Origin of the sequence: Burkholderia sp. ZZQ-2 (assembly GCF_050768715.1) — a bacterium.
Taxonomy (GTDB): Bacteria; Pseudomonadota; Gammaproteobacteria; order Burkholderiales; family Burkholderiaceae; genus Burkholderia; species Burkholderia cepacia.
Window position 1 is genome coordinate 1 of record NZ_LDVA01000326.1, and the last position, 48,955, is coordinate 48,955.

General features: G+C 64.2%; 49 protein-coding genes and 1 tRNA gene. 13 read left to right on the plus strand and 37 right to left on the minus strand.

Translation table 11 applies throughout. The features are described from left to right. The first annotated feature begins 445 nt into the window (after positions 1 to 445). The 4 genes from ABY44_RS30095 (at position 446) to ABY44_RS30110 (ending at position 4,254) form a co-directional block, all read left to right on the plus strand. Positions 446 to 1,663, plus strand: a complete 1,218-nt coding sequence (locus tag ABY44_RS30095; RefSeq protein ID WP_027786884.1) for a DUF2863 family protein — start codon at positions 446 to 448, stop codon at positions 1,661 to 1,663. Positions 1,664 to 1,874: 211 nt separating this feature from the next. Continuing rightward, complete coding sequence (locus ABY44_RS30100) at positions 1,875 to 2,711, plus strand: response regulator transcription factor (RefSeq protein ID WP_027786883.1); 837 nt, start codon at positions 1,875 to 1,877, stop codon at positions 2,709 to 2,711. A 75-nt stretch (positions 2,712 to 2,786) separates the two neighbouring features. Further along, on the plus strand, positions 2,787 to 3,461 hold the full coding sequence (locus ABY44_RS30105; protein WP_027786882.1) for an energy-coupling factor ABC transporter permease: 675 nt from the start codon (positions 2,787 to 2,789) through the stop codon (positions 3,459 to 3,461). A 139-nt stretch (positions 3,462 to 3,600) separates the two neighbouring features. Beyond that, positions 3,601 to 4,254 carry a BspC domain-containing protein gene (locus ABY44_RS30110; RefSeq protein ID WP_042977384.1) on the plus strand — a complete coding sequence of 218 codons (654 nt, stop codon included), beginning with the start codon at positions 3,601 to 3,603 and terminating at the stop codon, positions 4,252 to 4,254. A gap of 82 nt (positions 4,255 to 4,336) precedes the next feature. On the opposite strand, the gene ABY44_RS30115 is transcribed toward ABY44_RS30110, so the two are convergent. Then, complete coding sequence (locus tag ABY44_RS30115; RefSeq protein WP_431642997.1) at positions 4,337 to 5,491, minus strand: M14 family metallopeptidase; 1,155 nt, start codon at positions 5,489 to 5,491, stop codon at positions 4,337 to 4,339. Positions 5,492 to 5,628: 137 nt separating this feature from the next. Further along, positions 5,629 to 6,411 (minus strand): peroxide stress protein YaaA, encoded by a 783-nt coding sequence (gene yaaA / locus ABY44_RS30120; RefSeq protein ID WP_021162829.1) that lies wholly within the window; start codon positions 6,409 to 6,411, stop codon positions 5,629 to 5,631. A gap of 57 nt (positions 6,412 to 6,468) precedes the next feature. Here yaaA and ABY44_RS30125 point away from each other — a divergent pair, with 57 nt between their 5' ends. Then, a complete protein-coding gene (locus ABY44_RS30125; RefSeq protein ID WP_021162828.1) occupies positions 6,469 to 6,948 on the plus strand; it encodes a putative toxin-antitoxin system toxin component, PIN family in 480 nt (159 codons plus the stop codon). A gap of 34 nt (positions 6,949 to 6,982) precedes the next feature. Continuing rightward, positions 6,983 to 8,155 (plus strand): pyridoxal phosphate-dependent aminotransferase, encoded by a 1,173-nt coding sequence (locus ABY44_RS30130; protein ID WP_059697909.1) that lies wholly within the window; start codon positions 6,983 to 6,985, stop codon positions 8,153 to 8,155. Between the two features lie 42 nt (positions 8,156 to 8,197). Here ABY44_RS30130 and ABY44_RS30135 read toward each other — a convergent pair whose 3' ends face one another. Then, positions 8,198 to 8,854: a glutathione S-transferase gene (locus ABY44_RS30135; RefSeq protein ID WP_059697911.1), complete on the minus strand. Its 657-nt coding sequence runs from the start codon at positions 8,852 to 8,854 to the stop codon at positions 8,198 to 8,200. A gap of 202 nt (positions 8,855 to 9,056) precedes the next feature. Here ABY44_RS30135 and ABY44_RS30140 point away from each other — a divergent pair, with 202 nt between their 5' ends. Both ABY44_RS30140 and ABY44_RS30145 read left to right on the plus strand, forming a co-directional pair. Then, entirely contained in the window at positions 9,057 to 9,848 is a 792-nt protein-coding gene (locus ABY44_RS30140) for an oxepin-CoA hydrolase, alternative type (RefSeq protein ID WP_027786878.1), read from the plus strand. Between the two features lie 204 nt (positions 9,849 to 10,052). Then, complete coding sequence (locus ABY44_RS30145; protein WP_048020511.1) at positions 10,053 to 10,745, plus strand: glutathione binding-like protein; 693 nt, start codon at positions 10,053 to 10,055, stop codon at positions 10,743 to 10,745. A gap of 47 nt (positions 10,746 to 10,792) precedes the next feature. Here the strand turns inward: ABY44_RS30145 and ABY44_RS30150 are convergent, their stop codons facing one another. The 28 genes from ABY44_RS30150 to ABY44_RS30285 all read right to left on the minus strand — a co-directional run bounded on the left by ABY44_RS30150 (position 10,793) and on the right by ABY44_RS30285 (position 37,562). Continuing rightward, positions 10,793 to 11,269: a MaoC family dehydratase gene (locus ABY44_RS30150; RefSeq protein ID WP_059697913.1), complete on the minus strand. Its 477-nt coding sequence runs from the start codon at positions 11,267 to 11,269 to the stop codon at positions 10,793 to 10,795. After that, on the minus strand, positions 11,266 to 11,727 hold the full coding sequence (locus ABY44_RS30155; protein ID WP_027786875.1) for a MaoC family dehydratase: 462 nt from the start codon (positions 11,725 to 11,727) through the stop codon (positions 11,266 to 11,268). The genes ABY44_RS30150 and ABY44_RS30155 overlap by 4 nt, the downstream gene beginning before the upstream one ends. A 37-nt stretch (positions 11,728 to 11,764) precedes the next feature. Then, positions 11,765 to 12,898 carry an acyl-CoA dehydrogenase family protein gene (locus ABY44_RS30160; RefSeq protein ID WP_059697915.1) on the minus strand — a complete coding sequence of 378 codons (1,134 nt, stop codon included), beginning with the start codon at positions 12,896 to 12,898 and terminating at the stop codon, positions 11,765 to 11,767. Between the two features lie 19 nt (positions 12,899 to 12,917). Further along, complete coding sequence (locus ABY44_RS30165; RefSeq protein ID WP_060172974.1) at positions 12,918 to 14,114, minus strand: acyl-CoA dehydrogenase family protein; 1,197 nt, start codon at positions 14,112 to 14,114, stop codon at positions 12,918 to 12,920. Positions 14,115 to 14,218: 104 nt separating this feature from the next. Then, a complete protein-coding gene (locus ABY44_RS30170) occupies positions 14,219 to 14,641 on the minus strand; it encodes a DUF1178 family protein (RefSeq protein WP_048020504.1) in 423 nt (140 codons plus the stop codon). A 136-nt stretch (positions 14,642 to 14,777) separates the two neighbouring features. Next, positions 14,778 to 15,368 carry an NUDIX domain-containing protein gene (locus ABY44_RS30175; protein ID WP_059697917.1) on the minus strand — a complete coding sequence of 197 codons (591 nt, stop codon included), beginning with the start codon at positions 15,366 to 15,368 and terminating at the stop codon, positions 14,778 to 14,780. Positions 15,369 to 15,404: 36 nt separating this feature from the next. Then, on the minus strand, positions 15,405 to 15,701 hold the full coding sequence (locus ABY44_RS30180) for a DUF2818 family protein (RefSeq protein ID WP_021162819.1): 297 nt from the start codon (positions 15,699 to 15,701) through the stop codon (positions 15,405 to 15,407). After that, complete coding sequence (nuoN, locus tag ABY44_RS30185; RefSeq protein ID WP_027786870.1) at positions 15,701 to 17,155, minus strand: NADH-quinone oxidoreductase subunit NuoN; 1,455 nt, start codon at positions 17,153 to 17,155, stop codon at positions 15,701 to 15,703. Before nuoN ends, ABY44_RS30180 begins: the two co-directional genes overlap by 1 nt. A gap of 36 nt (positions 17,156 to 17,191) precedes the next feature. Further along, positions 17,192 to 18,682, minus strand: coding sequence for an NADH-quinone oxidoreductase subunit M (locus ABY44_RS30190; RefSeq protein WP_021162817.1), 1,491 nt, complete (start codon positions 18,680 to 18,682; stop codon positions 17,192 to 17,194). A gap of 16 nt (positions 18,683 to 18,698) precedes the next feature. Continuing rightward, positions 18,699 to 20,753: an NADH-quinone oxidoreductase subunit L gene (gene nuoL, locus ABY44_RS30195; RefSeq protein WP_021162816.1), complete on the minus strand. Its 2,055-nt coding sequence runs from the start codon at positions 20,751 to 20,753 to the stop codon at positions 18,699 to 18,701. A 17-nt stretch (positions 20,754 to 20,770) separates the two neighbouring features. Continuing rightward, complete coding sequence (nuoK, locus tag ABY44_RS30200; RefSeq protein ID WP_006478272.1) at positions 20,771 to 21,076, minus strand: NADH-quinone oxidoreductase subunit NuoK; 306 nt, start codon at positions 21,074 to 21,076, stop codon at positions 20,771 to 20,773. Positions 21,077 to 21,094: 18 nt separating this feature from the next. After that, positions 21,095 to 21,745, minus strand: coding sequence for an NADH-quinone oxidoreductase subunit J (locus ABY44_RS30205; protein WP_021162815.1), 651 nt, complete (start codon positions 21,743 to 21,745; stop codon positions 21,095 to 21,097). 112 nt (positions 21,746 to 21,857) lie between these two features. Then, a complete protein-coding gene (gene nuoI / locus ABY44_RS30210; RefSeq protein WP_009691265.1) occupies positions 21,858 to 22,346 on the minus strand; it encodes an NADH-quinone oxidoreductase subunit NuoI in 489 nt (162 codons plus the stop codon). A 10-nt stretch (positions 22,347 to 22,356) separates the two neighbouring features. Then, positions 22,357 to 23,424, minus strand: coding sequence for an NADH-quinone oxidoreductase subunit NuoH (nuoH, locus tag ABY44_RS30215; RefSeq protein ID WP_027786869.1), 1,068 nt, complete (start codon positions 23,422 to 23,424; stop codon positions 22,357 to 22,359). Then, complete coding sequence (nuoG, locus tag ABY44_RS30220) at positions 23,425 to 25,755, minus strand: NADH-quinone oxidoreductase subunit NuoG (RefSeq protein ID WP_060172973.1); 2,331 nt, start codon at positions 25,753 to 25,755, stop codon at positions 23,425 to 23,427. It abuts the gene before it with no gap. An 82-nt stretch (positions 25,756 to 25,837) separates the two neighbouring features. After that, entirely contained in the window at positions 25,838 to 27,148 is a 1,311-nt protein-coding gene (nuoF, locus tag ABY44_RS30225) for an NADH-quinone oxidoreductase subunit NuoF (protein ID WP_006478267.1), read from the minus strand. Then, positions 27,145 to 27,630 (minus strand): NADH-quinone oxidoreductase subunit NuoE, encoded by a 486-nt coding sequence (nuoE, locus tag ABY44_RS30230; protein WP_006756903.1) that lies wholly within the window; start codon positions 27,628 to 27,630, stop codon positions 27,145 to 27,147. Before nuoE ends, nuoF begins: the two co-directional genes overlap by 4 nt. Before the next feature lie 185 nt (positions 27,631 to 27,815). Further along, positions 27,816 to 29,069: an NADH-quinone oxidoreductase subunit D gene (locus ABY44_RS30235; RefSeq protein WP_006478265.1), complete on the minus strand. Its 1,254-nt coding sequence runs from the start codon at positions 29,067 to 29,069 to the stop codon at positions 27,816 to 27,818. 9 nt (positions 29,070 to 29,078) lie between these two features. Beyond that, positions 29,079 to 29,681: an NADH-quinone oxidoreductase subunit C gene (locus tag ABY44_RS30240; RefSeq protein WP_006478264.1), complete on the minus strand. Its 603-nt coding sequence runs from the start codon at positions 29,679 to 29,681 to the stop codon at positions 29,079 to 29,081. A gap of 21 nt (positions 29,682 to 29,702) precedes the next feature. Then, positions 29,703 to 30,182: a NuoB/complex I 20 kDa subunit family protein gene (locus ABY44_RS30245; RefSeq protein ID WP_006398799.1), complete on the minus strand. Its 480-nt coding sequence runs from the start codon at positions 30,180 to 30,182 to the stop codon at positions 29,703 to 29,705. A gap of 62 nt (positions 30,183 to 30,244) precedes the next feature. Continuing rightward, the gene (locus ABY44_RS30250) at positions 30,245 to 30,604 is read right to left on the minus strand and encodes an NADH-quinone oxidoreductase subunit A (RefSeq protein WP_006398798.1); all 360 of its coding nucleotides are present in this window, start codon (positions 30,602 to 30,604) and stop codon (positions 30,245 to 30,247) included. Between the two features lie 153 nt (positions 30,605 to 30,757). After that, a tRNA-Leu gene (locus ABY44_RS30255) sits at positions 30,758 to 30,842 on the minus strand. Positions 30,843 to 30,954: 112 nt separating this feature from the next. Further along, positions 30,955 to 31,335, minus strand: a complete 381-nt coding sequence (gene secG / locus ABY44_RS30260; RefSeq protein ID WP_027786867.1) for a preprotein translocase subunit SecG — start codon at positions 31,333 to 31,335, stop codon at positions 30,955 to 30,957. Between the two features lie 72 nt (positions 31,336 to 31,407). Beyond that, positions 31,408 to 32,163, minus strand: a complete 756-nt coding sequence (gene tpiA, locus ABY44_RS30265; RefSeq protein ID WP_021162811.1) for a triose-phosphate isomerase — start codon at positions 32,161 to 32,163, stop codon at positions 31,408 to 31,410. A 141-nt stretch (positions 32,164 to 32,304) separates the two neighbouring features. After that, positions 32,305 to 33,324, minus strand: coding sequence for an NAD(P)H-quinone oxidoreductase (locus ABY44_RS30270; protein WP_060172972.1), 1,020 nt, complete (start codon positions 33,322 to 33,324; stop codon positions 32,305 to 32,307). Positions 33,325 to 33,476: 152 nt separating this feature from the next. Beyond that, positions 33,477 to 35,624 (minus strand): polyribonucleotide nucleotidyltransferase, encoded by a 2,148-nt coding sequence (gene pnp / locus ABY44_RS30275; RefSeq protein WP_027786866.1) that lies wholly within the window; start codon positions 35,622 to 35,624, stop codon positions 33,477 to 33,479. Between the two features lie 290 nt (positions 35,625 to 35,914). After that, the gene (gene rpsO / locus ABY44_RS30280; RefSeq protein WP_006398792.1) at positions 35,915 to 36,184 is read right to left on the minus strand and encodes a 30S ribosomal protein S15; all 270 of its coding nucleotides are present in this window, start codon (positions 36,182 to 36,184) and stop codon (positions 35,915 to 35,917) included. Between the two features lie 118 nt (positions 36,185 to 36,302). Continuing rightward, positions 36,303 to 37,562, minus strand: a complete 1,260-nt coding sequence (locus ABY44_RS30285; RefSeq protein ID WP_059649240.1) for a branched-chain amino acid ABC transporter substrate-binding protein — start codon at positions 37,560 to 37,562, stop codon at positions 36,303 to 36,305. Between the two features lie 169 nt (positions 37,563 to 37,731). On the opposite strand from ABY44_RS30285, the gene ABY44_RS30290 reads away from it, so the two are divergent. From ABY44_RS30290 to ABY44_RS30300, 3 genes are all read left to right on the plus strand, one after another. Then, positions 37,732 to 38,244 carry a hypothetical protein gene (locus ABY44_RS30290; protein WP_027786864.1) on the plus strand — a complete coding sequence of 171 codons (513 nt, stop codon included), beginning with the start codon at positions 37,732 to 37,734 and terminating at the stop codon, positions 38,242 to 38,244. 382 nt (positions 38,245 to 38,626) lie between these two features. Next, positions 38,627 to 39,268, plus strand: a complete 642-nt coding sequence (locus ABY44_RS30295) for a carbonic anhydrase (RefSeq protein ID WP_027786863.1) — start codon at positions 38,627 to 38,629, stop codon at positions 39,266 to 39,268. Between the two features lie 33 nt (positions 39,269 to 39,301). After that, the gene (locus tag ABY44_RS30300) at positions 39,302 to 40,852 is read left to right on the plus strand and encodes a SulP family inorganic anion transporter (protein WP_060172971.1); all 1,551 of its coding nucleotides are present in this window, start codon (positions 39,302 to 39,304) and stop codon (positions 40,850 to 40,852) included. Positions 40,853 to 40,923: 71 nt separating this feature from the next. Here the strand turns inward: ABY44_RS30300 and ABY44_RS30305 are convergent, their stop codons facing one another. The 6 genes from ABY44_RS30305 to ABY44_RS30330 form a co-directional block, all read right to left on the minus strand. Then, complete coding sequence (locus ABY44_RS30305; RefSeq protein WP_027786861.1) at positions 40,924 to 42,468, minus strand: 2-isopropylmalate synthase; 1,545 nt, start codon at positions 42,466 to 42,468, stop codon at positions 40,924 to 40,926. 315 nt (positions 42,469 to 42,783) lie between these two features. Then, a complete protein-coding gene (gene pssA / locus ABY44_RS30310; protein ID WP_021162801.1) occupies positions 42,784 to 43,656 on the minus strand; it encodes a CDP-diacylglycerol--serine O-phosphatidyltransferase in 873 nt (290 codons plus the stop codon). 15 nt (positions 43,657 to 43,671) lie between these two features. Then, positions 43,672 to 44,316, minus strand: a complete 645-nt coding sequence (locus ABY44_RS30315; protein WP_011352710.1) for a phosphatidylserine decarboxylase — start codon at positions 44,314 to 44,316, stop codon at positions 43,672 to 43,674. 127 nt (positions 44,317 to 44,443) lie between these two features. Beyond that, positions 44,444 to 45,460, minus strand: a complete 1,017-nt coding sequence (gene ilvC, locus ABY44_RS30320) for a ketol-acid reductoisomerase (RefSeq protein WP_021162800.1) — start codon at positions 45,458 to 45,460, stop codon at positions 44,444 to 44,446. 104 nt (positions 45,461 to 45,564) lie between these two features. Then, entirely contained in the window at positions 45,565 to 46,056 is a 492-nt protein-coding gene (gene ilvN, locus ABY44_RS30325) for an acetolactate synthase small subunit (RefSeq protein ID WP_011352712.1), read from the minus strand. A 111-nt stretch (positions 46,057 to 46,167) separates the two neighbouring features. Continuing rightward, positions 46,168 to 47,931: an acetolactate synthase 3 catalytic subunit gene (locus tag ABY44_RS30330; RefSeq protein WP_043188873.1), complete on the minus strand. Its 1,764-nt coding sequence runs from the start codon at positions 47,929 to 47,931 to the stop codon at positions 46,168 to 46,170. Between the two features lie 355 nt (positions 47,932 to 48,286). Between ABY44_RS30330 and ABY44_RS30335 the strand changes: the two genes are divergently transcribed. Beyond that, positions 48,287 to 48,850 carry an RNA polymerase sigma factor gene (locus ABY44_RS30335; RefSeq protein ID WP_027784998.1) on the plus strand — a complete coding sequence of 188 codons (564 nt, stop codon included), beginning with the start codon at positions 48,287 to 48,289 and terminating at the stop codon, positions 48,848 to 48,850. Further along, a partial coding sequence (locus tag ABY44_RS30340) for a DUF3619 family protein (protein ID WP_431643018.1) occupies positions 48,847 to 48,955 on the plus strand: 109 nt, incomplete at its 3' end. The genes ABY44_RS30335 and ABY44_RS30340, both read left to right, overlap by 4 nt.

The window sequence follows — 48,955 nt, forward strand, 5'->3', positions numbered from 1 at the left end:
ATCCGAGGATCAGCTCGCTTCCATCAAGCGCCCACACTTATCGGCTGTTAATTTTTAAAGAGCAATCTGCGAGGAACTTCGTGTTTCCCGGCAGCGCTGCGTTTTCAGCAGCAGAGAAGCGAGATTATGAACCGTGTTTCGCAGCTCGTCAACAACTTTTTACACTACATCGTTGCGACTGCGGGGTTCAACTTCCAGGCCAGCCGCGTGCCCGACACTGCAGCACACCACCAGCTTCGCTTCCCTCTCCCGCGCCGCGTTTCCGTTAGCGCGAAAGAGGCGTGATTCTAAGCACCCTCTTCGAACTGCGCAAGGGGTTTGACGCAACTTTTTTACAAAGGCTGCAATCCGGCCGATCTGCCATGCCTTGGCGCGAGACCGCTTATGGTGCAAAGAACGGACTAGAATATGAGGTTCTTCGCCTCTTTCTATATACGTCTTTAATATGCGCCAGCGAATCGCCAAACGCCTCCCCCCCGATGCCGACAAACTGGTCGGTCTGTCGCTTGCGCTCTTCGCGTCGGGCAGCCGCATCGAGGATCGCTTCTGGGAAGCGAAGCTCGACGCGCTGCTCGCCAAGATTGTCCGCAACGGCAACCAGACCACGCTCGACGCAGCGCTCGACCATCTTCAGCAGAATCATCCCGACGCCTATGGCGCGCTCGCCGACATGGCCGAGACGCACAGCGAGTCGATGGTGATCGAGCACGACGGCCAACCGTTCGACGCGCTGCTGGTCGCCGTCCCGGTTCTCGCATGGACGCGCTACATGATTCCGTCCGGCCCGCTCAAGAGTGACGTTGCCGACGCGCTGCGAACGCACCTGCAGGCACACGTCCTTGCGAACGGCACCCTCGTCGGCCTGGCACCGTTCCTTTACAGCATTGACCAGTTGCCGCGGCACCACGTCGAGACCTACCGGCTGGCCCAGCAGCTCGCTCATGCAGCGATCACCCAGCACACCCCCAAGCTCAGCTTCGGCGACCTGCCTGAAACCTCGCCGATCCTGGCCGACCCGCGCTTCCTGCTCGCCGTCGTCGCCGCACCCGCCGGCGCGCCGCTGTTCCGATGGCAGGAAGAGGAAAACGGCAGCCGGATCGAGCGTGGCCAGTGCCTCGAGCAATGGACGGCCCAGGGCGGCCCGAACCTGTCGATCGCCCTGCCCGGCTGCGAGTTCGAATGCCTACTTCCGGACGCGTACTATTCGGCTTGCCGGGATGCGGACGAACGGGTGCGTCCGCACACGGTGCGAACCGCCATTCGTTATCTTTTCGACACACTTGGTGCGGCACCGCAAGAGCTGCGCGCGGTGGTCGCCGGCTTCGGCGAACGCCGTATCGACGAGTATCGTGTCGGCTTCACGCGGCGTGCCAGCAACGACGTAATCTACGGTGTCGTATGGCCGCTTTACGGCCGTGAAAACGGCGACGTGTCGATCGACAGCGCGACGCTCGAAGGCGAAGCGCCGATCGAAGGACCGCTCGAGGAAATCGTGAGCCTGCTGAAGGAATGCGGTGTAACCGACGTCCGGCGGCACGCGGGCCGCTTCGAACCCGAATACTGCGACGACTGCGGCGTACCGCTTTACGCAGATCCGCTCGGCGAAATCGTCCACGCGGAAATGCCGGAAGACGCATCACCCGCCCAGCCGCACTTTCACTGAACCACACAGCAGTACCCTGACGGCCTGCCCGTCCGAAGCCGCTCACGGTTCCCGCCGGAGCGGCTTTTTTCTTGTCCGCCATCCTGCCGCCCGAAATTTCATACTTTTCCTAAGCCTTTCAGCCAAGCAGACATCGTGTAAGGTCTTTGTCATCATCAGACCCAAGGCATGCCAGACGGCAAATCAATGGCTCACATTAAGGAGGTTGAATATGCGGTTCCTGATGCTCAATTCAGACGCCGAGCGGCGTGACGGACTGAAGGCTCTGTTGCGACAGATCGACCGTCACGCCAGCATCAACGATGCGCCCGACAGTTTTCAGGCGCGCAGGCTGCTGCGCAACCAGCGTTTCGACCTCGTCGCAATCGACTGGCTCGACGTCGGCCGACTCAGCGAGCTTCAGGCGATCTGCAGCGCGTGCTCGCCGACACCCGTCGCCGTTCTGGTCGACGAAACATCGCCGGAAGCCATCCAGCGCTTCTTCAACTATGGTGTCTCCGGCGTGATCCCGCATTCCACCCGGCCACACCTGATCGTGCGTGCGCTCGAGATCGTTCTGCTGGGCGGGCATTACATCCCGCCGATCGCGCTCCGTCTGCTGCCTTCCACTGCTGCGGCGCGCTACGATGCCCATTTCCAGACACTCGCCGGATCGCTTCCCCGCCGGCCGCCGAGCGGCCTCTTGTCGCCCCGCCAAGCTCAGATCATGCGCTTCGTCCATATGGGCAGCACCAACAAGATGATCGCCCGTACGCTCGGCATCAGCGAAGGCACCGTCAAGATCCACCTCGCCAGCATCTTCCAGCAACTCGGTGCCGCCAACCGCGCCGCCGCGGTCGCGATCTACAACGGCTGGCTGTCGCCCCACCTCGAGGTGCTGCTGGCGAATCGCAACCGCACGCGCAAGCCGCCCATCGGCGAACAGGGCCCGGTTCCGCTGCGTACGCAACGGAAAGACCGCCCGTACCCGTTGCCAGCCTCAATCGACAGCACGCAGGACTTGCCGATCGCCGCTGAACCGCCGGCGCGATTCCGGCGCGAACGCTAGCCAGACAGTCTCGATATTGCGACGGTCGGCGTGTGTGGATTCCCACCTTTGATGCTCAACGAGTAATATGGACGAATGGGTTTTCTCTTCACACCGCTTCCGCTCTGGGTTGGCATCGGTGGCTGGATCGCCGCCGTGGCCCTGCTCGCGCTCGCGATCTGGAATCGTCCCTTCGTGCGCCTGCAGGACGCCACGCTCCAGCACGTGTGGCTTGCGCTCGTCACCGCCATTACGGTCCTCTGGGCCTCGAATGCGTGGCTCGAAGACGGCATCGTCATGCATCTGCTTGGCGCGACGCTGCTCGTCACACTGTTCGACTGGACACTCGCATTGATCGCGATGGGCACCGTCACGGCGGTTGCCGCGATCATTTTCGACGCGCCCTGGCAGGGCATTGGCCTGACCTATCTGATCTACGGCGCGCTGCCGGTCGCCGTGTCGGCATTGCTGCAGCGCGCCGCACTCGCGTGGTTGCCGCACAATCTCGCGTCGTTCATCACCGGCCAGGGATTCCTGTCGCCGGCCATCGCAATCATCGCAGTCGCTGCTGCCGCGGCCGGGGTCCAGCTCGCGCTGGCGGACGGCGTGCCTGTCGTGATTCCGGCCGGCTATCTGCTGAACACTGCGCTTCTCGCACTCGGCGAAGCGTGGTTCACCGGCATGGCAACGGCACTCATCGCGGTCTATCGTCCCGCGTGGGTCACGACCTTCGACGTCCGGCGCTATCGCCTCGGCGGCCCGCGCGCCTGAATCGCCCTCCGGTGGCGGCACCGCCACCACCCACCGGCAGGGCCTCGCGCGGTGCGGCAGAATGCGACATCTACTGCCGCACAACTTTTTTACGCTAAGATTGAACTCCGGTTCTTCATCGGGCATCTATACGTGCCCGATGTCTCATTCGCTCCTCACCAATAACCAGATGGACAGCTCTCCTGCGTCGCTCCGGATTTTCCGGGCGCTCGGCAAGCTGGCAGCCTGTATTGCGGGCCTGTCGCTTGCGCTTCCGACACCGGCATTCGCCGACCTGCTCGACCAGCGCTCCGAACTGATCAACAAATTCGTCAACGAAATGCATGCCGATCCGCTCGCCGCCGATTGTGCGGCGCACGGCAGCTTCATCGCCAGCACGTCGTCGGCGTTCGACCGCGTCGACTTCGCGCCGAACACATTCGACAGCGGCAACGCGACAATCACGCCATGGAACGACTCGTTCGACCAGGGCAAGCAGCGCGTGAAGGTCGACAATATCGTCACGGTCGACGGGCTCGGCATCCACAGCGACGGCAGCGACCCGACGCCGCTGAAATTCCGATGCGGCTATGTCGGTCAGCAAATGCTCGCCTTCAGCTGGAACGACCCGGTTCCGCCGCTGAAGCCGCGCGTCGAGCGCTCCACGTCTTCGACGAAGAAGTTCAAGGGCAAGTCGCACCGAGGCAAGGTCAAGGCGAAAGCATCGGGCCGCACCGGCAGCAAGAAGGCCGCCGCAACGAAAAAGTCGAGCGGACAGAAGAAGGTCGTGAAGAAGAGCGCGAAGAAGTCCTGATTCGACGAAGCGACATCAACAGAAGCAAAAAAGCCGGAGCATCCTGAGATGCTCCGGCTTTTTTCATACGGCGACGCTGCGCTTACGCGAACGTGTCGACGTGCACCAGGATCGCAGCCAGCATCGCCGCGCCGAGCGCCGCGCTTCGCTCGCCGTTCCAGCCGACTCGCTCGTCGGGCAGGTTCGCGTTGTCCTTGAACGGCATCTCGAGCGTCAGCGACAGGCAGCCGAACTGGTGGCCGATGTACTTCGACGCGAGCTTGAGCGCATCCTCCTTGTACTTGCTCGCCGCATAGCCGTGCTCAGTCTGGAAGTCCGGGCTCGCAACCTTGAACGCCTCGATGAACGCGGTCTGCTCCTTGCCCTGCTGCTCGGTAAAGCTCGGCAGCATTTCCGACCCGGCAACGAACACGTACGGCAGATCCTCGTCGCCGTGGATATCGAAGAACATGTCGCAGCCGATCGCATGGATCGCATCGCGCACGGCCAGCACCTCGGGGCTGCGCTCGGCATCGGGCGCCATCCACTCGCGGTTCAGGTTCGCGCCCGCCGCGTTGGTGCGCAGGTTGCCATGCACGCTGCCGTCCGGATTCATGTTCGGGACGATGTGGAACGTCACGCGATCGTAGAGCTTGCGCGCGACCGGATCGCCGGCCCAGTCGCCCCATCCGGCCAGCCGCTTGACGAGGCCTTCGACGAACCACTCGGCCATCGACTCGCCGGGATGCTGGCGCGCGATGATCCACACCTTCTTCTTCGGTGCGCCGTCGGTCTCCGGCGCACCGAGCGTCAGCAGCGACATCGGACGACCTTCGACCGTGCGACCAAGTTCGACGACGCTCGCCTGCGGCAACTGCTGGACCGCACCGAGAAATGCCGCATGACGCTCTTCCGAGTACGGTTCGAAATATGCGTAGTAGATGCTGTCGAATTCCGGCGTATGGTCGATGGTCATCGTCTTGCCGTCGAACGTCGTCGGCACGCGGAACCAGTCGACCCGGTCATAGCTCGCCACCGCGCTGTAATTGCGCCAGCCCGACGGATACGCGCATTCGGCAGCATTCTCGAACGTCATCACACAGCGCTCGCCGCGCGCGCCCGTCAAGCGGTAGTAAAACCATTGCGCGAATTCCGAGCGGTTGTCGCCGCGCACGCGCAACCGAATCGCATCGGGGCTGTCGCACGACACGACGTCGATTGCGCCTGCGTCGAAATTGCTGGTGATCGAAAGGGCCATCTGTCTCTCCTTTGTCGACCGGAGTTAGCGCTTTAGCGCTTACACCGGTCCCATGTAAAGCTGGCGACCGGAACAGGCGGTGTAGCGCTTGCCCGGCCTCATGCATGCACCGGCCGTCTCGTGAACGGCCGGCAGGGTCATTCGCCGACTCGCCGGCGATATACGTAAGTCGAATCGTTCGACGCAGCCGCATCGAACGCATAGCCTTCCGTCGCGAATTCCTTCAGCGCCTTCGGGTCGGCAATCCGGTTCTCGACGATAAAACGCGCCATCAGGCCGCGCGCACGCTTCGCATGGAAGCTGATGATCTTGTAGCGGCCGCCCTTCCAGTCCTCGAACACCGGCGTGACGACGGGCGCGGCCAGCAGTTTCGGCTTGACCGACTTGAAGTATTCGGTCGATGCGCAGTTGACGAGCACGCGCGCCGCGCCGCTGCGCGTTTCGAGCTGCTCGTTCAGCGCCCGCGTGATGCGGTCGCCCCAGAACGCGTACAGATCCTTGCCGCGCGCGTTCGCGAAGCGCGTACCCATCTCGAGACGGTACGGCTGCAGCAGATCGAGGGGACGCAGCAGCCCGTACAGCCCCGACAGCACGCGCACGTGCTGCTGCGCATAGTCGAGATCGGCGGACGACAGCGATTTGGCGTCGAATCCTTCATATACGTCGCCGTTGAATGCGAGCACGGCCTGCTTCGCGTTGGCCGGCGTAAAGGTCGGCGACCAGTCCGCGTAGCGCTGGAAATTCAGCCGTGCAAGCGGATCGGAGATATCCATCAGCGTCGCGATGTCCTGCGGCGAAAGCTTGCGCAGGCCGTCGATCAGCTCGGACGCGTCGTCGACGAATGCAGGCTTCGTGTAAGACTGGACGTGCGCGGGCGTATCGTAGTCGAGGGATTTGGCGGGAGAGAGAACGATTATCATAGAGGCTCGCTGGCACGCCGTGCCTTGCGGTCAGACGAAAACCACCGATTGTAACGAATGACCCGCTCTCCCGCCCCGCATGCCGCGCATCGCGTCGTGCTCGACTCGAACGTCTGGATCGACATCCTCGTATTCGACGACCCCGCTACGCGCCCGATCCGCGCCGCGCTCGAACGCGGCACGCTTGCCGCCGTGATCGACGGCCGCTGCCTGACCGAACTCGAGTATGTGCTCGATTATCCGCAATTCCAGGCGCGCGCCGTCGACAAGGCGGCCGCGCTCGCAACCGTCGCCCGCCTGGCGAGCCTCGTCGAGCCGCCGGCCGTCGACGCCGACGCGCCGCCGCTGCCGAAGTGCAAGGACCGCGACGACCAGAAGTTTCTTGAACTCGCCCGCGCCGCCCAGGCCGATTGGCTCGTGTCGAAAGACCGCGCGCTGCTGAAGCTCGCGAAGCGCACTGCGCGCGATTTCGGCTTCCGGATCGCGCAACCGGCCCCCTTTGCCGAGGCCTGCGCGCTCGACGCCACGCCGGCTTGACGCACCGCAACACCACCCGATTTCGACCGTATCGATGAACGCTCCTTCAGACATGCCAACGACTCCCGTTTTCCCTTCGCGCCTGCCGAACGTCGGCACGACGATCTTCACGGTCATGAGCGCGCTTGCAGCAGAAAAAGGCGCCGTGAACCTCGGCCAGGGCTTTCCGGATTTCGACTGCGATCCGCGCATCGTCGATGCGGTTGCCGCCGCGATGCGTAACGGGCACAACCAGTATCCGCCGATGGCCGGTGTCGCACCGCTGCGCGAGGCGATCGCAGACAAGATCGCGCAGGTCTACGGCCGGCGTTACGATCCAGCGACCGAAATCACCGTCACGGCCGGCGCGACGCAGGCACTGCTGACCGCGATCCTGTGCACGGTGCATCCGGGTGATGAGGTGATCGTCGTCGAACCGACCTACGACAGCTACCTGCCGTCGATCGAACTCGCGGGCGGCACACCTGTGTTCGTCACGCTGGAGGCGCCCGACTACGCGATTCCGTTCGACCGTCTGGCGGCTGCAATCACGCCGAAAACGCGCATGATCCTGATCAACACGCCGCATAACCCGACGGGTACCGTGTGGCGCGAGACCGACATGCGCAAGCTCGAAGAGATCGTGCGTGGCACCAACGTGCTGATTCTGTCCGACGAGGTCTACGAGCACATGGTCTATGACGGCGCGCGCCATGAGAGCGTCGCGCGCTATCCTGAACTTGCCGCGCGCAGCTTCATCGTATCGAGCTTCGGCAAGACCTATCACGTGACGGGCTGGAAGGTCGGTTATGTCGCAGCCCCTGCCGCGCTGACCGCCGAATTCCGCAAGGTCCACCAGTTCAACGTGTTCACGGTGAACACGCCGATGCAGGTCGGGCTCGCCGACTACCTGCGCGACCCGGCACCGTACCTGACGCTTGCCGACTTCTACCAGAAGAAGCGCGACTTCTTCCGGGCCGGCCTCGAGCGTACGCGCTTCAAGCTGCTGCCCTGCACGGGCACGTACTTCCAGTGCGTCGATTATTCGGCGATCAGCGACCTGCCGGAAGCGGAATTCTCGAAGTGGCTCACGTCGGAGATCGGCGTGGCCGCCATTCCGGTGTCGGCGTTCTATCACGAGCCGCACGAATCGGGCGTCGTACGCTTCTGCTTCGCGAAGCAGGAAAGCACGCTCGCATCGGCGCTCGAACGGCTCGCCCGCCTGTAAGTCCCGCACGGGCGGCCAGAGGCCGCCTTGCAGGAACCGCGTTTACGAACGCGCGACGCTCGTCGCCTCGATATACGCCTTGCGCTCGGCTGCCACGCGCTGCGCGGCCGGACGCTCGCCGACGATCTTCGCGTGCGCCTTCCAGTCGATGCCCGCGTCGAGCAGGAAATCGCGTCCGAAAATGGCCTTCGTCGCCATCCCGATGACCGGCAGATGGACCCATGCGGCGATGTCGGCGAGGCCGAACGACTCGCCGAGCACATACGGCGAAAATTGCGTCATCTGGTTGAACGCATCGATCGCGCGCGGCAGGCGCTTCTCGACGTGCGCCTTCGTCCCGTCGCTGACCTTGCCGCCGAAAAATGCTTCCGTATAGACCTCGCGCGCCATCCATTCGAGATACAGCTCGAGCGTCTCGACCAGTTCGCGCACCTTCGCGGCCGCGAACGGGCTCGCCGGGAAAATGCCTTTCTCGGGATAACGCGCCGCCAGGTATTCGATGATCACCTGCGACTCGAACAATGCGCCTTCTTCGGTCTTCAGGAACGGAATCTTGCCGAGCGGCGAATCGGCGAGCCGGGCCGGATCGCTGATCGGCAAACCGCACACCGACTCCTCGAACGGAATGTCGTGCTCGAGCAGGACGAACTTCACCTTGTTGTAATAGTTGGACAACGGAATACCGCACAGCTGTAGCATCGGAGTCTCCTTCGTTGCTGGAACGCGGCCGCAACGGTGCCGGCCGCAGCGAGATTCGTCGCGCTGAAAAGCACGTTCGTGCTAGTCTAAAGCAAGTATTGCGTTCGTCACGACAACATTACATCCGCTACGGCATCGGTCGCATCCGCGTGCGCGGCGCGCGTGGCGCCGCAGCCCCGCCATCCGATGGAGACACGCTCGCATGAGTGCTGAACTGCTGGCCTCGCGTCCGCCCGAGAGCGACTCGACGCTCGTCCTCACGCTATCCAATCCCGGCGCACGCAATGCGCTGCATCCCGACATGTACGCGGCCGGCGTCGAGGCGCTCGCCACCGCCGAGCGCGATCCCGGGATTCGCGCTGTCGTGCTCACCGGCGCCGATCGCTTCTTCTGCGCGGGCGGCAACCTGAACCGGCTGCTCGACAACCGCTCGAAGGATCCGTCCTACCAGGCCGACAGCATCGATCAGCTCGCCGCATGGGTAACGGCGATCCACGCTTCGACGAAGCCGGTGATCGCGGCGGTCGAAGGCGCGGCGGCCGGCGCGGGCTTTTCGCTCGCGCTCGCGTGCGACCTGATCGTCGCCGCGCACGATGCGAAATTCGTGATGTCATACGCGCGTGTCGGCCTGACACCCGACGGGGGCGGTTCGTGGTTCATCGCCCGCGCACTGCCGCGCGCGCTCGCGGCCGAGATCCTGTTCGAAGGCAAACCCGTCGCAGCCGAACGTCTGCACACGCTCGGCGTCGTCAACCGGCTCGCCGTACCAGGCGCGGCATTGACCGACGCGCTGGCATGGGCCGATGCACTCGCCGGCATCTCGCCGAACGCACTCACGCGCATCAAGTCGCTGCTCGACGACGCAACGACGCAACCGCTCGACGCGCATCTCGGCACCGAACGCGATCATTTCGTCGCGTCGCTGCATCATGCGGACGGGCTCGAGGGCATCACCGCATTTCTCGAGAAGCGCCCGCCCCGCTACAAGCGCTGAGCCGCCACGCCCGCGTTCCACCTGCCTGAACGCATCCGCCACGAAGCGCCGCGCGCGACGTCGGCGGCGAGCGCTCGCTCGCCCGCGTACCCGTATCGGCACGCACGTTTGCGTCGCCAGCAGCGCGCATCGATCCATGCTCTAATGACCGCCTGTCGCGGCGCTGCCAGCGCCGTTTTCGCGCACGCAACAAAGGAGTTCACGATGATCGACGTCTATAGCTGGGCGACCCCGAACGGCCACAAGGTGCACATCATGCTCGAGGAAACGGGCCTCGCCTATCGTGTCCATCCGGTCGATATCGGCGCAGGCGACCAGTTCAAGCCGGAATTCCTGAAGATCAGCCCGAACAACAAGATCCCCGCGATCGTCGATCCGGACGGCCCCGGCGGCAAGCCGATCTCGCTGTTCGAATCGGGCGCGATCCTGATCTACCTCGCGGAGAAGACCGGCAAGTTCCTGCCGACCGATCCGGCCGCACGCTATGCAACGCTCGAATGGCTGATGTTCCAGATGGGCGGCGTCGGGCCGATGCTCGGGCAGGCGCACCACTTCCGCCTGTATGCGCCGGAGAAGATCGAGTATGCGGTCAACCGCTACACAAACGAAGCGAAGCGCCTGTACAACGTGATGGACAAGCGACTCGGCGAGTCCGAATATCTCGCGGGCGACACGTACACGATCGCGGACATTGCGACGTTCCCGTGGACGCGCTCATGGCAGAACCAGGGCATCGTGCTCGACGAATTGCCGAACGTGAAGCGCTGGTACGACACGATCGCCGCACGACCGGCCGTGCAGCGCGGTGTCGAAGTGCTCGCGTCGATGCGCAAGGCGCTGCAGGACGACAAGGCACGCGAGGTGCTGTTCGGCGCAACGCAATACGCGAAGCACTGACACGCAAGTGACGGGCGGAGCGGCATCCGTGCATGCCGCTCCCCGCTTCAGAAGTAATGCAGCGTGATGAATTCCGCCGCGCAAACCGGCAGCGGCGCATCGGGACGCTCGACCTGCATCGTCACCGACCACGTCACCTGCACGCCGTTCCGCGCGGCCTCGGCGGTTTCCTTTACCGCAAACAGCGCACGCACGCGCGCGCCGACCGGCACCGGCTTCAGGAACCGCACGCGGTTCAGTCCATAGTTCACGCCCATCTTCTGCTCGAAACGCATCGCGTCGGTCATCAACGCCGGAATCAGCGACAGCGTCAGGAACCCGTGGGCGATCGGTCCGCCGAACGGCGACTCGCGTCGCGCGCGCTCGGGATCGACGTGAATCCATTGATGATCGCCGGTCGCGTCGGCAAACCCGTCGACGCGATGCTGGTCGATCGCGATCCAGCCGCTCGCGAGCGGCTCCGCGCCGACGCGTGCCTGCAGCGCCTGCGCCGACGCGATCAGCGGCAACGTCATCTCCGTCATGCCTGCACGCCTCCCGGATGGCGCAGCCCGAAGATCACTTTCGTGTGCACGGTAATCACCGTCTCGCCGGCCTCGTTCACGCCGACCCATTCCGTCGACACGATGCCGCGGTCGGGCTTGCTCTCCGACACGCGCTTGTCGTGGACCTTCTGGTACATCGTGATCGTATCGCCCGCACGCACCGGCTTGAGCCAGCGGATCGAGTCGATGCCCGGCGAGCCCATGCTGGTCGAGTCCGGGCCGAGCTTCTTGACGAGCAGGCTCATGAACACCGAACACGTATGCCAGCCGCTCGCGACAAGCCCGCCGAAATGCGATGCCTTCCCGGCTTCTTCGTCGAGATGGAACGGCTGCGGATCGTAGCGTTGCGCGAACGTCTTGATGTCGTCGGGTTCGAACGTGTAACGGCCCACTTCGGTGGTGCTGCCGACCACCAGGTCTTCGTAACTGATGCCCACTAGATGTCTCCTTGTCTGGCGCGCTCGCGCGTCGCCGTCATGCCGCGTCGGCCTGCGCGAAATCGGGCAGTGCCGCGATGCGCGCAAGATGATGATCGGTGTCGCCGAGCGTCGTCTCGATGATCGTCAGCCGCTTGAACAGGTGCGCAGCGGCGACCTCGTTGGTCACGCCCATGCCGCCGTGCAGTTGAACGGCCTGCTGGCCGACGAAACGCGCGGCGGCGCCGACACGCGCTTTCGCGGCCGACACCGCCTTGCGCCGCGCGTCGGCATCGCCACTCGCGTAGCGCACGGCTGCCAGGTAGGTCAGCGAACGTGCCTGCTCGGCATGGATCAGCATGTCGACCATCCGGTGCTGCAGTGCCTGGAAACGCGCGATCGGCATGCCGAACTGTTCGCGCGTCTTCGTGTATTCGACCGTGGCGCGGTTCAGTTCGTCGAGCGCGCCGACCGCCTCCGCGCACAGCAGGAACGTCGCGTAATCGGCAACTTGCTCGAGGGCGGCGGCGTCGCGCGCCCCGCCCGTCAGCAGTCGCGCCGGCGTTTCATTGAAACCGATCGTCGCGGCACGCTGGCCGTCGATCGTCCGGTAGTCGGCCACCTTCGCATTCGCGGCATCCCGTTCGACGACGAACAGGCCGATGCCGCCGTCGTCGACGCGCGCAGGCACGATCCACGCATGCGCCTGCGCGCCATGCTGAACGACCGACTTCGTGCCCGTCAGGCGGTACGTGCCGCCCTGCTCGCGCGCATGCGTATCGAGTTCGAACAGGTCGTAGCGCGCATGCGGCTCGTGGAAAGCAACCGCCACACGTTTCTGCCCCTGCGCGACCGCCTCCAGCAGCGCGGCATCCTCACCGGCGCCGGAGCCGGCGATGCGCAAGGCCTCGACACCCACCGCCGTTGCCCAGTACGGCTCGATCACGAGCGCGCGGCCGAGTTCCTGCATCACGACCAGCATGTCGACCGGGCCGCCGCCGAAGCCGCCCTGTGCGTCCGGCACGGGCAGCGCGGTCAACCCCAGTTCTGCGAACGCACTCCACTGCGTGTCCGACACGCCCGCGTCGCTGCGCACGATGGCCTGACGCGCGTCGAAACCGTATTGCTCGCCGAGATACCGGCGCAGCGCGTCGGCGAACTGCTGCTGCTCATCGGTAAAGCTGAAATCCATGGTTGTCTCCGTTCCCTGATCACAGCCCCAGAATCATCTGCGCGATGATGTTCTTCTGGATCTCGTTCGAACCGCCGTAGATCGACGTCTTCCGGTAGTTGAAGTAGTACGCGGCCAGCGGCGCCGCGTCGTCGTCGCCGGCGATGCTGTGCTCGCGCTGGCCGTCGAGGAACGGAACGTCGAACGGTGCGGCGAGCGGGCCGATCGCGTCGACCATCAGCTCGGTGAGCGCCTGCTGCACTTCCGTGCCTTTGATCTTCAGCATGGACGCCTCGGGGCCCGGCCCCTTCCCGCTCGTCTCGCGGCTGACGACGCGCAGCACCGTCACCTCGAGCGCCATCAGCTCGACATCGAGCGCCGCGACCTTGGCGGCGAACACGGGATCGGCAAGCAACGGCTTGCCGTTCTTGCGCTGGTTCGACGCCACGCGCTTCAGGAACGCGAGCTCGCGCTTCGACGCGCCGACGCGCGCGATGCCGGTGCGCTCATGGCCAAGCAGGTATTTCGCGTAGGTCCAGCCGCGATTCTCGTCGCCGACGAGATTCTCGACCGGCACCTTCACATCCTCGAAGAACACCTCGTTGACCTCGTGGTCCTCGTCGAGCATGACGATCGGCCGCACCGTGATGCCGGGCGTCTTCATGTCGATCAGCAGGAACGAGATGCCCTCCTGCTTCTTCGCGGCCGGATCGGTGCGCACGAGGCAGAACATCATGTCGGCGTACTGGCCGAGCGTCGTCCAGGTCTTCTGGCCGTTGACGATGTAGTGGTCGCCCTGGCGCTCGGCGCGCGTGCGCAACGAGGCGAGGTCGGATCCCGACCCCGGCTCCGAATAGCCCTGGCACCACCAGTCCGAGCCGTCGAGAATCCGCGGCAGATAATGACGCTTCTGCGCTTCGCTGCCGTATTTCATCAACACCGGCGCGACCATCGATACGCCGAACGGCAGCACGGTCGGCGCACCGATCCGCGCGCACTCCTCGTCCCAGATGTGCCGTTGCGTCGCGTTCCAGCCCGGCCCGCCGTATTCAACCGGCCAGGCGGGCGCGGACCAGCCGCGCTGGCCGAGAATCCGGTGCCAGCTCGCGAAATCCTCGCGGTCGAGTCGTTTGTGATCGAGTACTTTGGCGCGCAGTGCGTGAGGCAGGTTGGCCTCGAGCCAGGCGCGGACGTCGACGCGGAACGCGTCGTCGGCGGGGGAATAATCCAGATCCATGCGCAGTGTCTCCTGTCGACCGGAGTTGGTGCTTCAGCACTTACTCCGGTCCCATGCAGACGCAGGCCGCGGCCGTCCAGCCCGGCAAGGACCCACTGCATACGTCATTGCAGCGGTTCTTTCAGCGCGGCAGGAATCGGCAGCGGCATCACGTCGATGCCTTCTTCGGCCAAGGATTGCGCATCTTCGGGCGTCGTGACACCGCGAATGCTGCGTGCCGGCGCCTCGTTGTAATGGATGCGCCGCGCTTCCTCGGCGAAGCGCTCGCCCACATTCTCGGTTTTCTCCAGCACCTCGCGCAGTGCACGCATCACCTGCGCCTGCATTGCGCGCGGATCGGCCGGCTGTGCCTGCGTCGCACCCGACAGATTCAGGCGCGGCGCCGACGGCAGACGGTTGACCTCGGTCGTTCCGCACACCGGGCATTCGACCAGCTTGCGGGACAACTGCGCTTCGAATTCATCGGCGGAAGCGAACCAGCCTTCGAACCGATGACCGTGCGGGCACTGCAAATCGAGGACCTTCATGCTGAATCAGGGCGTGTGGCGAGTGTAGCGCAAAAAGCGGTTTTGTGAACGATCGTGCTAATTGCCGATCGCGCGACGTGGAGGCGTCGCGTCACCGGATTGTAACGCGGCGCCCCACCCGCCGCTGACGCCGCACTCAGGGCGTCAGGACCGGCCCGAGCGGCCACGTACCGGACAGCACCTTGTCGAGCCACATCGTGCCGATGATCGTCTTCACGTCGGAAATCTGGCCCGTGCGCACCCATTCCTGCAAATCGGCCTGCGTCGCGGTGAAGGTCTCGAGGAATTCGCCCTCATCGAGCTTGCGCTCACCGGCCGTCAGCCCGCGCGCCAGGTACAGGTCGATGAATTCGGTCGAGTAGGAAATGATCGGATGAATGCGGGTCAGGAACACGTACTCGCGTGCGGTGTAACCCGTTTCCTCGCGCAGTTCGCGCACCGCGCAGGCGAGCGCGCCTTCGTTCGGGTCGAGTTTGCCGGCCGGGAATTCGGCCATCACCTTGCCGATCGGGTAGCGAAACTGGTTTTCCATCAGCACGCGGCCGTCATCGAACAGCGGGATCACCATCACCGCGCCCGGATGCTGGACGTATTCGCGCGTGGCCTTCTTGCCATCCGGCAGGCGGACGATATCGCGCTTGAGCTTGAGGAACGCGCCGTCGAAAATCGCCTCGCTCTCGAGGCAGGTTTCGGTCAGTGCGGCGTCGTGATTGGGTAGTTCGGCCATCGGCGGCTCCGAAAATGAGCGCGACGGCCGAAGCCGTCAGCGTCGTTTGACGAGATACTGGAACGTGAAGCCGGGAAACGCGAACACGACGAAAAGACTGAACGTGATCGCGTAGAACTGCCAGCCCTGTTCGAAGCGGTTGCCGGCGCGCGACTCGAGCCAGAAGCCGAGCGCGCCAACTATGAAGTACAGCACGATCAGCTCGCCGATCCGCACCCACCCGCCCTTCTTCGTCGCGCCGAACGGCACGACGGCGAAGAGGCGTTGGTTCAGGAACGGCAGGTTGGCGCAGACGAACGCCAACAGCACGATAAACCAGCCGGCTGCCGACATTACAGCGGCAGCGTGTGGCGAATTGCCTGCAGGCAGGCCGTCAGCAGCGGGCTCGGGATCAGGCCGAGCACGACGACCGCCAGGCCGTTCAGCACGAGGATCGTGCGCTTGCAGAAATCACCGGTGATCGGCGTTGCATCCTGCGGTGCATCGAAGTACATCAGCTTCACGATGCGCAGGTAGTAGAACGCGCCGAACAGCGACGTGATCACGGCCAGCACGGCCAGCCACGTGAGGCCCGCGTTGACGGTCGCTTCGAGCACGGCGAGCTTCGCGTAGAAGCCGACGGTCGGCGGGATGCCTGCCAGCGAGAACATCATGACCATCATCACGAACGCGAACACCGGGCTGCGCTTGTTGAGGCCCTTGAAGTCGTCGATCGTGTCGGCTTCGAAATCGCGGCGTGCGAGCAGCATCACCACGCCGAACGAGCCGAGCGTCGTGATCAGGTAGACGATCGCGTAGAACATCGCCGAGCTGTATGCATTCGCCGGCGCCGACGCGTCGCCCTTCACGATGCCCGCGAGCAGGCCGAGCAGCACGAAGCCCATGTTCGAGATCGCCGAGTACGCGAGCATCCGCTTGATGTTGCGCTGGACGATACCGGTGATGTTGCCGACGATCAGCGACAGCGCGGCGAGGATCACGAGCGCGGTCTGCCAGTTCTGCGCGAGCGGCAGCAGGCCCATCACCAGGAAGCGCAGGCCCCACGCGAACGCGGCAACCTTCGGGCCGCCGCCGACGAACAGCGTCATCGCGGTCGGTGCGCCCTGGTAGACGTCCGGCACCCACATGTGGAACGGCACGGCGCCGAGCTTGAACGCGATACCGGCGACGATGAAGACCACGCCGAACATCAGCACGGCTGCGTCGGTGTTGCCGCCGACCGCCTTGTACACCTCGCCCAGCTCGAGCGAGCCGGTCGCGCCGTACAGCATCGAGATGCCGTACAGCACGAAGCCCGACGCGAGCGCGCCCAGCACGTAGTACTTCATCGCGGCTTCGCTCGACTGCGCGGCGTCGCGGCGCAGTGCGATGACTGCGTACAGCGACAGCGACATCAGTTCGAGACCGAGGTACAGCGTCAGGAAGTTGTTGCCCGACACCATGACCAGCTGGCCGAGCAGCGAGAACATGCCGAGCAGGAACACGTCGCCGCGGAACATGTCGCGATCCTCGAGGTACTTGCGCGAATAGACGAGCGAGACCGCGAAACCGAACGACACGACTGCCTTCATCGTGCTCGCGAACGAGTCGACGACGACCATCTTCGAGAAGAAGTAGTACTGCTGCGGGTCGAGTGCCTGCACCGCGAACCACACGCCGGCGACGACCGACGAAACAACCGCGATCAGGTAAGTCAGGCGGCGGCCGGAAGCACCGGTAAAGGTGTCGTTCAGCCATGCGACGACGATGGCGGCCATCACCAGCGCGTCAGGCAACAGGACATTCATAGGAGCGTTCATGATCTTGATTTCCTCCGCTCGCGATTACTGCGCCAGCGGCAGCTTGGACTGCGCGACATGGGAGAGGAGGTTTTCCACGGAAACGTGCATCACGTCGGTGAAAGGCTTCGGATACAGGCCCATCAGCAGCGTGAACGCGGCGAGCACGGCCAGCATCAGGAATTCGCGACGGCCGATGTCCTTCAGCTTGGCAACGTGGTCGTTCGCCACCGCGCCGAAATACACGCGCTTGTACATCCACAGCGTGTAAGCAGCGCCGAGGATCAGCGTGAACGCCGCGCCGAATGCGATCCAGAAGTTGTACTGGACGGCCGCGAGAATCACCATGAACTCGCCGACGAAACCCGACGTGCCCGGCAGGCCGCAGTTGGCCATCGAGAACAGCATCGCGAACGCCGCGAACTTCGGCATCACGTTGACGACGCCACCGTAATCGGCGATCTGGCGCGAGTGCACGCGGTCGTACAGCACGCCGATGCAGAGGAACATCGCGCCCGACACGAAGCCGTGCGAGATCATCTGGATGATCGCGCCTTCGACGCCGAGCTGGTTGAAGATGAAGAAGCCGAGCGTGACGAAGCCCATGTGCGCGATCGACGAATACGCGACCAGCTTCTTCATGTCGGCCTGCACCATCGCGACGAGGCCGATGTAGATCACCGCGATCAGCGACAGCGTGATCACGACGGGGGCCAGGAAATGGCTCGCGTCAGGCGTGATCGGCAGCGAGAAGCGCAGGAAACCGTACGCGCCGAGCTTCAGCATGATCGCGGCCAGCACGACCGAGCCGCCCGTCGGCGCTTCCACGTGCGCGTCCGGCAGCCACGTGTGCACCGGCCACATCGGCACCTTCACCGCGAACGCGAGGAAGAACGCGATGAACAGCAGGATCTGCGGCGTCATCGCGATCTTGGCGTTCTGCCACGTCGCGAGGTCGAACGAATGCGTTTCCGTGTACAGGTAGATCAGCGCTACCAGCATCAGCAGCGAGCCGGCCAGCGTGTACAGGAAGAACTTGAATGCCGCATACACGCGGTTCGGGCCGCCCCACACGCCGATGATGATGTACATCGGGATCAGGGTCGCTTCGAAGAACACGTAGAACAGCAGGCCGTCGGCCGCCGAGAAGACGCCGATCATGATCCCGGACAGGATCAGGAACGCCGCGAGGTACTGCGCGACGTTCTCGGTGATGACTTCCCATGCGGCGATCACGACGATCACCGTGATCAGCGCGGTCAGCACGACGAACCACATCGAGATGCCGTCGACGCCGAGGTGATACGCGATGTCAAAGCGCTCGATCCAGGTCGACTTCTCGACGAACTGCAGCGCAGCCGTGCTCGAATCGAAGCCCGTGATCAGCGGGATCGTGACCGCGAGGCCGAGCAGCGAACCGATCAGCGCGATCCAGCGGGCCGTCCCCGGATTTTTGTCATTACCCACCGCAAGCACGAGGAGGCCGAAAACGATCGGCAGCCAGATCGCGGTACTGAGAATCGGAAAAGCGTGCATTAAGTTGTCCCCCGCCTTATTTGCCGCCGAGCGTTACAAACAGGGTCAGGAGCCCCAGCATGCCGATGATCATGGCGAACGCGTAGTGATAGATGTAACCGGATTGGAGGAAGCGGATCACGCTGGCGAACCAGCCGATGAACCGGGCGCTGCCGTTGACGAGGCCGTCGATCACGACGACGTCACCTTCCTTCCACAGGCCGCGGCCGATCGCCACCGAACCACGGGCGAACACCACTTCGTTGATCTTGTCCATGTAGTACTTGTTGTCCAGCAGCGTGTAGATCGGGCCGAACGCGCGGCGGATCGACGCCGGCAGATCCGGACGCTTCAGGTACAGGAACCAGGCGACAACGACACCGGCGAGCGCGAGCCAGACCGGCAGACCCGACACCGAGTGCAGGCCCATGCCCACCCAGCCGTGGAACTCCTCGGCCATCTCGGCCAGCGCCGGGTGGTTTTCGCCGATGAAGATCACCTTGTCGAATGCAACGCCGTGCTGGAAGAAGTCGCCGAACAGCATCGGGCCGACCGCGATCGCACCGATGATCACCGACGGGATCGCCAGCAGGACCAGCGGCACCCACACGACCCACGGGGTCTCGTGCGGCTCGTGCGCGTGGTCGTCATGACCATGGCCATGACCGTGGTCGTCGTGGCCGTGCGCGGCCGCCATGCCCATCGGCGATTCCGGATGCTTCGGCTTGCGGAAGCGCTCTTCACCGTGGAACACCAGGAAATACATGCGGAACGAGTACAGCGCCGTGACGAACACGCTCGCGACGACCGCGAAGTACGCGAAGCCCGAACCCGGCAGGTGCGAAAGCTTCACCGCGTCGATGATCGAGTCCTTCGAGTAGAAGCCCGAGAAGAACGGCGTACCGATCAGCGCGAGCGAACCGATGAGCGACGTGATCCACGTGATCGGCATGTACTTGCGCAGGCCGCCCATGTTGCGGATGTCCTGGTCGTGGTGCATGCCCATGATGACCGAGCCGGCGCCGAGGAACAGCAGCGCCTTGAAGAACGCGTGCGTCATCAGGTGGAACAGCGCGACCGGGTACGCGGACACGCCGAGCGCGACCGTCATGTAGCCGAGCTGCGACAGCGTCGAATAGGCGACCACCCGCTTGATGTCGTTCTGGATGATGCCGAGGAAGCCCATGAACAGCGCCGTGATCGCGCCGATCACCGTGACGAACGACAGCGCGGTGTCCGACAGCTCGAACAGCGGCGACATGCGCGACACCATGAAGATGCCGGCCGTCACCATCGTCGCCGCGTGAATCAGCGCCGAGATCGGGGTCGGGCCTTCCATCGAGTCCGGCAGCCACACGTGCAGCGGGAACTGTGCCGACTTACCCATCGCGCCGATGAACAGGCAGATACAGGCCACGGTCAGCAGGCCCCAGTCGGTGCCCGGGAAGTGCAGGCTCGCGAGTTCCGCGCGCTTCGCGAACACTTCGCCGTAGTTCATCGAGCCGGCGAACGCGAGCAGCAGGCCGATGCCGAGCAGGAAGCCGAAGTCGCCCACGCGGTTCACGAGGAACGCCTTCATGTTCGCGTAGATCGCGCTCTCACGCGTGAAGTAGAAGCCGATCAGCAGGTACGACACCAGACCCACCGCTTCCCAGCCGAAGAACAGCTGCAGGAAGTTGTTGCTCATCACGAGCATCAGCATCGAGAACGTGAACAGCGAGATGTACGAGAAGAAGCGCTGGTAGCCGTCTTCTTCCGCCATGTAGCCGATCGTGTACACGTGCACCATCAGCGAGACGAAGGTCACGACGACCATCATCATCGCGGTCAGCGAATCGACGAGGAAGCCGACTTCGAGCTTCAGCGAGCCGACGTTCATCCATTCGTAGACGGTCGCGTTGAAGCTTGCGCCGCCCATCACGTCGAAGAAGACTTTCGCCGACAGGAGGAACGCGATCATTACGCCGAGGATCGTGATCCGGTGTGCGCCCTTGCGCCCGACTGCGTTCCCGAACAGCCCCGCAATCAGCGAGCCGGCCAGCGGAGCGAGCGGAATCGCCAGCAGCAGGTTTTCATTGAGTGTCGTTGACATAACAGCGTTGCCTGAAATTAACCTTTGAGCTGATCGAGATCCTCGACATTGATCGTGTCGAGCTTACGGAACAGGGTCACCAGAATCGCGAGGCCGATCGCGGCTTCCGCTGCGGCGACCGTCAGCACGAAGAACACGAAGATCTGGCCGTGCACATCGCCGAGGTAGTGCGAAAACGCGACGAAGTTGGTATTCACCGCCAGCAGCATCAGTTCGATCGACATCAGGATGATGATGACGTTGCGGCGGTTCAGGAAGATCCCGACGATCGCGATCGCAAAGAGGATCGCGCCGAGCACGAGGTAATGAGCAAGAGTCAGCATGGTTTTCCTTTCCTCCGCTTAGCCGTTGGTGCCCGAACCGGCTTCGCTCTGCGCCGTTTCCGGCTGCGGCTTGTCCGCTTCCATCTTCACGAGGCGCACACGGTCGTTGCGGCGCACCTTGACCTGATCCGACACGCGCTGGCGCTTGCTGTCCTTGCCCTTGCGCTCGGTCAGCCCGATCGCGGCAATGATCGCGACCAGCAGCACGAGGCCGGCGATTTCAAACGCGAAGATGTAGTCGGTGTAGATCACCTTGCCGATCAGTCGCGTGTTCGACCAGTTGGCCATTTCGCCCGTCGCCATCGCGTGCACCGTCTGCGTGTCGCCGTAACCGCGCCACAGGATCAGCGCGGTTTCGATCACGATGATCGCGCCGACCACGGTCGCCATCGGGACGAAGCGCTTGAAGTCGCGGCGCAGGTAGTCGATGTTGATGTCCAGCATCATCACGACGAACAGGAACAGCACCATCACGGCGCCCACGTAGACCAGCACCAGCAGGATCGCGAGGAACTCCGCTTCCAGCAGCATCCAGATCGCGGCGGCGTTGAAGAACGCCAGCACAAGGAAAAGCGCAGACGCCACCGGGTTGCGCGAAGTGATCACCTTCAGCCCTGATACCACCAGGAGCAGCGCGAAGATGTAGAACAGTACGGTCGTGAATTCCATGATTACCGGTTCATCGTTAGGCCATAGTCAGGCGCGGCTTGCGGGACGCTCTCGCGTGCCGCACCCGTCGCGGCGGCACGGCCCAGGCTTCGGGCCGGCACTGCAAACACAATCAACGATACGGCGCGTCGGCAGCCTTCGCCGCGGCGATGTCCTTCTCGTAGCGATCGCCCACCGCGAGCAGCATTTCCTTCGTGAAATAGAGGTCGCCGCGCTTTTCGCCGTGGTACTCGAGAATCTGCGTCTCGACGATCGAATCGACCGGGCAGCTCTCTTCGCAGAAACCGCAGAAGATGCACTTCGTCAGGTCGATGTCGTAGCGCGTCGTGCGGCGCGTGTTGTCCGCGCGCGTTTCCGATTCGATCGTGATCGCCATCGCGGGGCACACGGCCTCGCAGAGCTTGCACGCGATGCAGCGCTCTTCTCCGTTTTCATAGCGGCGCAGCGCATGCAGCCCGCGGAAGCGCGGCGAAATCGGGGTCTTCTCTTCCGGGAACTGCACGGTGAACTTGCGCTTGAACGTGTAACGACCGGTCAGCGCGAGCCCCTTCAGCAGCTCGGTCAGGAAGAAGGTCTTAAAGAAGTGTTGGATAGCCGTCATGATTTCGTCCTTACTTCACCCAGATGTTCAGCGGCGACATCATCCAGCAGCCGACCACGACCACCCAGATCACCGTGACGGGCAGGAACACCTTCCAGCCCAGACGCATGATCTGGTCGTAACGGTAGCGCGGGAACGTCGCGCGGACCCAGATGAACACCGACAGCAGTGCGAAGACCTTCAGCACCAGCCAGAAGATGCCCGGGATGAACGACAGGAATTCGAACGGTGCGTCCCAGCCACCGAGGAACAGCGTCGCAGCCAGCGCCGAGATCACGATCATGTTGATGTACTCGGCGAGGAAGAACAGCGCGAACGCCATGCCCGAGTAATCGATCATGTGACCGGCAACGATTTCCGACTCCCCTTCCACCACGTCGAACGGGTGGCGGTTCGTTTCGGCGATGCCCGAAATGAAGTAGACGACGAACGCCGGCAGCAGCGGCAGCCAGTTCCACGACAGGAAGTTCACGCCGTGGCCGGCGAAGAAACCGTGCTGTTGCGAACCCACGATTTCCGACAGGTTCAGGCTGCCGGCCGTCATCAGCACCAGCACCAGCGCGAAGCCCATCGAGATTTCGTACGACACCATCTGTGCCGCGGCGCGCATCGCGCCGAGGAACGCGTACTTCGAGTTCGATGCCCAGCCCGCGAGAATCACCGCGTACACGCCGATCGACGAGATCGCCATCGCGTACAGCAGGCCCGCGTTCACGTTCGCGAGGACCGCTTCGGCCTGGAACGGGATCACGGCCCACACGGCGAACGCCGGCACGACGGTCATCACCGGCGCGATCAGGTACAGCCAGCGGCTGGCGGCGCTCGGCTGAATGACTTCCTTCAGCAGCAGCTTCAGCACGTCGGCGATCGGCTGCAGCAGGCCGCCGGGGCCGACGCGGTTCGGGCCGAGACGCACGTGCATCCAGCCGATCAGCTTGCGTTCCCACAGAATCAGGTACGCGACGCACAGCAGGATGACGACGGAGACGACGAGGATGCGCACGACGGCCCACACCGTCGGCCATGCGAAGCCGAGAAGCTGGGACCCGCCCGCGTTGATCGTATCGAACAAGCTCATTTACGCCTTCTCCACCACCAGTTCACCGGACAGGCTGCCGAGCGCTGCGCCGGCAGGCGTTGCCGCCGACACGCGAACGACCGTCTCCGCAAGATTCGCGTCGCGCACGGCCGGCAACTGCACCGCACGCTCGCCCTGGCGCACGCGCACCGCGTCGCCTTCCTTCAAGCCCAGCTTGTCGAACAGCACGGCCGGCAGGGCTGCGGCATTCGCCGCCTTCGCGGCGGCCGTCAGGTGCAGCGCACCTGCGCGGCGCACGAGCGCATCGGCGTGATAGATCGGCACATCGGCCAGACGCTCGAAGCCGCCGTTCGCGGCATTCGCGGCGGCGCGCACCGGCGCGACCGACGTCTGGTTCGACAGGCGGCCCGCGACGCCGGCGTCGCCGAGCGCAGCGAGACGCACTTCTTCCGCGGTCTCGTATTCGAAGTTCGGCAGGCCGAGCAGGCTGCCGAGCACGCGCAGCACCTTCCAGCCCGGACGCGTGTCGCCGAGCGGGCGCACGACGCCGTTGAAGCTCTGCACGGTACCTTCCGCATTCACGTACGTGCCGGCCGTCTCCGTGAACGGCGCGACCGGCAGCAGCACGTCGGCGTAGTCGAGGCCGTGCTTGAACGGCGACATCACGACGACCATTTCCGCCTGGTTCAGCGCGGCCAATGCCTGTGCCGGATCAACGGTGTCGAATTCCGGCTCGACGTTCAGCAGCACGTAGCCCTTGCGCGGCTGCGCGAACGCTTCACGTGCGTTCAGGCCGCCTTCGCCCGGCAGTGCGCCGACGACGTGCGCGCCGACCGTGTTCGCCGCTTCCGTCAGGAAGCCGAACGTGGCGCCGGTGTTGTCGGCGATCCACTTGGCGACGGCGTGCAGCTTCGCGAATTCCGGATGGCGGACCGCGACGTTGCCGAGCAGCACCGCACGGCGTTCGCCGTTCGCGAGCGACTGGGCGACAGCCTGCGCGGCCGGCGATGCGGTAACGCCAGCCAGCGCGTCGGGCAGCGCGACGCCGCGCAGTTGCGCGACCGCGGCAGCGATGCCGGCCAGCTGGTCGAGCCATGCCGACGGCGCGGCAACGATGCGCTGCGCGGTCGGGATCAGTGCGTCGTCACCGGTCGCGTGCAGGAAGTGCAGCTTCGCGCCGTTCTTCGCGGCCTGACGCAGGCGGGCGGCAAACAGCGGGTGGTCGCGGCGCAGGAACGAACCGACGACGAACGCGGCATCCACGTTCGACAGGTCGGCGATCGGCATGCCGAGCCACGGTGCGCCCTGGACCGGCGCCGAGAAATCCTGCTGACGCAGACGGAAATCGACGTTCGGCGTCTTCAGTTCGTTGGCGAGCTGCTTCACGAGGAACAGCTCTTCGGCGGTGCTGTGCGCGCTCGCGAGCATCGCCAGCGCGTTCGCGCCGTGATCCGCGGCGATGCCCTTCAGGCCCTTCGCGACGTATTCGAGCGCGGTCTGCCAGTCGGTTTCGATCCACTGGCCGCCCTGCTTCAGCATCGGCTTCGTCAGGCGCTCTTCACTGTTGAGGCCTTCATACGAGAAGCGGTCCTTGTCCGAGATCCAGCATTCGTTGATCGCTTCGTTCTCGAACGGCAGCACGCGCATCACGCGGTTGTTCTTCACCTGCACGACGAGGTTCGCGCCGACGGAATCGTGCGGGCTCACCGACTTGCGGCGCGACAGTTCCCACGTACGGGCGCTGTAGCGGAACGGCTTGCTGGTCAGCGCGCCGACCGGGCACAGGTCGATCATGTTGCCCGACATTTCGGAATCGACCGTCTTGCCGACGAACGTCGTGATTTCCGAGTGCTCGCCGCGGCCCAGCATGCCGAACTCCATCACGCCGGCGATTTCCTGGCCGAAGCGGACGCAGCGCGTGCAGTGGATGCAGCGCGACATCTCTTCCATCGAGATCAGCGGGCCCACGTTCTTGTGGAACACCACGCGCTTTTCTTCCGAGTAGCGCGACGACGACTTGCCGTAGCCGACCGCCAGATCCTGCAGCTGGCATTCGCCGCCCTGATCGCAGATCGGGCAGTCGAGCGGGTGGTTGATGAGGAGGAATTCCATCACCGACTGCTGCGCCTTCACGGCCTTGTCGGATTGCGTATGGACGATCATGCCGGCCGACACGGGAGTCGCACAGGCAGGCACGGCCTTCGGCATCTTCTCGACTTCGACGAGACACATCCGGCAGTTGGCCGCAACCGACAGTTTCTTGTGATAGCAGAAGTGAGGAATGTACGTATCCGCCTTGTGCGCAGCCTGGATCACCATGCTGCCTTCGGGCACCTCGACCTTCTTGCCGTCTATTTCAAGTTCAACCATGATGGTGAATGGTCCTTAACCTATTTCCGCCCGTTCGCGCCTTCGCCCGACCGTGCGCTCAAATTCCGCAACCGGGTTCGCTTCAGGCCGCCGCCGCGTGCGCGTGGCCGCCGACCATGCAGTGCTTGTGCTCGACGTGGTACGCGAATTCGTCCCAGTAGTGCTTGAGCATCCCGCGTACCGGCATCGCCGCCGCATCGCCGAGTGCACAGATCGTGCGGCCCATGATGTTCTCGGCCACCGAGTTCAGCAGGTCCAGATCTTCCTGGCGGCCTTCGCCGTGCTCGATACGGTTCACGACGCGATACAGCCAGCCGGTGCCTTCACGGCACGGCGTGCACTGGCCGCACGATTCCTCGTAGTAGAAGTACGACAGGCGCAGCAGCGAGCGCACCATGCAGCGCGTCTCGTCCATCACGATCACCGCGCCGGAACCGAGCATCGAGCCCGCCTTCGCGATCGAATCGTAGTCGAGATCCGTCTGCATCATGATGTCGCCCGGGATCACCGGTGCCGACGACCCGCCCGGAATCACGGCCTTGATCTTCTTGCCGCCGCGCATCCCCCCGGCGAGCTCCATCAGCGTCGCGAACGGCGTGCCGAGCGGCACTTCGTAGTTGCCCGGACGCTCGACGTCGCCCGATACCGAGAAAATCTTCGTGCCGCCGTTGTTCGGCTTGCCGATCTCGAGGTAATTCTGCGGCCCGATGGACAGCAGGAACGGCACCGCGGCGAACGTCTCGGTGTTGTTGATCGTGGTCGGCTTGCCGTACACGCCGAAGCTCGCCGGGAAAGGCGGCTTGAAGCGCGGCTGGCCCTTCTTGCCTTCGAGCGATTCGAGCAGCGCCGTTTCCTCGCCGCAGATGTACGCGCCGTAACCGTGGTGCGCGTGCAGCTGGAACGAGAATTCCGAGCCCATGATGTTGTCGCCGAGGAAACCCGCTGCACGCGCTTCATCGAGCGCGGCCTCGAAGCGTCGATACACTTCGAAGATTTCGCCGTGGATGTAGTTGTAGCCGACGGTAATGCCCATCGCGTACGCGCCGATGGCCATGCCTTCGATCAGCGCGTGCGGGTTCCAGCGCAGGATGTCGCGATCCTTGAACGTACCCGGCTCGCCTTCGTCCGAGTTGCAGACGAGGTACTTCTGCCCCGGGAACTGGCGCGGCATGAAGCTCCACTTCAGGCCGGTCGGAAAACCCGCACCGCCGCGGCCGCGCAGGCCCGACGCCTTGACGTCGGCGATCACCTGCTCGGGCGGAATCTTTTCTTCGAGAATGCGGCGCAGCTGCTTGTAGCCGCCGCGCGCGACGTAATCTTCGAGATGCCAGTTCTCGCCGTTCAGACCAGCGAGGATCAGCGGTTTGATGTGACGGTCGTGGAGGGACGTCATTTCGAGAGCTCCTCAAGCAGCTGGTCGATCTTCTCGCGGCTCATGAAGCTGCACATTCTGTGATTGTTCACCAGCAGCACCGGCGCATCGCCGCACGAGCCCATGCATTCGCCTTCCTTCAGCGTGAACTTGCCGTCAGGCGTGGTCTCGCCGAAGCCGATGCCCAGCTTCTGTTTCAGGTAGTCGGCAGTCGCTTCCGCGCCGCCGTGCGGGCCAAGCTGGCACGGCAGGTTCGTACAGAGCGTGATCTTGTGCTTGCCGACCGGGTTGAGCTCGTACATCGTGTAGAACGTCGCGACTTCCTGCACGGCAACGGCCGGCATGCCGAGATAGTCCGCAACGAACTGCATCAGTTCGGGCGACAGCCAGCCGTGCTCTTCCTGAGCAACGGCCAACGCCGACATCACGGCGGACTGTTTCTGATCGGCGGGATACTTCGTCAACGCTCGATCGATTTCCTTCAGGCCTTCAGCTGAGATCATTTTCAGACACGACTCTTTCAATTCCTACCGAACGAACAACCTGCCGCACACTGGGGTGCATGGACGGCAGACCTGGCGCTCACTCTGTTGACAGCTTGCGAAGCCGCGCCGGTTCAGCGCATGCAGCATGTGACTTCGCGTGTGACTTACCGCTCGCCGCCCGCGACAAACGGGCGGCGCAACCATTAGCGATCGATTTCGCCGAACACGATGTCCTGCGTACCGATGATCGTGACGGCGTCGGCGATCATGTGACCGCGCGCCATTTCGTCGAGCGACGCCAGGTGCGCGAAACCCGGTGCGCGAATCTTGAGGCGATACGGCTTGTTGGCACCGTCCGACACGAGGTAGATGCCGAACTCACCCTTCGGATGCTCGACCGCCGCGTACGCTTCGCCTTCCGGCACATGGAAACCTTCGGTGAAGAGCTTGAAGTGGTGAATCAAGTCTTCCATGTTGGTCTTCATGCCGACGCGCGACGGCGGTGCAACCTTGTGATTGTCGGTCATCACCGGGCCCGGATTCTTGCGGAGCCACTCAATACACTGTTTCGCGATACGGATCGACTGGCGCATTTCTTCGACGCGAACCAGGTAGCGGTCGTAGCAATCGCCATTCACGCCGACCGGCACGTCGAAATCCATGCGATCGTACACTTCGTACGGTTGCTTCTTGCGCAGGTCCCAGGCGATGCCCGAGCCGCGCAGCATCGGGCCCGTCAGGCCCATCTGCAGCGCACGTTCCGGGCTGACCACGCCGATCCCGACCAGACGCTGCTTCCAGATCCGGTTGTCGGTGAGCAGCGTTTCGTATTCGTCGACGCACTTCGGGAAGCGCGTGAAGAAGTCGTCGATGAAGTCGAGCACCGAGCCGCTGCGCGCTTCGTTCATCTTCGCGAGCGCTTTCTCGTTGCGAATCTTCGACGCCTTGTATTGCGGCATTGCGTCAGGCAGGTCGCGGTAGACGCCGCCCGGACGGTAGTACGCCGCGTGCATCCGGGCACCGGACACCGCTTCGTACACGTCCATCAGGTCTTCGCGTTCGCGGAATGCGTACAGGAACACCGCCATCGCGCCGACGTCGAGTGCGTGCGCGCCGATCCACATCAGGTGGTTCAGCACGCGCGTGATCTCGTCGAACAGCACGCGGATGTACTGGGCGCGCTCAGGCACTTCGATGCCGAGCAGCTTTTCGATCGCGAGCACGTAGCCGTGCTCGTTGACCATCATCGACACGTAGTCGAGACGGTCCATGTACGGCACGGACTGGATGAAAGTTTTGGATTCCGCGAGCTTTTCCGTCGCGCGGTGCAGCAGGCCGATGTGCGGATCGGCACGCTGAATGACTTCGCCGTCGAGCTCGAGCACGAGGCGCAGCACGCCGTGCGCTGCCGGGTGCTGCGGGCCGAAGTTGAGCGTGTAGTTCTTGATTTCTGCCATGACGCCCCCTTAATGTTTCAGACCGCCATAGCGATCCTCGCGGATCACGCGCGGCGTGATTTCGCGCGGCTCGATCGTCACCGGCTGGTACACGACCCGCTTCTCTTCCGGGTCGTAACGCATTTCGACGTAACCCGACACCGGGAAGTCCTTGCGGAACGGGTGGCCGATGAAGCCGTAGTCGGTGAGGATGCGGCGCAGGTCGGGGTGGCCCTCGAACACGATGCCGTACAGGTCGAACGCTTCGCGCTCGTACCAGTTCGCGGAAGTCCAGATGTCGACCAGCGATGCCACGATCGGCAGGTCGTCGTCCGGCGCGAATGCACGCAGGCGCAGACGCCAGTTGTTCGTGACCGACAGCAGGTGCGACACGGCCGCGAAACGCGGGCCGTCGTAGGCGCCGTCGCCGAAGGTCTGGTAGTCGACGCCGCACAGGTCGATCAGCTGCTCGAAACGGAGCTTCGGATCGTCGCGCAGCGTCTTTGCGACTTCGAGGTAATCGCTCGCCTTCACGACGAGCGTCAGTTCACCGATCGCTTCGGTGAGGCTTACCACGCGCGCGCCGAGCGCGGCTTCGAGGTTTGCCTTGAGGGTCTCGATTTTGCTTGCCATATTGAGGGGACGCTCGGGGCTTTATTGACGGGCGATGGTATTGGTGCGGCGGATCTTCGCCTGAAGCTGGATCACGCCGTAGACCAGCGCCTCGGCCGTGGGCGGACAGCCCGGCACGTAGACGTCGACCGGTACGATCCGGTCGCAGCCGCGAACCACCGAGTACGAGTAGTGGTAGTAGCCACCGCCGTTCGCGCACGATCCCATCGAGATCACCCAGCGCGGCTCGGCCATCTGGTCGTACACGCGGCGCAGCGCGGGCGCCATCTTGTTGCAGAGCGTGCCGGCGACGATCATCACGTCCGACTGACGCGGGCTCGGGCGGAACACGACGCCGAACCGGTCCAGGTCGTAACGGGCCGCGCCCGCATGCATCATTTCGACGGCGCAACACGCGAGCCCGAACGTCATCGGCCACAGCGAGCCGGTACGCGTCCAGTTGATCAGCTTGTCAGCCGTCGTGGTGACAAACCCTTCCTTCAAGACCCCTTCGATACTCATTTGCTTTCCACTCCAGACGAGCGACCGAGCGTGGCCGCCCATGCAAACCGGCGATTAACCCATCACTCCCAGTCGAGGCCGCCTTTCTTCCAGATATAGGCAAAGCCCAGCAGGAATTCGAGCAGAAAAATCATCATTGCGATGAAACCCGGCCAGCCGATGTCCCGGAGCGCGACGCCCCACGGAAACAGGAATGCGGTTTCGAGATCGAAGATGATGAACAGGATGGCGACGAGGTAGTACCGGACGTCGAATTTCATCCGGGCGTCTTCAAAGGCTTCGAAGCCGCACTCGTACGGTGCGTTCTTCTCGACGTCCGGCTTGTTGGGACCAAGAAGCTTGCCGATGCTGACCAGCGCTATACCTAAACCAGTGCCCACGAGGAGGAACAACAAGACGGGGTAATAGGCTGCGAGGTTCAAGGCAATCCTCTATCGGTTGGTTCTGAGCGTCCGGAGAATACCACTTCCGGCGGAAGGAATCATTTCGGAGTGCACGCGATCGCAAGACAACCGCAAGCACACCCCAGAAATGAAAAATGCCAGCCACTAGAAGCGGCTGGCATTGAGTAACTTTGGTGCCGACGGCGAGACTCGAACTCGCACAGCTTTCGCCACTACCCCCTCAAGATAGCGTGTCTACCAATTTCACCACGTCGGCACTGCATGCAACCGGGGTTGTAACTACTTGTTTCCCGCGAATCGCTTCAAGAATTAAATTCTAACCTGAGTCCCGGAATTGTTCAACGCACAATCGCAAAAATTTTAACTTTTTATTTCGGGACATCCTGGCCCGGCGCGCTCGCAGCCGAACCCGCAACGGCGGCGGATGCCGCGACTACCGGCGCCGATGCTGCAGGTGCCGATGCCGGCGCGGTCGCTGCCGTGCCGAGCACACCGGCCGACGGCGTCGACTTGTACGAACCGAGATACGTCAGCGCCAGCGTCGCGACGAAGAAGATCGTCGCGAGAATGCCCGTCGTACGCGACAGGAAGTTTGCCGACCCCGTGGCACCGAACAGGCTGCCCGACGCGCCGCTGCCGAACGCAGCACCCATGTCGGCACCCTTGCCGTGCTGCAGCAGCACGAGACCAATCACACCGAGTGCAGACAGCACCTGCACCACAATAATCAGCGTCTTGAATAACAGCATCACACCCACCCGATTGGATCGGGCGACCGGAACGACCGGCCGCCCTCATGGTTCAATTCGATCCCGGACCGCTTATCGCGCGGCCCGGCAGATCGCCAGGAAATCTTCCGCCTTCAGCGACGCGCCGCCGATCAGGCCACCGTCGATGTCCGGCTGCGCGAACAGCTCTTCCGCGTTGTCCGGCTTCACGCTGCCGCCGTACAGCACGGACACGTCCGCCGCACCCTTTGCCGCGAGACGCCCACGCAGGAACGCATGCACGTCCTGTGCCTGCGCCGACGTCGCGCTCTTGCCCGTGCCGATCGCCCAGACCGGCTCGTACGCGACGACGATGCGCGCAGCCTCGTCGGCCGTCAGCACGGCAAGCACTGCGTCGAGCTGCGCACCGACCACCTGCTCGGTCGCACCCGACTCGCGCTCGTCGAGCGTCTCGCCAACGCACACGACCGGCGTGAGCCCCGCCGCGAGCGCGCGCTGCGTCTTCGCCGCGACCGTCTCGTTGCGCTCGCCGTGATACGCGCGACGCTCCGAATGACCGACGATCGCATAGCGTGCGCCGAACTCCGCGACCATCGCGGCCGCCACTTCGCCGGTGAACGCGCCCTGTTCGTGCGCCGACACGTCCTGCGCCCCCCAGGCGACACGGCCGCCGTCGAGCTGCGCCTGAACCTGCGCGAGATACGGGAACGGCACGCACACGCCGACCGATGTTTCGGCCGCCACCGCGCCCGCACCCTGCACCACTTCGTTCAGCAACGCCTGGTTGCCGGCCAGCCGGCCGTGCATCTTCCAGTTGCCGATCACACGCTTAGTTCTCTGTTTCGACATCGTGTCTGTCTCGTCACCGCTTGGTCATTAACGTGCCGGAAACCGGCCGTCAGGTTTGATCTGGCGAAGCAAACCCGCGATTTTACTGCGCACGGCTTGAACCGGTCAAACCGCGCATGTCAAGCCCGGCCACACGGGCCGTCAGGCGTTCGACCCCCAATCCAGGACGATCTTGCCGGTGTGTTCGCTGCTTTCCATCAGCGCATGCGCCTGCGCGGCATCCGCGGCCGGCAATACACGATAGATCACCGGCTTGATACGGCCATCGGCAATCAGCGGCCACACGCGCGCCTTCAGTTGCGCGGCGATCTGCGCCTTGAACTCGACCGGACGCGGGCGCAGCGTCGAACCCGTGATCGTCAGCCGGCGACGCAGGATCTCGCCGAGGTTGACGTCGGCCTTCGCGCCGCCGAGCAGCGCGATCAGCACGAGACGGCCGCCATCCGCGAGTGCGGACAGTTCGCGCGGCACGTACGAGCCCGCCACCATGTCGAGGATCACGTCGACGCCGCGATCGTGCGTCAGCGACTTCACGACCTCGACGAAGTCTTCCGTCTTGTAGTTGATCGCCCGCTCGGCGCCGAGCGCCTCGCACGCGCGGCACTTGTCGGCAGTACCGGCCGTCGCGAACACGCGAAAACCAAGCGCATGCGCGATCTGGATCGCCGTCACGCCGATGCCGCTCGAGCCGCCCTGCACGAGCAGCGTCTCCTGCTCGCCGCCCTCGCCCGCACCGAGCTGCGCACGGTCGAACACGTTGCTCCATACGGTGAAGAACGTTTCGGGCAGCGACGCGGCCTCGATATCCGTAAGCCCGTCGGGTACCGGCAGGCATTGCAGCAGCGGCGCGACCGCATACTCGGCATAACCGCCGCCCGCGAGAAGCGCACACACACGATCGCCCAGCTTCAGGCCGAACGGGTTCAGCGCCGCGTCGGACAGGTCGCCGCCGACGACCTCACCCGCGACCTCGAGGCCCGGCAGATCCGACGCGCCCGGCGGCGGCGCATACGCGCCCTTGCGCTGAAACACGTCGGGCCGGTTCACGCCGGAAGCCGCCACCTTGATCAGCACTTCGCCGCGCTTCGGTTCGGGGCGCGGCCGCTCCGCGAGCTTCAGCACGTCGGGGGCGCCGAATTCGGTGATTTCGATGGCTTTCATGGTGATGGTCGCTCCGGGATCAGGATCGGAATCGGATGGTGCGCCCGCACGCGGCACGGACGCGTTGCCGGCACTGCTGCGCCGCACAACGATGCTACAGAAAAAACGGCCGGCACGCTTTCGCACTGCCGGCCGTTCGTCTGCCTGCCCGCTTACTGCTGCGGCGGCGTATCCGACTGCGCAGCTGCCGCTGCTTCATTCAGCAGCGCCTTCGCCGACAGGCGCACGCGACCCTTTTCGTCCGTCTGGATGACCTTGACCTTCACTTGCTGGCCTTCCTTCAGGTAGTCGTTGATGTCCTTCACACGCTCGTTGACGATTTCCGAGATGTGCAGCAGGCCATCCTTGCCCGGCAGCAGGTTCACGATCGCGCCGAAATCGAGCAGCTTCAGAACCGTGCCTTCGTACACCTGGCCGACTTCGATCTCGGCCGTGATTTGCTCGATGCGCTTCTTCGCTTCGGCCATGCCGTCGCTGTTCGTGCTCGCGATCGTCACGACGCCGTCGTCCGAGATGTCGATGGTCGTGCCCGTTTCTTCCGTCAGCGCGCGGATCACCGAACCGCCCTTGCCGATCACGTCGCGGATCTTTTCCGGGTTGATCTTGATCGTGATCATGCGCGGCGCGAATTCCGACAGTTGCGTGTTCGCACCCGAAACCGCCGACGTCATCTTGCCGAGGATGTGCATGCGGCCTTCCTTCGCCTGCGCGAGCGCGACCTGCATGATTTCCTTCGTGATGCCCTGGATCTTGATGTCCATCTGCAGCGCGGTCACGCCCTGCTCGGTGCCCGCGACCTTGAAGTCCATGTCGCCGAGGTGATCTTCGTCGCCGAGGATGTCGGTCAGCACCGCGAACTTGTTGCCTTCGAGGATCAGGCCCATCGCGATACCCGCGACGTGCGCCTTCATCGGCACGCCGGCGTCCATCAGCGCGAGGCAGCCGCCGCACACCGATGCCATCGACGACGAACCGTTCGATTCGGTGATTTCCGACACGACGCGGATCGAGTAGCCGAATTCGTCGGCGCTCGGCAGGCACTTGACCAGCGCGCGCTTCGCGAGGCGGCCGTGGCCGATTTCGCGACGCTTCGGCGAGCCGACGCGGCCCGTTTCGCCGGTCGCGAACGGGGGCATGTTGTAGTGGAGCATGAAGCGCTCGCGGTATTCGCCTTCGAGCGCGTCGATGATCTGCTCGTCACCCTTCGTGCCGAGCGTCGCGACGACCAGCGCCTGCGTTTCGCCGCGCGTGAACAGCGCGGAGCCGTGGGTACGCGGCAGCACGCCGGTACGGATCTCGATCGGGCGCACGGTGCGCGTGTCGCGGCCGTCGATACGCGGCTCGCCGTTCAGGATCTGCGAACGGACGATCTTCGCTTCGATGTCGAACAGCACGTTGCCGACGGTGGCCTTGTCGGCCGCCGCCGTACCGGCTGCCAGTGCGTCTTCCTCGAGCTTCGCCGAGGTCGCTGCGTAAACTTCCTTCAGCTTCGCCGAACGCGCTTGCTTGTCGCGCAGCTGGTAAGCGGCGAGCAGGTCGTTCTGTGCCAGCTCGGTCACGCGTGCGATCAGCGCCTCGTTCTTCGGCGCCGGCTGCCAGTCCCACTCGGGCTTGCCGCCTTCGCGCACCAGTTCGTGGATCGCGTCGATCGCGACTTGCATCTGCTCGTGGCCGAACACCACGGCGCCCAGCATCACGTCTTCCGACAGCTGGTCGGCTTCCGATTCGACCATCAGCACCGCACGCTCCGTACCCGCGACGACGAGGTCGAGGCTCGATGCCTTGATCTGGTCACGCGTCGGGTTCAGCACGTAGGCGTTGTCGATGTAGGCAACGCGCGCAGCACCGACCGGGCCGTTGAACGGCAGGCCCGACACGGCGAGCGCAGCCGATGCGCCGATCAGCGCGGGGATGTCCGCCGGGATTTCCGGGTTCACGGACAGCACGTGGATCACGACCTGGACTTCGTTGTAGAAGCCTTCCGGGAACAGCGGGCGCAGCGGACGGTCGATCAGGCGCGACGTCAGCGTCTCGTGCTCCGACGGACGACCTTCGCGACGGAAGAAGCCACCCGGGATCTTGCCGGCCGAGTAGGTCTTCTCGAGGTAATCGACGGTCAGCGGGAAGAAGTCCTGACCCGGCTTCGCCGACTTCGCGCCGACGACGGTTGCCAGCACGACGGTGTCTTCGACGTCGACGATCACGGCGCCGCTTGCCTGGCGAGCGACTTCACCGGTTTCGAGGCGCACCTTGTGCTGGCCCCACTGGAATTCCTTCACGACCTTGTTGAACATGGACATGGTTGCTCCTTTGAATTCATGCATTTCATTCGCCGCGCCGGCCATCCCGCGCGGCGGCGTCCCGACCGAATCACCCGGAGCAAGGTGTGTTTTTTATGCCATTCCAGCGCGGCACTCGTGCAGCGACGCGCTGGAATGACACAAATCCTGCCCCGGTATCAGTCGTTGCGGCGGCCCCGCACGGTCGTGCCGGACAGCCTGCGATGCGTGTGACGCTACGCAACGCGCAAAAACAAAATGCCTGTATCAGCGGACTGACACAGGCATCTTGCTGGCGGCAATCGCCTCGATTACTTACGCAGACCCAGCTTCTCGATCAGTGCGCGGTAACGGTCGGCATCCTTGCCCTTGAGGTAGTCGAGCAGCTTGCGGCGGCGGCTCACCATGCGCAGCAGGCCGCGGCGGCTGTGGTGATCCTTCGCGTGGGTTTTGAAGTGACCCGTCAGTTCGACGATACGTGCGGTCAGCAGTGCGACCTGGACTTCGGGCGACCCCGTGTCGTTCGTACCGCGGGCGAACTGAGCAACGACTTCCGACTTCTTGATATCTGCAACAGACATGAGATTTCCTTGGTTTCTACTTTCTAACTGAACAGGCGGACACGGAAGAATGGCCGTGCCGTGACTTACAACCGGCGGGCATTGTAGCACAACTCCACGCCGTTCTTACCGCCCCCTGTCACGGGCGTGTCATCGAACAGGCGGACGGCATCTCGGTACGCTGCGCCGGCACCGCGAGCACCGTCCGGAAGCCATAGCCCGACCCCTCGTTATCGAAGCGCACGCCCGGCGTGCCGGCCTTGTCCATCTCCATCACGTAAAGGGGCTGGATCAACTGATGGTCCTGCGCGCGCATCCGCGACGCATGGAAACCGTCGTCGAACGACAGACCCTCGAGCGCACGCGCGACCGCGACAGGGTCGGCCGAACCCGCACGGTTCATCGCGGCGGCCAGCATCTCGATCATCAGGCTCATCCGCCGCACCGGATAGTCGTCCTGGGCGGCCGGAAAACGGTTCCGGAACGCCCGGTAGAACGCATCCGATTTCGCACCGCCTGCGTTCGGGTGCCAGTCCGCCACGGCGACGACCCGCCCGACACCGGCGTCGCCGAGGGCTGCCGGCGCGCCGAGGCTGTTGCCGTAGAACGTGTAGAACTTCGCATTCAGCCCTTGCTCCCGCGCCGCCTTCACGAGCAGCGTGAGGTCGTTGCCCCAGTTGCCGGTCACGACGGCGTCGGCGCCGCTCGCGCGGATCTTCGCGATATACGGCGAGAAATCCTTGATCCGGCCGATCGGGTGGAACTCGTCGCCGGCGATCGTCACGTCCGGGCGCCGCGCGGCCAGCGCCTGCCGTGCGAGCGTGCTGACGTCGTGGCCGAAACTGTAGTCCTGGTTCAGCAGGTAGACCTTGCGCAGCGCGCGGTCGCGTGCCATCACGTCCGCGAGTGCGGCCATCCGCATGCCGGCGTGCGCATCGAAGCGGAAATGCCAGAAACTGCAGCGCGCGCCGGTCAGCGCCGGATCGTCGGCCGAATAGTTGAGGAACAGCATCCGGTTGTCCGGATCGCGCGCGTTCAGCTTGTCGAGCGCCGCGACGAGCGCGGCCGCGACGGCCGAGCTGTTGCCCTGCGTGACGAAACCGATGTGGCGATCCGCGGCCGCGCGCAGCTGCACGAGCGCCTCCTCGGGGCTGCCCTTGCTGTCGAGCACGACGAGTTCGAGCGGGTGCGCGCCGTCGCGCAGCTTCACGCCGCCCGCCGCGTTCACCTGCTCGACGCCGAAGCGCAGGTTGCGCTCGACCGCCGCGCCCGCGTTCGCGAACGGGCCCGACATCCCTTCGATCAGCGCGATCCGCACCGGCTCGCCGCCGGCAAATGCGGACGACACCAGCATCCACCCCGCGCTCAACGCGAGCGCGCACCGCTTCCACCCCTGCATCGGCCACCTGCCCTTCAATCAGCCCGAGAAGCGCGGATCATAGGCCGGCGCCCCCGCCGCCCGCAAGCGTGACCGTGCCGGCGATCCGCACCGATTTTTTCCAAGCGATGCGCGATCGCTCGCCGTCCGTGATAAAACGGGACTTGTTTCCGTGTTCTGGAGAATCCCCATGCGCATTCGCATTTCCGCGCGCCTGCCGGTGCTGCTCGCCAGCGCCGCCGCGCTGCTGACCGGTTGCGCGCAACCGTGGCAGCAATACCAGGCCGGCCAGGACGAGTCGGCGATCGTCGCACGCATGGGCCCGCCGCGCGAGATCTACGACCTGCCCGGCGGCGGCAAGCGCCTGATGTGGCCAACCCAGCCGATGGGCGAGATCACCGTCGCGGCCGACGTCGATGCGGCCCACAAGATCGTCAACGTGCGCCAGGTCCTGCAGCCGAGCGAGTTCTATCGTGCGGAGATCGGCAAGTGGACGAAGACCGACGTCCTCGTCAACTTCGGACGCCCCGTCGAGACGTCCTACTTCCCGCTGATGAAGCGCGAGGTATGGACGTACCGGTATCTCGAGGACAACGTCTGGTACATGATGTACAGCTTCTACTTCGACCCGCAGGGCATCCTGCGCATCACGCAGAAAACACCCGACCCGTTGCACGACCCCGACCGCCGCAACCTGTTCTGACCGATTACGCATTTACGCGCAATTATCTCGATGGCCATTCACGAATCATTGCGTGAATGGCCATTTCCTTTTTTCCGCCGGCTTATTAATTCGGCGAATGCGACGGAAATCTTTTCCGATCGATGACATGCCGATGGCAATTCGCTGACATCCCCGTCATACGGGCCTTTGCCTGAAAACAGGCACGCGCAGTGCATATCATGCGGTGAGTTGGTGCATGCAATGCACTACGCCAAACCAATTTGAAACAATTTGTTTCAACACCCCCGAAGCGCTAGGGCATACCCCTAATATCAGTCGAAACTCAACCTTTCAATTTAGAAAGAATGCCATTTCGTCATTTTTGCCGATATTCGATTGCCTTTATCTCAAAGGAGTCCTCATGAATCGCCCCAAGAGCATGCTGGTTGCCAACATCGCCTGGGCCCGCGAAACGCGTGAACACACGCCCGGTTTCTTCGACGCGCTCGCGCGCGGCCAGAACCCGCGCGTGCTGTGGATCGGCTGCGCCGACAGCCGCGTGCCGGCCGAAACCATCACACACTGCGCACCCGGCGAGCTGTTCGTCCATCGCAACATCGCGAACCTGTTCCATCCCGACGACGACAATTCCGCCAGCGTGCTCGAGTACGCGGTGCGCGTGCTGCAGGTCGACCACGTGATCGTGTGCGGGCACTACGGGTGCGGCGGCGTACGCGCATCGCTGCTGCCGCCGCCGTCCGATCTTCCGCACGTCGCACGCCGCATCGCGCCGCTGTGCGCGCTCGCGCGACGCCATCGTGACACGCTGGACGGGCTCGACGACACGGCCGCCGCCGACCGCCTCGCCGAGCTCAACGTGCTCGAGCAGGTGCGGCTGCTGCGTGCGTCCCCGATCGTGCGGGGCCGCGAACGGCCACCGCTCGTGCACGGCTGGATCTTTTCGCTCGCGGACGGCCGCCTGAAGGAACTCGATTCCGGCTACACCACCCCGCCCGCCGACGTCGAACCCGTGCAGGCCGTCGCGGCCTGCGCGCTCGGCTGACCTGCCCCCAAAGCCAATGAAATCATCCCGACCATGAAACTGAACCAGCGCCTGTCCACCCTGCCGCGCGACATCGTCGCCGGCGTCGTCGTGTTCCTCGTCGCGCTGCCGCTGTGTCTCGGCATCGCCAATGCATCCGGTGTCGAACCGTTTGCCGGGCTCGTATCCGGCATCGTCGGCGGCATCGTCGTCGCGCTGCTGAGCGGCTCGTCGCTGTCCGTCAGCGGGCCGGCCGCCGGCCTCGTTGTGATCGTCGTCGAAGGCATCGCACAACTCGGCAGCTTCTCCGCATTCCTGCTCGCGGTGCTGCTGTCCGGCGTCCTGCAGTTCGGGTTCGGCATGCTGCGCGCTGGCCGCTTCGCCGCCTACGTTCCGTCACCCGTCATCAAGGGCATGCTCGCGGCGATCGGCCTGCTGCTGATCGTGAAACAGATTCCGTTCGCGTTCGGTATCGGCGGCTCGGCCGCGCAATCGTTTGCGAACTGGCCCGGCCTGCCGGTCGCGTGGGCCGCCACGGCCATCGCGCTTGCGTCGCTCGCGCTGCTGATCGCGTGGGACACGCCCGCGCTGCGCCGCTTCGCGCTGGTGCGCTCGGTGCCGGCTCCGCTTGCGGTCGTCGTGCTGGGTATCGGCGCCACGCTCGTGCTGAGCATCGTCGCACCGTCGGTCGCGCCGGGCGCCGCCCATCGCGTGACGCTGCCCGAACTCGGCTCGTTCGCGGCCTTTGCGGCGTCGCTCAAGCATGCGGAGCTCGGCCCGAACTTCGCTCAGCTCGTCAATCCGGACGTGTGGCGCGTCGCGATCACGCTCGCGGTCGTCGCGAGCCTCGAGACGCTGCTGAGCCTCGAAGCCGTCGAGCAGATCGACCCGAAGCGCCGGCCGACCCAGCCCGATCGCGAACTCAAGGCCCAGGGCGTCGGCAATCTCGTCGCGGGCGCGGTCGGCGGGCTGCCGATCACGTCGGTGATCGTGCGCAGTTCGGTGAACGTCAACGCGGGCGCGCAAAGCCGGATGTCGGCGATCGTGCACGGGATGCTGCTGCTCGCGAGCGTGTTCGCGCTCACCGGGCTGATCAACCTGATCCCGCTCGCGAGCCTGGCCGCGATCCTGATCCATACCGGCTTCAAGCTGGCGAAACCGGCGCTGTTCCGCTCGGTGATGAAACAGGGGCCGGCCGCCTTCGTGCCGTTCGCCGCGACGATCGCCGGCGTGCTCGCGGTCGACCTGCTGTTCGGCATCGCGCTCGGCCTCGCGTGCAGCGTGCTGGCCGTCGCCGTCGCGAACCTGAAAAGCCCCGTGACGCTCGCGCAGCACGACGACCACTTCCTGCTGTCGTTCCGCAAGGACGTGTCGTTTCTCGGCAAGGTGCAGGTCAAGCATCACCTGCGGCACATTCCCGACCGGGCCGCGGTGATCATCGACGCGACACGCGCCGATTACATCGATCACGACGTGCTCGAACTGCTCGACGCGTTCGTCGCCGATGCGCCGCGACGTAGCATCGCCGTCGAGTTCCGGCGCCGCAGCCCGGTGCCGCGCACGGCCGCGCGCCGCTGGCTGTTCCGTGCGCCGGCCGCCGAATGAGCGGCGCATGAAAAACGCCCCGGCGGCGCAGGGCCGCACGGGGCGTTTCGGTGATGCGCGACGCGCGGCGCTTACGAGCGCTGCGGATTGACCTTGTCGTCCTTCGAATGCAGCTTGTTCAGCGCCGAGATGTACGCCTTCGCGGATGCGGCGACGATGTCCGGATCGGTGCCGACGCCGTTGACGATCCGCCCGCTCTTCGACAGCCGGACAGTCACTTCACCCTGCGCCTGCGTACCGGTCGTAATCGCGTTCACCGAATACAGCAGCAGCTCGGAACCACTGCCGACTTCGCTCTCGATCGCATTGAACGTCGCGTCGACCGGGCCGTTGCCGCGCGCCTCGCCGGTCACTTCCTTGCCGTCGACCCCGAACACGACCTTCGCGTGCGGCTGCTCGCCCGTTTCCGAGTGCTGCGACAGCGACACGAACTTGAAGTGTTCCTGCTCGTGTGCGAGCGCCGATTCCTCGGACACGATCGCGATGATGTCCTCGTCGAAGATCTCGGCCTTGCGATCGGCCAGATCCTTGAAGCGCATGAACGCCGCGTTCAGTTCGCTTTCGCTGTCGAGCGACACGCCAAGCTCCTGCAGGCGCTGCTTGAACGCGTTACGGCCCGACAGCTTGCCGAGCACGATCTTGTTCGCGGTCCAGCCCACGTCTTCCGCGCGCATGATCTCGTAGGTGTCGCGCGCCTTCAGCACGCCGTCCTGGTGGATGCCCGATGCGTGCGCGAACGCATTCGCGCCGACCACCGCCTTGTTCGGCTGCACGACGAAACCGGTGATCTGCGACACGAGCTTCGACGTCGGCACGATCTGCGTCGTGTCGATGCCGACGTCGAGGCCGAAGTAGTCCTTGCGGGTCTTCACCGCCATCACGATTTCCTCGAGCGACGTGTTGCCCGCGCGCTCGCCGAGACCGTTGATCGTACACTCGATCTGGCGCGCGCCGCCGATTTTCACGCCCGCGAGCGAGTTCGCCACCGCCATCCCGAGGTCGTTGTGGCAATGCACGGAGAAGATCGCCTTGTCCGAGTTCGGAATGCGTTCGCGCAGCGTCTTCACGAGGTTGCCGTAGAGCTCGGGCACGCCGTAGCCGACCGTGTCGGCGATGTTGATGGTCGTCGCCCCTTCGGCGATCACGGCTTCCAGCACGCGGCACAGGAAGTCGAGGTCCGAACGGCTGCCGTCTTCCGGCGAGAATTCGACGTTGTCGGTGAACTTGCGTGCGAAACGCACCGCAAGACGCGCCTGCTCGAACACCTGGTCCGGCGTCATGCGCAGCTTCTTCTCCATGTGCAGCGGCGACGTCGCGATGAACGTGTGGATCCGCGAGCTGTTGGCCGGCTTCAGCGCGTCGGCCGCACGCTGGATGTCCTTGTCGTTGGCCCGCGCCAGCGAGCAGATCGTGCTGTCCTTCACGAGACCGGCGATCGTGTGGATCGCGTCGAAATCGCCGTTCGAGCTGGCCGCGAAGCCGGCCTCGATCACGTCGACCTTCATCCGCTCGAGATGCTTCGCGATGCGGATTTTCTCTTCCTTCGTCATCGACGCGCCGGGCGATTGTTCGCCGTCACGCAACGTCGTATCGAAAATGATCAGCTTGTCTGTCATGGGGGGCTCCAGGGCTCTTTATACGGAAGTCAAACGTAATGAGATCGCGCCACCGTTGGCGACGCTCAACAACAGACGAAGCTTGACGGAGGGCGGGAACGGTCAGCGCGGCAGGCGCGCCGAAGCTAGCGCGCGTAGCGGCGCACCGGCTAGAAGGAGGGAGAGGCGGGAAAATGCAGTCATGCCGAAGACTATAGCGGCATTCCGTTGGGTGCGCAATCGGACGGCACCCGGGGTTTCCGGCAGTCCGGGCCGAACAGGGGACAAATGAAAACGGCGGCCCCGAGGCCGCCGTTTCCGGGTAAACAACGCGCGTCAGTGATCGCGCTGCGACGAGCGCGCGGGGTTTGCCCGCCCGCGCACGGCCATGTAGGCCCAGAACACGTAGCCGGACAGCCCGTACAGCACGAACAGGCAGAACAGCATCAGCGGCGGGTCGGACGACACGAGCACGAACGCGACGACGACCAGCAGGATCGCCGCGAACGGCACGCGGTGCCGCACGTCGAGCGCCTTGCCGCTGTAGAACGGCGCGTTCGACACCATCGTCACGCCCGCATAGATCGTCAGCACGAATGCGACCCACGGCAGCCAGCCGAGCTTCATCGGCACGCGGTTGTCGGTGGCGAGCCACACGAAGCCCGCAATCAGCGCGGCGGCGGCCGGACTCGGCAGCCCCTGGAAGAAACGCTTGTCGACGACGCCGATGTTCGTGTTGAAACGCGCGAGGCGCAGCGCGGCGCCCGAGCAGTAGACGAACGCGGCGAGCCAGCCCCAGCGGCCGAGATCCTTCAGCACCCACTCGTACATCACGAGCGCGGGCGCGACACCGAACGACACCATGTCCGACAGGCTGTCGAACTGCTCGCCGAACGCGCTCTGCGTATGCGTCATCCGCGCGACGCGCCCGTCCATCCCGTCGAGCACCATCGCCACGAAAATCGCGATTGCGGCGATCTCGAAGCGCACGTTCATCGCCTGCACGACCGCGAAGAAGCCGCAGAACAGCGCGGCGGTCGTGAACGCGTTCGGCAGCAGGTAGATGCCGCGCGTCTTCAGGAACCGCTGACGCGCGGCGCGGCGGCTCTCGATCGGCACCGGATCGGCGGCCATCCCCTTGTTGCGGCGGAACGGGCGTGGCGTCTGGCCGGCGCCGTTGCGCGGCCGACGCGGTTTGAATGCGGCCATCGTGCGCCCCGCCGCTTACTGTTCGAGCTCGGCGAGGATCGTCGACGACGCGTAGACCTTCTCGCCGATCGACACCTTCGCGCGGCTGCCGAGCGGCAGGTACACGTCGACGCGCGAACCGAAGCGGATGAAACCGTAGCGCTGGCCGCGCGACAGCGGCTCGCCGGCGCGCACGTAGCAGAGAATCCGGCGTGCGACGAGGCCGGCGATCTGCACGGCGGTCACGGTCTTGCCGCTCGCCGTCTGGATCACGACCGCGTTACGCTCGTTCTCGGTGGACGCCTTGTCGATCGCCGCGTTCAGGAACGCACCCGGGAAGTACTCGACCTTGGAGATCGCGCCATCGACCGGCGAACGCTGCGAATGGACGTTGAAGACATTCATGAACACGCTGATCTTCAGCGCTTCGCGGTTCGCGTACGGGTCCTGCGCGGTCTCGACCGCGACGATGCGGCCGTCTGCCGGGCACAGCACCGCGTTCGGCTGCGCCGGGATCGGGCGCTGCGGATCACGGAAGAACTGGACGACGAAGACGAGCAGCAGCCAGAACGGCCACGCGAAGCCGAAGCCCCCGACGGCATGGATCAACAGCGCGATGACGGCTGCAATCGCGATGAACGGCCAGCCTTCGCGCGCGATGATCGGATGAGGATAGTTCATGGATTCGTTCTGTGTTCGGTGAATTGCAAAGCCCGTAGCATAACAAAAGCCGCCCGGGGCACTGCTGCCTTCGGGCGGCTTTTTGGTACCGGCCCTCTATTCGAGGGGCCGGAACAGCACGCGGTGCTTAGTTCTTCGTCTGGTCGACGAGCTTGTTCTTCGCGATCCACGGCATCATCGCGCGCAGCTTCGCACCGACCTGCTCGATCTGGTGCTCGGCCGTCAGGCGACGGCGCGACTGCAGCGTCGGTGCGCCTGCCTTGTTCTCGAGGATGAAGCTCTTCGCGTACTCGCCCGTCTGGATGTCGGTCAGGCACTGCTTCATCGCCTTCTTCGTCTCTTCCGTGACGATGCGCGGGCCCGTCACGTACTCGCCGTACTCGGCGTTGTTCGAGATCGAGTAGTTCATGTTCGCGATGCCGCCTTCGTAGATCAGGTCGACGATCAGCTTCAGTTCGTGCAGGCACTCGAAGTACGCCATTTCCGGCGCGTAACCTGCCTCGACCAGCGTTTCGAAACCAGCCTTGATCAGCTCGACGGTACCGCCGCACAGCACGGCCTGCTCGCCGAACAGGTCGGTTTCGGTTTCTTCACGGAAGTTCGTCTCGATGATGCCGGCACGGCCGCCGCCGTTCGCCGCAGCGTACGACAGCGCGATGTCGCGTGCCGCGCCCGACTTGTTCTGCGCAACCGCGATCAGGTGCGGCACGCCGCCACCTTGCGAGTACGTGCCGCGCACGGTGTGGCCCGGTGCCTTCGGCGCGATCATGATCACGTCGAGGTCGGCGCGCGGGATCACCGCGCCGTAGTGGACGTTGAAGCCGTGCGCGAATGCCAGCGCCGAGCCTTGCTTGATGTTCTCGTGCACTTCCTTCGCGTACACGTCGGCGATCTGCTCGTCCGGCAGCAGCATCATCACGACGTCGGCGCCCTTCACCGCTTCCGCGACTTCCTTGACCGACAGGCCGGCGTTCTCGGCCTTGCTCCACGACGCGCCGCCCTTGCGCAGGCCGACCGTCACGTTGACACCGCTGTCCTTCAGGTTCAGCGCGTGTGCATGGCCTTGCGAGCCGTAGCCGATGATCGTGACTTGCTTGCCCTTGATGAGGGAGAGGTCAGCGTCTTTGTCGTAGAAAACGTTCATGATGGTTCCTTCGCTAATTCAAAAATTCAACAATTCGTTCGGATGGAGTACTGCGGGCCGGGACATGACGGCGCACCCGGCGTGCCACTTTGGCAATGTCGGCATCACACCTTCAGGATGCGCTCGCCGCGTCCGATGCCGGAGCTGCCGGTGCGCACGGTCTCGAGGATCGCGCCCGCGTCCAGCCCCTGAATGAATGCGTCGAGCTTGTCGCTCGCGCCCGTCAATTCGATCGTGTAGGTCTTTTCGGTCACGTCGATGATGCGGCCGCGGAAAATGTCCGCCATCCGCTTCATTTCTTCGCGCTCCTTGCCCACTGCACGTACCTTGATCAGCATCAGCTCGCGTTCGATGTGTGCACCGTCGGTCAGGTCCACCACTTTCACCACCTCGATCAGGCGGTTCAGATGCTTCGTGATCTGTTCGATCACGTCGTCGGAGCCAATGGAAACGATGGTGAGCCGCGACAGCGATTGGTCTTCGGTCGGCGCCACCGTCAAGGTTTCGATGTTGTAGCCGCGTGCGGAAAACAGACCGACCACGCGCGACAGCGCGCCCGGTTCGTTCTCCAGCAGGACGGAAATGATGTGTCTCATGTTCGCTTCTTCCAGAATGTGTCCGTGTCGATTCACTCGCGCCGCGCGCCGCCGCGTGCCGCACCGCCCTTCGTGAAGGCGGCCGCTTCGGCCCAGGCGTGCGTCGCGCCGTTACAGGTCTTCCGATCCGAGCAGCATCTCGGTGATGCCCTTGCCGGCCTGTACCATCGGCCAGACGTTTTCGGTCGGATCGGTCTGGAAGTCGAGAAACACGGTGCGGTCCTTCAGGCGCAGCGCTTCCTTCAGCGCCGGCTCCACATCCGAGGTCTTTTCGATCCGCATGCCGACATGGCCGTACGCTTCGGCGAGCTTCACGAAGTCAGGCAGCGCATCCATGTACGAATGCGAATAGCGCTTGCTGTATTCGATCTGCTGCCACTGGCGAACCATGCCGAGATAGCGGTTGTTCAGCGAAATGATCTTCACGGGCGTGTCGTACTGCAGGCAGGTCGACAACTCCTGAATGCACATCTGGATCGAGCCTTCGCCCGTGATGCACAGCACGTCGTCGTCCGGGTGCGCCATCTTGACGCCCATCGCTGCCGGCAGGCCGAAGCCCATCGTGCCGAGGCCGCCGGAGTTGATCCAGCGACGCGGCTTGTTGAAACGATAGAACTGCGCCGCCCACATCTGGTGCTGGCCGACGTCCGAGCACACGAACGCATTGCCGTCCGTCAGCTCCCACGCCTTCTCGACCACGTACTGCGGCTTGATGATCTCGCTTTCGCGGTCGTACTTCAGGCAGTCCTTCGAGCGCCAGCCCTCGATGTCCTTCCACCATTGCGCGAGGGCTTCGGTGTCGGGGCCATGCTCGGCCGTCTGCAGCTGCTCGATCAGCTCCTTCAGCACCTCCTTCACGTCGCCGACGATCGGGATGTCGACCTTCACGCGCTTCGAGATCGACGACGGGTCGATGTCGATGTGGATGATCTTGCGCGGACGCGACGCGAAGTGCGCCGGATCGCCAATCACGCGGTCGTCGAAGCGGGCACCGATCGCGATCAGCACGTCGCAGTGCTGCATCGCCATGTTCGCTTCGTAGGTGCCGTGCATGCCGAGCATGCCGAGGAATTTCTTGTCCGATGCGCGATAGCCGCCGAGGCCCATCAGCGTGTTCGTGACCGGGTAACCGAGCAGGTCCGCGAACTGGTTCAGTTCGCGCGACGCGTCGGCGAGGATGATGCCGCCGCCCGTGTAGATGTACGGACGCTTCGCCGTCAGCAGCAGCGACACGGCCTTGCGGATCTGGCCCGAATGGCCCTTCGTGACGGGGTTGTACGAACGCAGCGACACGCTCTTGACCGGCTCGTACTGGCACGGCGTCTTCGAGATGTCCTTCGGGATGTCGATCAGCACGGGGCCCGGACGGCCGGTGCGAGCGATGTAGAACGCCTTCTTGACGGTTTCCGCGAGGTCGCGCACGTCCTTCACGAGGAAGTTGTGCTTCACGCACGGACGCGTGATGCCGACGGTGTCGCACTCCTGGAAGGCATCCTGGCCGATCGCGGCCGTGGGCACCTGGCCGCTGATCACGACCATCGGGATCGAATCCATGTACGCCGTTGCGATGCCGGTCACCGCGTTGGTGACACCGGGGCCCGACGTCACGAGGCAGACGCCGACATTGCCGGTGGAACGCGCATACGCATCGGCTGCGTGCACGGCCGCCTGTTCGTGGCGCACCAGCACGTGCTGAATCTTGTCCTGCTTGTAAAGCTCGTCGTAGATGTAGAGTACCGAGCCGCCGGGGTAGCCCCAGATGAATTCGACGTTTTCATCGGCCAGTGCCTTCATGAGCACGGTGCCGCCGATGGAGTCGCTATCGGGAGGGGAAAGGGGTTCCGACGTGGAGAATTCCGCGCTGGGCATGTTCATTTTGACCTTTCGAATTTTCGGCAAAAAATTGATCGGGTGCTCTCTGCCGGGCTTGTGGCTCGGGTTCAAGCGGCGCGTCCAGTTTGAAGGGCAGGCTTCTTGGGCCAGCCTCAAATGAGACCATCACTTCATGTTGCGAATCGCTGACGATAGCGGGTCGCGAATGGGTCGTCAAGCAAAATATCCCGCAGCGCATCATGGGCCCCGCCCGGCACCCCGCCGCCGCGGCTCGCGCGCAACGTGCGGCGCCCGCCCCGGTGCCAAGCGGCACGAAAATTTGATAGCATCCGCGGGTTTTACGAAATTTTTCGACCTTTTTCACCACGCAGCGGCCCGCAGCGCATACCTTCACGGAATGGCATCAGACAAGGAACTCGCCGACTTTCTGGCGGGCGTCGAAAGGCGCGCGTTCAAGCAGGCCGCGTACGCCGTGCGTGACGACGATGCGTCGCTCGACATCGTGCAGGACGCGATGATCAAGCTTGCGGAGAAGTACGGCGACCGGCCGGCGGCCGAGCTGCCGCTGCTTTTTCAGCGGATCCTGCAGAACGCAATCCACGACTGGTTCCGCCGGCAGAAGGTCCGCAACACGTGGGTCACGCTGTTCTCGTCGCTGAACAACACCGACGACGACGATTTCGACCCGCTCGAAACCCTCGAATCCGCGGACGACAACGCGGGCGTCGAAAGCAGCGAGCACCGCCTCGAACGAGAGCAGGTTCTGGCCCTGATCGACGAAGAAATCCAGAAACTTCCGACGCGTCAACGGGAAGCGTTCCTGATGCGTTATTGGGAAGATATGGATGTCGCCGAGACTGCCGCCGCAATGGGGTGCTCCGAGGGCAGCGTCAAGACGCACTGCTCGCGAGCCACCCACACCCTGGCGCAAGCGCTCAAGGCCAAAGGAATCACGCTATGAGCTCCGCTCCCGCAAATCGAGAACACGAATTCGCGCTGAAGGTGCGCCGCGCGCTGGACGAGCGCGCGGCCGACCTGCCTGCCGCGACCACCGACCGTCTGGCCG

What these genes read in the sequence shown, in the direction of transcription:
- ABY44_RS30295 (WP_027786863.1), top strand. Translation starts at nt 38,627, where the DNA reads ATGAATCGCCCCAAGAGCATGCTGGTTGCCAACATCGCCTGGGCCCGC.
- ABY44_RS30305 (WP_027786861.1), bottom strand. Translation starts at nt 42,468, where the DNA reads ATGACAGACAAGCTGATCATTTTCGATACGACGTTGCGTGACGGCGAA.
- nuoK (WP_006478272.1), bottom strand. Translation starts at nt 21,076, where the DNA reads ATGCTGACTCTTGCTCATTACCTCGTGCTCGGCGCGATCCTCTTTGCG.
- nuoI (WP_009691265.1), bottom strand. Translation starts at nt 22,346, where the DNA reads ATGACGGCTATCCAACACTTCTTTAAGACCTTCTTCCTGACCGAGCTG.
- ABY44_RS30285 (WP_059649240.1), bottom strand. Translation starts at nt 37,562, where the DNA reads ATGCAGGGGTGGAAGCGGTGCGCGCTCGCGTTGAGCGCGGGGTGGATG.
- ABY44_RS30160 (WP_059697915.1), bottom strand. Translation starts at nt 12,898, where the DNA reads ATGGATTTCAGCTTTACCGATGAGCAGCAGCAGTTCGCCGACGCGCTG.
- ABY44_RS30315 (WP_011352710.1), bottom strand. Translation starts at nt 44,316, where the DNA reads ATGAACTATCCTCATCCGATCATCGCGCGCGAAGGCTGGCCGTTCATC.
- ABY44_RS30235 (WP_006478265.1), bottom strand. Translation starts at nt 29,069, where the DNA reads ATGGCAGAAATCAAGAACTACACGCTCAACTTCGGCCCGCAGCACCCG.
- ABY44_RS30135 (WP_059697911.1), bottom strand. Translation starts at nt 8,854, where the DNA reads ATGCTACAGCTGTGCGGTATTCCGTTGTCCAACTATTACAACAAGGTG.
- ABY44_RS30270 (WP_060172972.1), bottom strand. Translation starts at nt 33,324, where the DNA reads ATGAAAGCCATCGAAATCACCGAATTCGGCGCCCCCGACGTGCTGAAG.
- ABY44_RS30115 (WP_431642997.1), bottom strand. Translation starts at nt 5,491, where the DNA reads ATGGCCCTTTCGATCACCAGCAATTTCGACGCAGGCGCAATCGACGTC.
- yaaA (WP_021162829.1), bottom strand. Translation starts at nt 6,411, where the DNA reads ATGATAATCGTTCTCTCTCCCGCCAAATCCCTCGACTACGATACGCCC.
- rpsO (WP_006398792.1), bottom strand. Translation starts at nt 36,184, where the DNA reads ATGTCTGTTGCAGATATCAAGAAGTCGGAAGTCGTTGCTCAGTTCGCC.
- ABY44_RS30130 (WP_059697909.1), top strand. Translation starts at nt 6,983, where the DNA reads ATGAACGCTCCTTCAGACATGCCAACGACTCCCGTTTTCCCTTCGCGC.
- pnp (WP_027786866.1), bottom strand. Translation starts at nt 35,624, where the DNA reads ATGTCCATGTTCAACAAGGTCGTGAAGGAATTCCAGTGGGGCCAGCAC.
- ABY44_RS30165 (WP_060172974.1), bottom strand. Translation starts at nt 14,114, where the DNA reads ATGGATCTGGATTATTCCCCCGCCGACGACGCGTTCCGCGTCGACGTC.
- secG (WP_027786867.1), bottom strand. Translation starts at nt 31,335, where the DNA reads ATGCTGTTATTCAAGACGCTGATTATTGTGGTGCAGGTGCTGTCTGCA.
- tpiA (WP_021162811.1), bottom strand. Translation starts at nt 32,163, where the DNA reads ATGTCGAAACAGAGAACTAAGCGTGTGATCGGCAACTGGAAGATGCAC.
- nuoF (WP_006478267.1), bottom strand. Translation starts at nt 27,148, where the DNA reads ATGACGTCCCTCCACGACCGTCACATCAAACCGCTGATCCTCGCTGGT.
- ABY44_RS30290 (WP_027786864.1), top strand. Translation starts at nt 37,732, where the DNA reads ATGCGCATTCGCATTTCCGCGCGCCTGCCGGTGCTGCTCGCCAGCGCC.
- nuoH (WP_027786869.1), bottom strand. Translation starts at nt 23,424, where the DNA reads ATGAGCTTGTTCGATACGATCAACGCGGGCGGGTCCCAGCTTCTCGGC.
- ABY44_RS30095 (WP_027786884.1), top strand. Translation starts at nt 446, where the DNA reads ATGCGCCAGCGAATCGCCAAACGCCTCCCCCCCGATGCCGACAAACTG.
- ABY44_RS30170 (WP_048020504.1), bottom strand. Translation starts at nt 14,641, where the DNA reads ATGAAGGTCCTCGATTTGCAGTGCCCGCACGGTCATCGGTTCGAAGGC.
- nuoL (WP_021162816.1), bottom strand. Translation starts at nt 20,753, where the DNA reads ATGTCAACGACACTCAATGAAAACCTGCTGCTGGCGATTCCGCTCGCT.
- nuoN (WP_027786870.1), bottom strand. Translation starts at nt 17,155, where the DNA reads ATGAATGTCCTGTTGCCTGACGCGCTGGTGATGGCCGCCATCGTCGTC.
- ABY44_RS30205 (WP_021162815.1), bottom strand. Translation starts at nt 21,745, where the DNA reads ATGGAATTCACGACCGTACTGTTCTACATCTTCGCGCTGCTCCTGGTG.
- ABY44_RS30175 (WP_059697917.1), bottom strand. Translation starts at nt 15,368, where the DNA reads ATGGCCGAACTACCCAATCACGACGCCGCACTGACCGAAACCTGCCTC.
- ABY44_RS30145 (WP_048020511.1), top strand. Translation starts at nt 10,053, where the DNA reads ATGATCGACGTCTATAGCTGGGCGACCCCGAACGGCCACAAGGTGCAC.
- ABY44_RS30330 (WP_043188873.1), bottom strand. Translation starts at nt 47,931, where the DNA reads ATGAACATGCCCAGCGCGGAATTCTCCACGTCGGAACCCCTTTCCCCT.
- ABY44_RS30100 (WP_027786883.1), top strand. Translation starts at nt 1,875, where the DNA reads ATGCGGTTCCTGATGCTCAATTCAGACGCCGAGCGGCGTGACGGACTG.
- ABY44_RS30110 (WP_042977384.1), top strand. Translation starts at nt 3,601, where the DNA reads ATGTCTCATTCGCTCCTCACCAATAACCAGATGGACAGCTCTCCTGCG.
- ilvN (WP_011352712.1), bottom strand. Translation starts at nt 46,056, where the DNA reads ATGAGACACATCATTTCCGTCCTGCTGGAGAACGAACCGGGCGCGCTG.
- ABY44_RS30300 (WP_060172971.1), top strand. Translation starts at nt 39,302, where the DNA reads ATGAAACTGAACCAGCGCCTGTCCACCCTGCCGCGCGACATCGTCGCC.
- ilvC (WP_021162800.1), bottom strand. Translation starts at nt 45,460, where the DNA reads ATGAACGTTTTCTACGACAAAGACGCTGACCTCTCCCTCATCAAGGGC.
- ABY44_RS30180 (WP_021162819.1), bottom strand. Translation starts at nt 15,701, where the DNA reads ATGTCGGCAGCCGGCTGGTTTATCGTGCTGTTGGCGTTCGTCTGCGCC.
- ABY44_RS30140 (WP_027786878.1), top strand. Translation starts at nt 9,057, where the DNA reads ATGAGTGCTGAACTGCTGGCCTCGCGTCCGCCCGAGAGCGACTCGACG.
- ABY44_RS30125 (WP_021162828.1), top strand. Translation starts at nt 6,469, where the DNA reads ATGACCCGCTCTCCCGCCCCGCATGCCGCGCATCGCGTCGTGCTCGAC.
- ABY44_RS30335 (WP_027784998.1), top strand. Translation starts at nt 48,287, where the DNA reads ATGGCATCAGACAAGGAACTCGCCGACTTTCTGGCGGGCGTCGAAAGG.
- ABY44_RS30190 (WP_021162817.1), bottom strand. Translation starts at nt 18,682, where the DNA reads ATGCACGCTTTTCCGATTCTCAGTACCGCGATCTGGCTGCCGATCGTT.
- pssA (WP_021162801.1), bottom strand. Translation starts at nt 43,656, where the DNA reads ATGGCCGCATTCAAACCGCGTCGGCCGCGCAACGGCGCCGGCCAGACG.
- ABY44_RS30245 (WP_006398799.1), bottom strand. Translation starts at nt 30,182, where the DNA reads ATGAGTATCGAAGGGGTCTTGAAGGAAGGGTTTGTCACCACGACGGCT.
- ABY44_RS30150 (WP_059697913.1), bottom strand. Translation starts at nt 11,269, where the DNA reads ATGACGGAGATGACGTTGCCGCTGATCGCGTCGGCGCAGGCGCTGCAG.
- nuoE (WP_006756903.1), bottom strand. Translation starts at nt 27,630, where the DNA reads ATGATCTCAGCTGAAGGCCTGAAGGAAATCGATCGAGCGTTGACGAAG.
- ABY44_RS30240 (WP_006478264.1), bottom strand. Translation starts at nt 29,681, where the DNA reads ATGGCAAGCAAAATCGAGACCCTCAAGGCAAACCTCGAAGCCGCGCTC.
- nuoG (WP_060172973.1), bottom strand. Translation starts at nt 25,755, where the DNA reads ATGGTTGAACTTGAAATAGACGGCAAGAAGGTCGAGGTGCCCGAAGGC.
- ABY44_RS30105 (WP_027786882.1), top strand. Translation starts at nt 2,787, where the DNA reads ATGGGTTTTCTCTTCACACCGCTTCCGCTCTGGGTTGGCATCGGTGGC.